Origin of the sequence: Streptomyces sp. NPDC058295 (genome assembly GCF_042880655.1) — a bacterium.
GTDB lineage: Bacteria > Actinomycetota > Actinomycetes > Streptomycetales > Streptomycetaceae > Streptomyces > Streptomyces coriariae.
In genome coordinates, this window is the sequence record NZ_JBHVYO010000055.1 from 1 (window position 1) to 49,652 (window position 49,652).

Consider the following 49,652-nt stretch of genomic DNA (forward strand, 5'->3'; position numbering starts at 1 on the left):
GGCAGGGGCCGATCGGCCCCTGCCCGGGACCTGCGGCGGTCAGCGCAGCCGGCCGTTTGGATGAGGACGAGCGGCAGCTTGGCCCAGAACCTGCCGACGCCCCAGGACGGCGTGGATGAGGTGGTAGTCGGCCAACGGGTCCACGGACATGCTTGGCGAGCCGTCGGAGAGGCGCTGGACGGGCGGCCACTCGGCGGTCCACTTCAGCGCCGTCATCGCGCCGCCCGCGGGGGCGGCGAGCCGCCCTGCCGGACCGGTCAGGCGCCCGCCCAGCCTCGTTTTCCTTTCTCCGCGGGTGGACGGCTCATAGGCGCCGAAGATCGTTTCCCGCACACATCAAGATCGTTTCCCAGAGCCCAGGTGGGGCCTGCCTTCTGTTGGCGGTTCGGGCGCTGCCCACGGGCATTCGACGGGTCGCTGGGCTCATGAGCGGGCGGCTCGCGGGGTGACGATCTCCAGCACAATGTGGTCCGCGACTGATCCGAGTGGAACTCCACCGGGCGCCAGAGAGTAACGAGAAGAACCCGAGTGATTGCATTGGGTAGCTGTCGTGTCGGATTGCCTGGAGCGCAACGGCGCCTCCAGGCAACCGACTTCAGGCTCTAGAAGAACCCAAGCTTCTTCGGGCTGTACGAGACAAGAAGGTTCTTCGTCTGCTTGTGGTACATGCCTTGCATGTGGCTGACCTGTGGAAATAGCCTCTGCTGAAGCCGGTGGAGGGTTGCCGGCCCGGGAATGGTCCGGATCATGGTCGGGGGGCGATCCGGCTGATGTCCGTAGTCCGCTTGGGTAGGAGGCCCCAGTCCGGATCCTCCCACCGATTCCGGAGCGGTTCAGTGCATGATGTCGGCCTCCTGGTGCTGGCGCTGTCAGCGAGTTGCGCCATCCGCGCAGCGTGGTTCAACGCTGCCCCGGCGGGCGGGAGGCGAGCTGATACGGGCTTGCCGCGTGATGCCGTCAGCGCCTCGAACGACCGGCCCGGACGTCCGGTGGCGGCCCGCGCGAGAGCGGTCCGAGGGGCCGAGGCGCTGATGTGCGCGATACGCGAGTGGGTGCGACGGACGGGAGAAACCCGGCCGTGACGCCTGCGCGGGTCCGCGAGTTCCAGGAGCCCTCAGGGCCACGAATTCCTCAGCGGGCTTGTACAGCGTCCGTACCGCACCGGGAAAGCCGATATGCCCCTACAGTCCTTCACCCTGCCGACCCCCGCCTCACTGGAACCCCCAGCATCGGCACTGCGCCGGGAACGCCGGTCGTCCGGAGCGGCGAGATACCGCGTCCCGCTCCTCGCCATCGCCGCCGTACTCCCCCTGTACTGGGGGTGGGATGCCCTTCTTGCGACGGACGGCGGTGACCTCGCCGCGCAGTACGCGTGGGCGGGGTTCGTGGGCAGGCACCCGGTCACGCCGTACGGGCTCTTCTGGTTCGGCGGGGTCCACACCGTCAACTACAGCGTCATATCACCGCACTTGATGGCACTGATCGGTGTCCGTGCTGTCTCCGTGCTGGCCGGAGTCAGTGCCACCTGTCTGCTGGCCATGCTGCTGGAGCGCACCGTTCCCCGTGTGTCGCTGTGGCCCGGGCTGGTCGGAGCGCTGGGCCTCTGGTACAACGTCGTGCTCGGCCGCACCACGTTCGCCCTCGGTCTGGCCTTCGCTCTCGCCGGCCTGCTCGCCGTGGCCGACCGTACGCCCCGCCCGTCCCGGCTTGCCGCCGCCGCGTTCGGGGCGCTGTTCGCGACCATGGGCAGCCCGGTGGCCGGACTCTTCCTGCTGGTGGCGGGCGCTGGATATCTGGTCACCCGGCAGTACGGCAAGTGTCTCGCCCTGACTCTCCCACCCGTCGCCGTCGTCGGCTTGACGACCCTGCTGTTCCCCTTCGAGGGTGAACAGCCCATGGCCGCGGGCCGGATGATCCTGCCCGTGCTGTTGTCCGCCGCCGTGGTGTGGGCGTCCCCGCCCAAGTGGCGGGTGGTGCGGGCAGGCAGCGCCCTGTACGCCGCCGGGGTCGTCCTGACCTGGCTGGTCCCCTCACCGATCGGCAACAACGTGGAGCGCCTCGCCCTGCTCTTCGCCCCCGCGGTGTTGCTCGCGGCCGCGCTGCACCGCCGCTCCGGAGCCACCCGGAACGGCGTACGGCGAACTCATATGCGCGCGATGGCTCTGGTGACAGCTCTCTCCGTCTCCTATCTCTGTGTGACGTCGCTGATGCATCTGCGGAGCCCGGACCCCGTTCCGGGCTGGGTCACGCACACCGACGGAGTGCTCGCCGCGCTCGCCCGCCTGGGTGCGGACCGCGGCCGGGTCGAGTTGCCGACGGATCGCGACCATCGCGGGGCCACCCTCCTCGGCCCGCACGTCGAACTGATGCGGGGCTGGAATCAGCAGTTGGACGTGGAACGGGGACGCCTGTTCTACGAGGGCGACCTCGACGGGCCGCGTTACCACGCCTGGCTGCGCCACTGGGCGGTGGGCTACGTCGTGCTGCACGACGGCCCGTTCGATCGGTCCGCGGAGCGCGAGACCGCTCTGATCAAGGAGGGACAGCACTGGCTGGAGCTCGTCTGGCAGGACCGGTACTGGAAGATCTACCGCGTCCGCGACACTCTGCCGCTGGTCTCCGCCCCGGCCGAGTTGCAGCACGCGGGAGAGGCAGGGCTGACCCTGAGGATGCCTCGCGCCGGGACGAGCATCGTGCGGATCGCGTATTCGCCGTGGTTGCGGGCCGAGGGAGCGTGCGTCAGCGCGGACGGCCCGTGGACCCGGCTGACCGCGCCCCGGGCGGGCGTGTACCGACTGACCTCGGACTACGCCGCAGGGTCCGTCGACGATCCTGGCTGCCGGTCGGCAGGGTGAGGGAGGTCCGTCTCCGCCGGGGACGCGTTCCATGGACTCGGTGGTGCCTCGGCGGCGGCCGCCTCCGCGGCGCCCCACGGGAGCGACCCCGCGACCAGGCCGCCGCCGACGACGGCACCCCGGCCGCGGTGGTCGTCGCGATGAACGTGCGCCGGGACGCTGGCGAACGAGACTCGGCAGAGGGATCGGTGGGGGGAGCAACAGCTGACTGGTGAGTCCATGGCCGCGACAGCTGGGCCGTTGGCCCGTGCATGGTCCGAGTCTCGGGCCGACCGGGCCGAGAGGACGGCGCCGCTTCAACCCGATGTCCCCGCTCGGTCGCCGTTTCCGGGGTGCCCGCCCGGCCGGAGCATCTGGCTCGCGGCCAGCTCGCGGTAGAGGGCGCTGTCGGCCAGCAACTCCTCGTGGCGTCCGCCGGCGGCGGTGCGGCCGTCGTGCAGCACGACGATGTGGTCGGCGTGCTGCACGGTGGACAGGCGGTGCGCGATGACCAGCAGAGCGCACTCCTGGGCGACGTCCTTCATGACGGTGGTGAGGGCCGATTCATTGATCGCGTCGAGGTGGGAGGTGGGCTCGTCCAGCAGGAGCAGCGAGGGGCGGGCCAGCAACGCCCGGGCGATGGCGACGCGTTGGCGTTCGCCACCGGAGAGGGTGCTGCCGCGTTCGCCGATGACGGCGGCCAGGCCGCCGGGCAGCCGGTCGACGACTTCGTCGAGTCGGGCCAGTTCCATGACGCGCCTGATCTCCGCTTCCGTGGCGTCGGGCACCGCGTAGGCGATGTTGTCGCGCAGGGTCCCGCTGACGACGTGCGCGTTCTGGTCGACGACGGCTATGCGCCGGCGGCATGCGTCACGGGTGAGTTGGGCCGCGGGCAGCCCGTCGAAGAGCACGTGGCCCGCGTCCGGCTCATAGAACCTCGCGACCAGGGCGAACACCGTGCTCTTGCCGGCTCCGGACCGACCCACGAGGGCGACGTGCTGCCGGTGCGGGACGGCGAACGAAACGCCGCGGAGGACCGGCCGGTCCGGGGCGTAACCGAAGCGGACGTCGCGCAGGGCGAGGGCGGGCCGCTCGGGGGTGTCAGACGGCCCGGTCGGCGCGGGTGTGGGGACGGGGACCCTTTGGATCCGCGGTGCGGTGGGCTCGACGGGCAGCCGGAGCGCCTGGTCGATGCGCTGGTAGGCGCCCATCCCGCGTTGGATGAGGCCCACCGCGTGGAAGACGGAGGACAGCGGCAGGACGAGGTACGAGGCGTACAGCAGGAAGGCGACGAGGTCGCCGAGGGAGCCGGCGTGGCCGTTGACGCGCAGGCCGCCGACGACCAGGACGATGAGGAAGGAGCCCTGGACGGCGAGCTCGACAGCGGGGCTCATGACAGAGGCGAGCTTCGCGGTGCGTACCCCCGCGCCGTAGGCCGCCTCGACGCGTGCGCCGATGCCCGCAGCCTCGCGCTCCTCGGCGCAATGCACGCGGACCATCGGCAGGGCGCCGAGGGCGCGTTCAAGGTCGGCGGCGATGGCGCCGACCGAGTCCTGCATGTGTTCGGACGCGCCTCGGATGCCCGTGAGCAGCGAGGCGACGACCAGGGCCGCCGCGGCCACGGTGACGGCGACCATGAGCAGCAGCAGGGGGTCGAGCCACGCCATGAGGACGATCGCCCCTGCGGCGACAAGGCTTCCCGTCACCAGGTCGACGAGGGCCTGCGACACGACCTCCCTGAGCAAGGTGGTGTCGGCCGTCACCCGGGAGATGAGGTCGCCGCCCCGCTGGCGGTCGTACTCCCTCATCTCCAGCCGAAGCAGCCGCCCCACCAGCCCGTGCCGGACCTGCCGTACGACACGTTCGCCCATCCGTTCCAGAAGAAAGCGCCCCGCGGCTCCCGTCGCCGCTTCGGTGACGAACAGTGCGCCGAGGAGTGCCAGCAGTGGCCAGATGACCTGCCCGCGGCCACTCGCGTCCACGACGTGCTTGGCGATGAGCGGCTGGGCCAGTCCCAGGGCGGAGCCCACGAGGGTCAGTACGGTGGCGACGGCGATGGCGTTCCGGTGCCCGGCCGTGAGCCGGTACATCGTGGCCACCGCCGTCCGGGTGGACTTGTCCCCCTCGGCGACCCGGGCCGGGCCGCCGTTCGCGACCGTTGTGCCGGTCATCGGTCCGTCGGTCGTGGCAGCGGGGCGACGGCCACCAGCCGGGCGAAGTAGCCCTCCGGCACACCCTCGCCGACGGGACTGCCTTCCGCCTCGATCCAGGCGTGCGCGGTGAAGGGCGGGACGACGCGCACGCCGGTGCACCAGGTCGGCCACGTTCCGCCGACCCGGCACAGCAGTGCCGCCCCCAGAGAGCGCGGCAGGCACCCCTTCGGTCCGGCGCAGTGCAGGCTGGCGGCGCACATGGCGTCGCGCGCGTTCTGGGCGTGCCTGGTGGTGGCGGGTGCGGCACCGCGCCGCAGGATGCCGAGTACGGTGCGGATGCGCCGGGGCGGCAGGAGGGCGAGGGCGACGGCGGGGAGCAGGACGAGGCGGGCGGCCAGGCGTCGGGCCATGGGCACACCGGTGGGTCGTTCCAGCGCGCTGGGCGTCGTCATGAGGCGAGCCCCGAGTTCCGCAGCTGCCCCACGAGCGCCTCGACGTCCCGCAGGGCCTGCGCCTCGTCGATGTCGAACTCCCGGACCAGGGCGGCGGCCGCTTCCGACTCCTCTCCGCCGTCGATCAGCGTGCGTACGACCAGGGTGGCGGTCGGATTCAACTCCCAATAGGCGCCGACCCGTTCGTCCAGAAGCACCGTGCCGTAGTCGGTCTCGGCCGTGGAGACGTCGGCGCCGAACCGCAGAGGCATGTGAGGACCTTTCTGACGTAGGGACGTGATCAGAGGTGGGGGACACGGGTGTGGCTGCCGGAGATGCCCCGCAGCCACACCTCGGCGGCGATCGTGGAGTAGAGGATGGCGTCGGACAATCCCGGAGAGGCGGGCCGCCGGGCGAGGCGGCGGAGTTCGGCGGCGTCCACCAGACCCAGCTCCGCCAGCCGCGAGTCCTCCCACAGGGCCAGCAGGTCGGCGCGGTGTTCGCGAAGCCCGTTGGAGGCGTCCATGGAGGCCGTGGCCTTCGTGGACCGCCGCAGGCACGCCTCGGGCACGATCCCGCGCATCGCGGCGCCCAGGACGGGCTTGTACGTCCAGGGCGTGACACGCTCGCTCGGGCGTACGGCGAGACACGCCTCGATGACGCGGTCGTCGAGGAAGGGAGAGGCCATCGGCAGACCGGCGCGGGCCGCCATCCGGTCCCACTGGCGGATGACGCGGGTGCACGAGCGGATCTGCTCCAGGTCGCTGTGCATGCCACGGTCCGGATGCAGCGGCGAGATGCTCGCCGCGGCCGCGTGCAGTGCCCGGCGGGCCATGTATTCGGCCTCGGGAGTCACCCAGTCGAACAGGCGGGGGGCCATGCCCCAGCCGAGACCCGTCGCGACGGACGGGGGCAACGGGCCGCGCAGGTGGCCGGCGGCGTCGGCGAGCCACTTCCCGTACGACCGGGAGTCGGCGAGCGCGCGGGCCGTGCCGCCGAGCGGCCATTGCCACAGCGCCCGGAACCCGCGCAACTGCCGCACGGCGAACAGCGGTCGGGTGCGCAGCAGTCGGTGGTAGTAGGCCTCGGAGCACCATGCCACGTGGTCGCCGCCGATGCCGGTCAGGTGCAAACGGCTGCCGCGCGAGGCGAGGCCGGGCAGATGGTGCAGGACCCGGGATCGGTCCATGACGCCGATGGTCGGCTCGTCGAGGAGGTCGTCGATGCCGAGCAGGTCCTCGTAGACCAGCGGCGACGCGTCGGCGTCCCAGACCACGTGCTCGACGTCCGGGAGGTGCCCCATCGCCTGCTCGGCCCAGTGCAGGTCGGTGTCCGCCGGATCGCGTCCCGGCCAGGTACTGGCCACCACGCGGGCGGGGGAGCGGTCGGCGAGGAAGCAGACGGAGGTCGAGTCCAGGCCGCCGGACAGATCGCAGCTGACCACGCCGCCCTGCCGGGTACGGGCGTCAACGGCCTCCTCCAGTGCCCTGCGGATCAGAGGCGCCGCTTCGGCAAGCGGTCGGACCGGCTCCGGCGGCGTCCACCACCGGGTGTGCCGCGCGGTGCGCCCGTCCGCGGTGACGACCACGGCGTCCTGCGGAGGAACGGCGGTGACCGCACGCCAGAGGGACGTCTCGAACAGCGGATACGGGGCAGGCCACAGCAGCCTCACGGCCAGCTCCTCGACGTCGGGGTCGAGGCCCAGGACGGCGGCGAGCGTGTCGGCACGGGTGGCGGCCACCCGCAGGCCATCGATCTCCGCGTGGAAGACGAGTCGCAGTCCGGAGGCGGTGCCCTGGACCCTGATCTGTCCGTCGAGGGCGCCGACGAGGTGGAAACTGCCCGGAAGGGACCGGGCCAGCGCGTCGAGCTCCGCGAGATCACGCAACCGTGCGGCTCGGCGCCGCAGTTCGTCGGCGGTGATAGGGCAGCAGCCGACCACGGCGAGGGCGGCGCCGCCCGCGTTCCCCGTGACGACCTCGTCGTCGTGCCAGTGGCCGACCAGCCAGGGCCGGCCCGACGCATGCGTGAGGGTCCGGCTTCCGGGAAGGGCGAAGGAGCGGGCCGCGGCGGCCGCGTCCGCACGGTCGGTGAAGACCGCGAAGTGCGCGTCGCCGGGGCCCGTCCCCGCACTTTCGTGCAGTTCAGTCATGACGTCGGGTCAAGGACCGTCGGTCGTCAGTTCTTGCTCAGGATCAGCCGGTCGTTGCCGGAGCGTCCCAGGAGCCCGGTCTCCTTCCGGAAGCCGCCGAGCCGGACGAGCGTCGGCGCCTCGTATGCCTTCTTCATGACTACTCCTCACGTACGGGTTTCCCGACCACCTCTCTGAGCGACGGCCCCGGGACTGCCCGGTGTGCTGTCGGTCTGCCCAGGGCTCATCGGGAACCCGGGCCGGGAAGTGGACGCAGCACCTAGCTAGCTGCAGACCGTGAGTCCGGGGCAAGAGCGTTCACAAAGCTCAGTTAATGTGGAGAAATTCGCATTCCTCGGAGTGCGCGCCCGCTCCCTGTCATTTGTTTTTGCCACCGCATTGTTTCGAGCGTCGGGTATGCGCTTGTTCAAAGAAGCGTTTCGACCTGAGTCTCGGCAGATGCCTGCCGTTCCTCTCGGAGCGCGCCCGACGGCGGCCACGGGCAGCGCCGCCCGGCGCACTCTTCGCTCCTGGACGTGCGCCGCTTCCCGTCGCTCCATCGCCGGCGGCGAGTCCGGAGCGGGCCGGCGACATGCCGAGGGAGACGGGGAGGGAGGCCTCCAGGCGCTTGCCGCCGACCTCGAGGACGACCGTCTCACGGCCCGGCTCCTCGTCCGTCTCCGCGTCGACGGCGGCGGCGAAGGGCTTGATCTCGTCGACGAACTCGTTCTCGATCCAGCGCGGTGTGGACCGGTCCGCGGAAGGCCGCAGTCGTCCGTTACTTGTCGACCAGCGACATGTGGTGCTCGTTGTAACGGTCTCCCTGTACCCCGACCCGGCCGGCGAGTTCGTTGAGGTCCGCCAGTTCGTCGGGGGACAACGGCAGCTTGGTGGCGCCGGAGTTCTCGTCGATTCGCGCGATGTGTCGTGTGCCCGGAATCGGAACGATCCACGGGTGCTGTGCGAGCAGCCAGGCGAGTGCGACCTGCCCGGGTGTGGCGCTCTTGGTTTGCGCGAGGATGGTGATGTGTTCGACGAGAGCCTGGTTCGCCGCCCGGTTCTCGGCCGTGAATCGCTCCGCCTGTGCCGAGGCTGATCGCAAGGCGCTGCTCGCCGTGCACGGCCCGACGATGATCCTTTGCGCCGCCTCCGTCGTCGCCGCTCAGCTTGGTCGGCGCTATTTGGTGCGCGACTGATCCGGCGGGATCTCCCTTGGATGTCAGACGGTAACTCTAAGAATCCGATTGATTACAGTGGGTGCCTGCCATGTCGGGTTGCCTGGATCGCAACGATGCCTCCAGGCAACCGACTTCAGGCTCTAGAAGAACCCAAGCTTCTTCGGGCTGTACGAGACAAGAAGGTTCTTCGTCTGCTGGTAGTGCTCCAGCATCATCTTGTGCGTCTCGCGGCCGATGCCCGACTGCTTGTAGCCGCCGAAGGCGGCGTGCGCCGGGTACGCGTGGTAGCAGTTCGTCCAGACGCGACCCGCCTGGATCGCCCGGCCCGCGCGGTACGCCGTGTTGATGTCCCGCGTCCACACGCCCGCCCCGAGACCGTACAGCGTGTCGTTCGCGATCTTGATGGCGTCGTCGAAGTCGTCGAACGAGGCCACCGAGACCACCGGTCCGAAGATCTCCTCCTGGAAGACGCGCATACGGTTGTCGCCCTCGAATATCGTCGGGCGGACGTAGTAGCCCCCCTTCAGATCACCGTCGTACTCGGCGCGTTCGCCTCCGGTGAGGATCTTGGCGCCCTCCTCCCGGCCGATGTCGATGTACGAGAGGATCTTGGCGAGCTGGTCGCTGGACGCCTGGGCGCCGATCATCGTGTCGGTGTCCAGCGGATGGCCGGGTTTGATGAGTTCGGTACGGGCGACGGCCGCTTGGAGGAAGTCGCCGTAGTTGCCGCGCTGGATCAGCCCACGGGACGGGCAGGTGCACACCTCGCCCTGGTTCAGCGCGAACATGGTGAAGCCCTCGAGCGCCTTGTCCCGCAGGTCGTCGTCCTTGTCCCACACGTCGTCGAAGAAGATGTTCGGCGACTTGCCGCCCAGCTCCAGCGTGACGGGCTTGAGGTTCTGCGAGGCGTACTGCATGATCAGCCGCCCTGTCGACGTCTCGCCGGTGAAGGCGATCTTCGCGACGCGCGGGCTGGACGCGAGGGGCTTGCCCGCTTCCTCGCCGAAGCCGTTGACGATGTTCACCACACCCGGCGGCAGCAGATCGGCGACCAAGCTCATCCAGTAGTGCAGCGAGGCCGGGGTCTGTTCGGCGGGCTTGATGACCACCGTGTTGCCCGCGGCGAGGGCCGGCGCGAGCTTCCAGGTGGCCATCAGGATCGGGAAGTTCCACGGGATGATCTGTGCGATGACGCCGAGCGGCTCGTGGAAGTGGTACGCCACCGTGTCGTCGTCGACCTCGCTGAGCGAACCCTCCTGGGCCCGCACCGCGCCGGCGAAGTAGCGGAAGTGGTCGATGGCCAGCGGGATGTCCGCCGCCAAGGTCTCACGTACGGGTTTGCCGTTCTCCCAGCTCTCCGCGACCGCCAGGGGCTCCAGATGCGCCTCCATGCGGTCGGCGATCTTCAGCAGGATGTCGGAGCGTTCGGTCGCCGAGGTGCGGCCCCAGCCCGGCGCGGCCGCGTGCGCCGCGTCGAGCGCCCGTTCCACGTCCTCCTCCGTACCGCGCGCCACCTCGGTGAACGTCTCGCCGTTCACCGGGGACGGGTTGTCGAAGTACCGCCCCCGGGCCGGGGGCACGTATTCGCCGCCGATGTAGTGGTCGTAACGGGCCTGGTAGGAGACGATCGCGCCCTCGGTGCCGGGCGCCGCGTAACGGGTCATCCTGCTCTGCCTCCCTCAGCAGCGCTGCCCGCCGTTGGGCAGCTCTCCGCGGGAGGCTAGGCAGGCGGACGTTGCATCCACGTTGCGGTGCCCGCCGCCCGCCGGGACGCCGTGAAGGGCGGCACCGGCCGGCCGGCGTGACGGGCCTTGCCTGCCGGCGCCTCGACTGCGGACACCTCGCCCACACCTCGCCCACACCTCGCCCGGCCTACGGGTGCGGCCATCCGGCCGGCGCCGTCAGCTCCGACTCCAGGGACGCGAGGCGCGCCCGTATCGCGGCCGTGGGGCGGGCCGCCGCGAGCGCCCGCCACACGTCGAGGTCATCCTCGCCCCACGGCGCGTGCGCCCAGTCCGTCAGCAGATCGGGGTCGCCGCGGGCGATCAGCGCGGCGCGCAGACCCTCGGCGAGACGACGTCGGAGCCGTGCCACCGCCGGTGCCTGCGAGGACGGCAGCGGCGGCCCGGTGTAGGCCGTCGCGGCCGCCGTCACCGCGCCGGCCGCCAGCCTTCGTTCGACGACGGCTACGTCCGACTCGCATGCGACGGTGAGCCGGTAGGGGCGCGAGGCCAGCAGCCCGGGGCCGAGTATCCCGCGCAGCCGGGCGAGTTCGGCCCGCAGCGTCACCGGGGGGACCGACTCGTCCTCGTACAGCGCGCACAGCAGCTCGTCGCCCGTCAGGCCCTCGGGACGGCGGGCCAGCAGCACCAGGATCTCGCTGTGCCGACGGCTCAGCCTGAGGTCACGGCCGCCGGTGACCAGACGCGCCTCGTCGCGGCCCAGCACGGTCAGCCGCGGTGCGTCGGCGGCGGGCCGCTGCGGGGCGAGCAGCGCCAGATGGGCCTCGGCGGCCCGCGCGACCGCCTGCACGAAGCCCAGGCTGTGCGGATGCGCCAGGCCGTCCCCGCCCGTGATGTCCACGGCCCCCAGCACCCGTCCGGTCCGTGGATCGTGCACCGGGGCGGCGGCGCACGTCCATGGCTGCACCCGCCGGATGAAGTGCTCGGCCGCGAACACCTGCACCGGCCGGTCCAGGGCGACCGCGGTGCCCGGCGCGTTCGTCCCGACCGCGCTCTCCGCCCACCGCGCACCCGGCACGAAGTTCATCCGCCCCGCCTGCCGCCGGGTCGCCGCGTGCCCCTCGACCCACAACAGCCTGCCGTGCGCGTCGCACACCGCCAGCAGATGCTCACCGTCGGCCGCGAACGTGCCCATCAGCTCCCGGAACAACGGCATCACCCGCGCCAGCGGATGCTCGGCCCGGTAGGCGCCGAGATCGCCGTCGGTCAGCTCGACGCTCGCCGTGCCGTCGGGACCGACGCCGGCCCGCGCGGAACGCCGCCAGGAGTCGGCCACGACGGAGCGCACCGGCCGCGGCACGGTGCCCGCCTCGGTGAACGTCTCATGCGCCCGGCGCAGGACCCGCACCCGCTCGGCGGGGTCGGCACCCGGTTCGAGGGCCACCCAGGGATCGGTCAACTCGTCCTCCCGGAAGGCGATACGGCTGGGGACATCGTCACGCCGGGTACCCGGACCGACAACCGTTTGGACGACGCCACTCCGAAGGTGACGATCCGCCGGCGGTCCGGTTCGCGGTCCGGTTCGGGTCAGACGCGGCCGACGAGTCTCAGGTAGCGGCTCCAGTCCCAGTTCGGACCGGGATCCGTGTGATCGGTGCCCGGCACCTCGTAGTGGCCGATGATGTGCGCGCGGTCCTTCGGGATGCCGTACCGGTCGCAGACCGACGCCGTCAGCCGGGCGGACCTCTCGTAGAGGGCGTCGGTGAAGTAGGCGGGTCTGTCGACCCACCCTTCGTGTTCGATACCGATGCTGCGGGTGTTGTAGCCCCAGTTCCCCGAGTGCCAGGCGATGTCCGACTCGCGCACGCACTGCGCCACATGGCCGTCCACGGAGCGCACGACGTAGTGGGCGGACACCTTCTTGCGCGGGTTCTGAAAGACGGTCAGGGCTTTGGTGTAGAGGGTCTGCGTGACATGGATGACGACGCGGTCGACGGGATGGGTGAGGGGGCGGTTCGCGGCCGTGCGGTTGGTGGCGGTCGCGGGCTGCCACTCGGCGGTCGGGTAGTCGACGTTCCGAGGCCGGGCGCCCGCCTGGGCGTCGGACAGCAGCACGTACGGAACGGCGGCGAGGGCGGTGCCCTTCAGGATCCGTCGGCGTCCGGGGAGGGATGGCGCTCGTTCCACAGAGGTGCTGCCTTTCGGGGTCTGGGACGTCCGGCGGGCGGCACCGGAGCGCGTACGGGGCGGCGGTCGATCCGGTACGTGTCCGACTCGCCGAACCCGTGGTCCCGTACCGGCCGGACACTGCCGTCAGCACTCGGCGGCCGTGTCCCGCACGCATTACGCTACGGCGCCGGCGGGTCGGGCAGGAGGACACGCCGAGGTTCGGTGGACGAGCGCGCGACTGTGGACAACTCGCTCACCCGAACGGGGAGTTCCGCCCCCGATCCGATCGGCACCCGGCCGCTGTGCGGGCGGATGCCGGCCTGTCGCGCGCCGTGACCGGCGAGCCGATGTGGTGCCGGGCCGGGCGGCCGGGTCCAGGGCCCCGTCGGCTCAGGCCCGCTCCGCCACTGCCGCGGGATCGTCCAGCACGGCCCGGACCACCGAGTGCGCGGCCCCCAGCAACGGGCCCTCGGGACCCAGCCGGGAGACGGACACCGGGCGGGCGGGTCCTGCCGTACGCCGGGAGAGCTCGGTCTCGAGCGACGGCAGCAGCCACGGCGCGAGCCCGGCCAGGGCCCCACCGAGCACGACACCCTCCGGGTCCAGGAGATTGAGCGCCCCGGTGAGCGCGATACCGAGGGCCGTTCCCGCCTCGCGCAGCGCCCGCCGTACGTCGGGGTCGCCGTCCGCGGCGCGTCCCGCGAGAAGTCCGACGCGGTCCTCGCCCGGTTCCAGCCCGGCCGCCCGCAGTACCGCCTCCTCGCCGGCGTACTGCTCCAGACATCCGCGCCCGCCGCACCCGCACTCCGGTCCGTCGGGGTGCACCGGCACATGGCCCAGCTCACCGGCGAAGCCGCGGGTGCCGCGCAGCAGGCTGCCGTCCACGACCAGCGCGGCGCCGATGCCGATCTCCGCCGACACGTGCAGGAAGTCCCCCGGAGTGTCCGCGCCGAGCCAGAGTTCGGCCAGCCCGCCGAAGTTGGCCTCGTTGTCCACGGTCAGCGGGAACTCCCCGGGCAGCAACGCGCCGAGGTCCACGTCCTGCCAGTCGAGGTTGGGCGCGCGGACGACCGTACGGGCGTCGCGGGCGACCAGGCCGGGGACGGCCACGGCGAGTCCGGCCGGCCACAGCCCCTCGCGTTCGGCCTCGGCGACCACCCGGCGCACGAGGCCGGTCAGTTCCTCGACCACCGGCTCGGGGGAGCGGCCCCGGTTCGTGCCGTGCCGCACGGCGCGTGCCCGCACCTCGCCGCGCAGATCGACGGCGCAGGCCGCCAGGTGGTCGACGCCGATCTCGGCGCCTATGCCAGCCGGACCGCGCCCGCTGACCGCCAGCGCCGAACCGGGGCGGCCCACCCGGCCCGGCCGCTCGGGGCCCAGCTCCTCGAGCAGTCCGGTGCGTATGAGTTCGTCGACGAGGGTCGAGACCGCTGCCCGAGTCAGGCCGATGCGTGAGGCGACCGCCGCGCGCGAGAGCGGTCCCTCGGCGCTGACGGCGTGCATCACCCGGGCCAGGTTGCGGCGGCGCATGCCCTGCTGGGTGTCGGGCAGTGCGCGCCCCGGGCCGGTCGGCCGGGCCTCGTGCAGCGGTGCGGTCATGCCTCCGTCGATTCGTCGATGCTCAGTGGGCGTCCGTGCTCCGGTCCAGCAGCGGGGCCGCGTCGGAGAGTACCCCGGCGATCCTGGCGAGCGTCGCCTCGTCCCGCTCGACGGCGTCGAGTACCGGGCCCCGGGTGGTGTTCCAGCGGCGGGCGACGGCGGCCGGGTCCTCGCCGGTCAGCAGGCCCGCCGCCTGGGCCGCGGCCCCCAGCGCGACGAGTTCCTTGGCCTCGGGCACCTGGACCGGCCGCCCGGACAGCCGGCGCACGGTCTCCTGCCAGGCCGTGCCCCGGGCGCCGCCGCCGATCAGCAGCAGGGGAGCCGAGCGGTCCGCGTCCTCGTCGAGAACCAGGTCGAGCGCGCCCAGCAGGGAGTGCACGGCGCCGTCGTAGGCGGCCTGGAGCAGCTGGCCCGCGGTCGTGTCGTGGCGCAGGCCGTGCAGGAGGCCCGAGGCGTTCGGCAGGTTCGGGGTGCGTTCGCCGTCCAGGTAGGGCAGCAGCGTGAGGCCCGCGGCGGGTTCCACGGCCTCGCGGTCCAGGCCCAGCAGGGCGGCGACGCGGTCGACGGCGAGGGTGCAGTTCAGGGTGCAGGCCAGGGGCAGCCAGTCGCCGTGCGCGTCGGCGAAACCGGCCACGGTGCCGGTGGGGTCGGTGGGGCGGCGCTTGGCCACCGCGTACACCGTGCCCGACGTGCCGAGGCTCAGCACGGGCGTGCCGGGGCGCAGCCCGAGGCCCAGCGCCGCCGCGGCGTTGTCCCCGGTGCCCGGCGCGACCAGCGTCCCCTTGGCGAAGGGCAGGTCGTGACTGTCGCGTACGGTGCCCGCCACTTCCCCGGGCCGCACCACGCGGGGCAGCAGCGCCGGGTCGAGTCCCACGTGGGCGAGGATCTCCGCGTCGTACGACTCGGTCGCGGACGCCCACCAGCCGGTGCCGGAGGCGTCACCGCGGTCGGTGGTGCCCTCACCCGTGAGGCGCTCGGTGAGGTAGTCGTGGGGGAGGCGTACGGCCTTCGTGGCGCGCAGGGCCTCCGGCTCGTGCTCCGCCAGCCAGGCCCACTTCGTGACCGTGAAGGACGCGGCCGGGACGGACCCGGTGCGCTGCGCCCAGAACTTCGCTCCGCCCAGTTCCTCGGTCAGCCGGCGGGCCTGCGGGGCCGAGCGTACGTCGTTCCACAGCAGCGCCGGACGCACCGGCTCACCGCGCTCGTCCAGCGTGACGAGGCCGTGCTGCTGCCCGCCGACCGACACAGCGGCGGCCTCGCGGGCCGCGTCACCGCACTGGTGCAGGGCCTCGCGCAGGGCGTCCCACCACTGGCGGGGGTCGCTCTCGCGGCCGGCGCCCGAGGTCACCGTGTGCGGCGCCTGGCCGCTCGCGACGACCTGGCCGGTGGCCGCGTCGACGACCAGCGCCTTGGTGGACTGGGTGGACGTGTCCACGCCGACGACGAGCGGACCCTCGGCTGCTGACATCGGGTTCTCCCTCAAGTTTTTCCGCGGCTCTGCGGGATCTGTCTTCCCAGAGATGCGTCCGCATACTAATTTGTAAACTGCCATGACGAAATAGTCGGCGACACAGTCTTCAAGCAAGGAGCCGCAGCATGAGCTACCAGCCCACTCCCGATGACAGGTTCACCTTCGGCCTGTGGACCGTCGGCTGGCAGGGAAGGGACCCGTTCGGTGACGCCACGCGGCGTGCCCTGGACCCGGTCGAGTCGGTGCAGCGCCTGGCCGAGCTGGGCGCCTACGGCGTGACCTTCCACGACGACGACCTGATCCCCTTCGGGTCCTCCGAGAGTGAGCGCGAGGAGCACATCAAGCGCTTCCGCCAGGCCCTGGACACGACCGGCATGACCGTGCCGATGGCGACCACCAACCTCTTCACGCACCCCGTCTTCAAGGACGGCGCTTTCACGGCGAACGACCGTGACGTGCGTCGCTACGCCCTGCGCAAGACCATCCGCAACATCGATCTGGCCGTCGAGCTCGGCGCGAAGATCTATGTCGCCTGGGGCGGCCGTGAGGGCGCGGAGTCCGGTGCCGCCAAGGACGTACGGGTGGCGCTCGACCGCATGAAGGAGGCCTTCGACCTCCTCGGCGAGTACGTGACCTCCCAGGGCTACGACCTGAAGTTCGCCATCGAGCCCAAGCCGAACGAGCCGCGCGGTGACATCCTGCTCCCGACCGTCGGCCACGCCCTGGCCTTCATCGAGCGCCTGGAGCGCCCGGAGCTGTACGGCGTGAACCCCGAGGTCGGCCACGAGCAGATGGCCGGGCTGAACTTCCCGCACGGCATCGCCCAGGCGCTGTGGGCGGACAAGCTCTTCCACATCGACCTCAACGGCCAGTCCGGCATCAAGTACGACCAGGACCTGCGCTTCGGCGCCGGCGATCTGCGCTCCGCGTTCTGGCTGGTCGACCTGCTGGAGAGCGCCGGTTACGCGGGCCCGAAGCACTTCGACTTCAAGCCGCCGCGCACCGAGGACCTCGACGGTGTGTGGGCCTCGGCCGCGGGCTGCATGCGCAACTACCTGATCCTCAAGGAGCGTGCGGCCGCGTTCCGCGGCGACCCGGAGGTACAGGAGGCCCTGCGCGCCTCCCGCCTGGACGAGCTCGCCCAGGCCACCGCCGCCGACGGCCTGGAGAGCCTGCTCGCCGACCGCACCGCCTTCGAGGACTTCGACGCCGAGACGGCCGCCGCCCGCGGCATGGCCTTCGAGCACCTCGACCAGCTCGCCATGGACCACCTCCTGGGTGCCCGCGGCTGATTCGGCACGCACGCGTGTGTGCAGCTGGTGAGCGTGCACACACGCGTGCCGTCGAACGATCGGTTTCGCTCGGTCTCGGCTCGGTCCTCGCGCGTTCTCCGCGCGGTGCTCGCTCGGCTTCGAGCGTCTGCGCGCGCAATACGCCGGAATCATGCGGTCCATGGCATGAGTCGGTATCAACTTCCGTGCGGGGCTCGCGCCGCGAGCGGTTCACCGCGACGCTGGACGGTATGGCCATGCCGCCCGAACCGCCTCGACCGCCCGGACCGCCGGGCGACATGCCGCCTCCGGGCGGCTTCGGACCGCCCCGCTCCGGCTACGGACCCGACGACGGGACGGGCGGGGGCGGCTGGTCGCCGCCGCCATCGGGTCCGCCGGGCGGGTCCGGAAGGCGGAGGAACCCCCTCTTCGTCGTCCTCGCGCTGCTCGTCACCGCCGGAGCCGTGGTCGCCGTCGTGCTGATGAGAGGCGACGATTCGCCGGCCGACGAGCCGAACGTCGGCAGCAGCACCGGCAGCGGCGCCACCCCGGCCCCGTCCTTCAGTCTTCCGGTCGAGCTGCCCAGCGGCTTGCCGACCGAACTGCCCTCGCAGCTCCCCACCCGGCTGCCCAGCCGATTGCCGACCGCGTTGCCGAGCGATCTGCCGAGCGACCTCGAGTCACTGCTGCCGTCCCTGGAGGAACTGCTGCCCTAGCGGCCACGCGCGCGTGGCCACCAGGGCAGTGCCACGCGCGCGTGCCGAGGTGCCGTCGCTCACACGCCGTGCGGCAGCCGCACATAGGTGACCGTCGTCTCGATGCCGCTGTCGACGAGCCGGCCCTGCGCGTCGAACGCGCCGGCGCCGTCCGTCATCCCGAAGTCGTTGTCGTTGATGAGGGCCAGCGTGGAGTGGTCCACGAGCGCGACGCCCTCGATCTTCCCGGGCACCCCGGCGACCGTGCCGAGATCGACGGCCGGCCGCTTCGCCAGCACCGGGACTCCCGAGGCCGCGGGGTCGTCGAGCTGCTCCAGCGACGGGGACGTCGTGTCGTCGTCCCAGCGGTCGCCCAGGATGTTCGCCGCCCGGCTCAGTCGTACGAGGTGCAGCCGCGCGGCCTTGTCGGTGCGCTCCTCCACGAGCAGCCGGTCGCCGCCCACGGCGACCAGCGAGGAGATCTTGAGCTCGGAGGTGTCGTCCTCGCTCGGGTCGACCACCTCGACCGGGTCGAAGCGGTACGCGTACTCGGCGGTGACGGCCTTCTTCTTCGGTGAGAAACGCAGCAGTCGCGTGGTCCGCGAACCCTCTCCCGCGTTCGTGTCCGGAAGCGACAGCGGGCTCTGCACCGCCAGGATGAGGTCGCCGCCCGGGAGTTGGGCCAGCCCCTCGAAGCCACGGTTGATCTTCCGGTGCAGCAGGACGGCCGGCAGCGCCTCCACCACGGGGTAGTCCGTGCCCGTGAGCTTCAGCCCCTTCGGCACGTAACGCGTCAGCACCCTCCCGCGCGCGGAGACGTGCACCAGCGAGGGTCCGTACTCGTCGACGAGCCAGAAACTCCCGTCCGCCGCCCGCACGATGCCCTCGGTGTCCAGCCCGTTCGGGTTGTACGGCACAGGCGTCTGGGCGTCGTAGGAGTACGGCGCCTCGTCGCGCCCCGCCTGATTCGGCAGGCCCGTCACGGGCTTCCCCGACTTCGTGGTGACCGGGATCGCCTGGAGCACCTTCACCGTGTCCCCGGCCACCCGGATCCGCACGATCGCCGGGTCGAACCCCGGCACGGGGAACGTACGGCGCTTGGTGCCGCCGACCTTGATCTGTCCGTTGGGCCCGCGGTCGGTGACCGTCCAGAACTCGCCCTTGCGGCCCGCCGGATAGATGTCGCTGCCGATGCCGCCGAGGTCCACGCCCCGGTCGTCGGCCACCGTGCCGGGCAGCAGCGTGTTGCTGAACGTCCCGAGCGGGATGTCGCCGAGCGTCGCGGTCCGCGTGACGTGCGCCTCCTGGGCCGGAGTGCCCGCGGCGGCCGGTCCGGCGGTGGCGAGTGCGGCCAGCACGGCGAGCGGTACGCCCGCCGCGACGGAACGATGGACGCGGCGCCGACCGGTGGCGTGCGGGGACATCAGGCCTCCTGAGGAGAAGATGTGACAAGTTCGCTGACAGCGGCCAGGTTTGGGGCACGCGCCGAACGCCGTAGGACCTCCGGATGAACAGGGGGCGTCGGCCGCCCGTCGGGCCGACGTCCCGCGCGGCATCGTAGGGAGCCCGGCCTAGGAAAGCGCTTCCTCGCCATCGGGGCGGGCCACGGCCAGAGCCGTCGCCGGGTCGTGGGCCGCCTCCCCGGCCGGCATCCAGCGACCGCCCTCCTCGCGGTACGGCCACCACCGGCCGTCCGGTCCCAGCCGCAGCTGGCAGGCCGTCCCGACGACCGTCCACCGGTTCCCCCGCGCCCGCAGCACCGGCCGCTCGTCCTCCTCCCAGGCCGAGTCCAGCGCGGCACGCGCGCGTGCGAACGCCTCGCCCTCCACGACCCACTCGTCCTCGAGCACGGACAGGGCGGCTGCCCCGCCGTCTCGCCAGGCCCGTACGGCAGCGGCCAGTTCCGCCCGGTCGCGCCCCGACCCGGCGGCGAGACGGCCCAGCGCGGCCTCGCCGGGTCGATCCACCGTCCCCGAGACGTCGAGAACGCCCTCCGCCAGCCGTACGGCGTCGTGGCCCACCGTCGACCCGGCCGTCGGCGCACGCCGTTCCGCTCCTTCGCGGAGCGCCTCCGCGAGCAGCAGGTGTGCCGCGGCGGCCGTCCGGGCGGCCAGGATCACCAGCGCCGCCGGTTCGACCCCGGCCGGGGGCGGGACATCCGTGTCCCAGGAGGGCGGCACACCCGGTTCCGGCGGGAGTTCGGGCACGGGGGGCAGCGGGGGCAGGATGTTCCCGGCCGCGTACGCCTCCGCCGCGTCCACACCTTCGGTCCGCGGCGGCTCCGCGTCGGGCCGAGCGGCGGAGCCACGCGCCTGGAGGTCGTCCAGCAGGCTCTGTTCCGCACGTCCCCGAAGCAGCAGGAGGACGAAGGGATCCTGGTCGAGCAGCCTCGCCACCTGGTAGCAGACCGCCGCCGTGTGACCGCAGTGGTCCCAGGCACCGCAGTCGCACTGAGCCTCCAGATCGCCCAGCCCCGGAAGCAGGTCGATGCCGGCCGACTCGGCGTCCTCGACCAGATCGGGCGGCATCTCCCGGTCGAGCAGCGCGGCGACGTGCCCCGCGCGCTCCACCGCGAGGTCCAGAAGGCGGTCCCACCGGTCGTCCGAGAGCCGGTCGAGCAGCACGTCGGCCCGGTACCGCGTGTGATCGCGGTCCTGGACGACGGCAGTGATCCGCCCCGGTCGCACCGACACCGCGCCCACGGCGCCCCCGCGCGCGAGCCGACGGCCCGTCCTCACCTGCTCCCCGTCCAGCGCGCCGGCCTCGAGCGCGGTCAGCCACGCCCGTCCCCACCACGTCCGGGCGAACCCCCGCCCGTGCGCGGGAGGCAAGGCGGCGAAGGTCCGTTCCTCGACGCTGTCGTGCCGGTTCATCGCGCATCCCCTCGCAGCTCCACCAGATCGGCCAGCTCGGCGTCCGTCAGTTCCGTGAGCGCCGCCTCGCCGTACCCGAGCACGGCGTCCGCGAGATGCTGCTTACGGCGCAGCATGGCGGCGATGCGGTCCTCGATCGTGCCCTCGGCGATCAGCCGGTGCACCTGCACGGGCCGGGTCTGGCCGATGCGGTACGCCCGGTCCGTGGCCTGCGCCTCGACGGCCGGGTTCCACCAGCGGTCGTAGTGCACGACGTGCTCCGCGCGCGTGAGGTTGAGGCCCGTGCCGGCGGCCCTGAGCGACAACAGGAACACGGGCACCTCACCGTCCTGGAAACGCCGGACCATGTTCTCGCGCTCGGCGACCGGAGTACCGCCGTGCAGGAACTGCGTGGGCACGCCCCGCGCCGCCAGGTGCTGTTCGAGGAGCCGCGCCAGCCGCACGTACTGCGTGAAGACCAGCACGCTCGCCCCCTCGGCGAGGAGGGTGTCGAGCAGCTCGTCCAGAAGTTCGAGTTTCCCGGAGCGGCCGGCTGTCCTCGGCCGTTCCTCCTTGAGGTACTGCGCCGGGTGGTTGCAGATCTGTTTGAGGCCGGTCAGGAGCTTCACGATCAGCCCCCGGCGCGCCATGTCGTCCGCTTCGGCGATCGCGGCGAGCGTCTCGCGCACCACGGCCTCGTACAGGCCGGTCTGCTCCCTCGTGAGGGCCACGGGCCGATCGGTCTCGGTCTTGGGCGGCAGCTCGGGGGCGATACCCGGGTCCGACTTGCGGCGGCGCAGCAGGAACGGTCCCACGAGTCGGCCGAGCCGCTCCGCCGCGGCAGGGTCCCCGCCGCTCTCCACGGCTCGCGCGTACCGCGTACGGAAGGCGCCCAGCCGGCCCAGCAGACCGGGTGTCGTCCAGTCCATGATGGCCCACAGCTCCGACAGGTTGTTCTCCACCGGCGTGCCCGTCAGCGCCACACGCGCGCGTGTGTCGATGGTGCGCAGCGCCCGCGCGGTCGCCGAGTACGGGTTCTTCACGTGCTGGGCCTCGTCCGCCACGACCAGGCCCCACGGCACCTCGCCGAGCCGCCCCGCGTCCTGGCGCAGCGTGCCGTAGGTGGTGAGGACGAACTCCCCGTCGGCCAGGGACGCCAGATCACGTTGCGGACCGTGGAAGCGGCGCACCGGCGTGCCCGGAGCGAACTTCTCGATCTCCCGCTGCCAGTTGCCCATCAGGGACGTCGGACAGACCACGAGGGTGGGACCCGCCGCCGAGGCGTCCGTCTGGCGGTGCAGGTGCAGGGCGATCAGTGTGACGGTCTTGCCGAGCCCCATGTCGTCAGCCAGACAGCACCCCAGTCCCAGGGCCGTGGTCCGGGCCAGCCAGTCCAGGCCGCGCCGCTGGTAGTCGCGCAGTGTGGCGTCGAGGGCCGCGGGCTGCGCCACGGGCTCCTGCGACTCGGGTTGCGTCAGCCGCTCCCGCAGGGCCGCCAGCCACCCGGTGGGCCGCACCTCGACCCGTCGGCCGTCCACCTCCGTCGAGCCCGTCAGAGCCGCGCTCAGCGCGTCCACGGGCGTCATCTTGCGGTCCTGTTGCGCGTGGGCCCGGCGCAGTTCCCGCGGGTCGATCAGTACCCATTGGTCGCGCAGCCGCACCAGAGGCCGATTGGCCTCGGCCAGCCGGTCCAGCTCCTCAGGGGTCAGCTGCCGGTCGCCCAGCCCGAACCACCAGGTGAACGTCAGAAGGGAGTCCGCCGACAGGAAGGACGGTGTGTCCGTGCCGAGCCGATCGCGCCCTGCTTCCGGCTCGGGCGGCCCCACGACCGCGCGGGCGGTGAGGGTGCGGGCCAACTCCCTCGGCCAGTGCACCTCGATCCCCGCGCCCGCCAGCGCCCGCGCGCCCTCGCCCAGCAACTCGGCCAGCTCCTCGTCGAGGAGCTCGACGGCGTCCGGCACGGCGGCCGACAGCAGGGGTGTCAGCGCCGGCCAGGCACGGGCCGCACGGCGCAGGGCGAGCAGGACGTCCATCCGCGCGCGGAGGCCGAACGCCCCGTGCGTGGCGCCGGAGTCCGCCCAGACGTCGGTGGCGTCCGCGACGAGCGCCGGGTCGCTCACGCTGTGCACCTGCGGCACGGCCCGGAACCCGGGCGCGTCGATCCCGGGCATGTCGAGCCCGGAGACCTCGATGCGCAGCGAGATCCGTACGCCGGCGTCGTGGCCCGCGGCGACGTCGGCGGCCCACGCCCGCAGTTCCGGCAGGTGTCGGGGCTGCGGGGCCGCGTAGGCCGGGCCTCCCGTCAGGAGCGGTGCGGCGGGAGTGCGGGGGAGCGTGTCCGCCACGGCGTCCAGGAAGGCGCGCAGCAGTCGCTCGGGGTCGGGAAGGCGCAGGGGCGGGGTCTCGTCCACGGGGACGGCGTGTGCCTCGGGCGGCATCGAGGCGGCCAGTCGGCGTACCTGGTCGAGGTCCTCCGGAGCCAGCGGGCCGATCCGCCAGGCGTCGTGGTCCTCCGGTGACAGACCGGGCAGCAGGAGACCGCGCGCCACACACCGCAGGGCCAGCAGAGCGGCCGCACCCCAGAAAACTGCGGCCCGGTGTCCGTCCGGCACGGCACGCGCGCGGGTGAGGAGGGGCAGGGCCGCTTCCAGCGGCAGGAGCAGGGCGGGCACACGCGCGAGTGCCACACCGGAGCCGGCGGGCCGGACGACGGCCAGGTCCTCCACCTGTCGGCCGGCTGGGGCGGGAGGGGCCTCGTCGTCGGATCGCCAGAAGGCGACGCCGCCGGTTCGGGCCGGGGTGCCGGGCACGAACACGGCGGAACAACGTGCCAGTTCGGAGATCTCGAACGGTGTCTCCAAGGGAACCCTCTGCACGGCGATGAAGATACTCCTCAAACTTGACTACCAGGGCGGGGTCGCCGAGGGTACAGCACTGCGGCGGGAAACGCGCACCGTGTGAGGATCCGGTCCGGTCCGCCATCCTGGGACGGGAACTCTCAGGGGCGTCTCGGGGCTGTACCTCAGGGACGTCTCAGGGTCGGGTCCGGAACCGCCGGCCGCGTGGAGCCGTTCTCATGGCAGAGAGCGGCAGTGGCCGCGAAGGAGGCGACGCACATGTCGAAGAACGCGAAGATCGCCGCAGGGGGTGTGGCGGTCGGACTGCTGTTGTTGATCTGGCTGCCCTGGTGGGCCGCCCTGCTGATCGTGCTGGGGGTTCCGGCGGCGGCCTACCTCACCTTGGATCCCTCTCAGCAGCGCAGGCTGCGCCGTGCCACGCGCAAGGAGCTCGGCCGCTGAGTGACGGGGACCGCGTCGCGGCCCCCGTCCTGCGCACATCCAAGCCGTCGGAGCCCATGGAGTGGGCGCCGAACGGCCGTAGAGAGATCGCTGCGACCTCAGAGCGGCCGTACGGCCATCTTGTCGAGCGCTTCGAGGAGCCCGGGCAGTTCGGGTCCGCGGCCGACCGGCAGCACCTCGCCGGGCTCTTCGTCGAGCAGGACGAACGCGATGTCGTCGGTCCTGGCGACCAGCGACCAGCCGGGACCGTCGGCGCGCAGCGTACGCGCGTCACCGGGCGCGAACGACGACCGGACCCGGCCGAGCGGCGGCGGGGCGTCCACGTAGGCGCGTACCTCGGCGAGGACGCGTCGGATGCCGCTGTGGCCACTCGCCACGCCCTTCTCGGCCCCGTTGACCCCCTTCGCCCCGTCGGCGCGGTCGGCAGTGCCGGACGCGCCCGCCTTTTCGTCCCGGGCCCCCTGGCCGGCGTCGCTGCCGGTATCCGCGGTGGTGCCCTCCTGTGGGCGGGCGAAGTCCGCGTCGTCGATCTGCTCGCGCCACAGGGCCCACTGGAGCGCGATCTCGTCGGCCCCCAGGCGTCGCTGGGCCGGGCCCCAGGTGGTCGTGTCCGGAGGCGACAGCGCGGGGCCCTCCGCGACCTCGGCGGCCGGATCGTGCGGCGCGGGCACGCCGGGAGCCGCGACGGCGACCGCCAGCGGCCAGCCGGGCAGGGCGGCGACGACCGTCCGCTCGCCGGGCGACAGGTCGTACTCCATGCCGCAGTCCCACGACGCGATGGCGACGGCCACCAGCGACACGTCGTCGATGACGACCGTCCACCGCGCGCCCTCGCCGTCCTGGCCCAGCACCAATCCGTACCCGTCGGCGAGCGGCGGGAGGCCGAGCGCCGCACAGGCCTCCGGGTAGTCGTCGCCCAGCGCGCTCGGGAACTTCGCCGGCGTCAGCAGCACCGCCGTGAGCACATAGAGCGCATCGTCCGCGGCGGCGACGGCGTCCTCGTCCGTCCCAGCCATCCCAGCCTCCCCATAGGTTTGTCCAACGGCGCGCACCCTAGTGCGGCGGGAAGGCGCTTGTCACGACTCCCCGACACACCCGAGCTGCGGCTTTCCGGTCGGACGGGGCGAATCGACCACCCCCGGCCGTTGCGTCCGTCACGCCGGCGGCAGTCCGAGGAGCTCACGAGCCACGGTACGGGGTGACTCGTCGCGCTCCCGGGCGAGCGCGATGACCGCGCGACAGGCCAGTTCGTTGACCCCGAAGGACAGCGCCTCCGGCGACACCCAGCCCGCTGCCTCGTCGATCCTGTCCTGATCGTCCTCGGCGCACGCCGAGACGTACGCGGCGGCCGCCTCGAACAGATTGTGGGTGCGTTTCCCACCACCACGCGACTCTTTCCCGGGACGCCCCTCCCCGTCCGGACGCGACCGCGCGCGCATCGCGTCGCGGAATCTCCCGTAGGCCTTGCGGACCCTGTCCAACATGCCGACCGCCTTCCCCTCGCGTGGTTGCCCTGACTGATCCTTCATCTCCCGCTGTTCAACCTAGAGTTGGAGTTCCGGCGGCAGAAGGGGGACGGTGCGGTGAAGCGCTTCGAACGGCTCAGGCAGATCCGGCGGATGGACCCGTACGAGGACGCGTTCGAGATCTACCGACTCACCGCGGCGTACGAGTTCCCCTGGGACGTCACCCGCGCTCTGGAGCTGGCCCTGTACCGCACCTACGCGGTGCCGAGCATCGGGCGTCTGCTCGCCGAGACGGCGGAACTCACGGACCGTGCCCAGAAGCGGTACGACGACACCGCACTCCTGCTCGACGCCGTCGTCGAGCACGGCTTCGACAGCGAGCAGGGCCGGACGGCCGTCCGGCGCATCAACCAGATGCACCGCTCCTACGACATCGGCAACGACGACATGCGGTACGTGCTCTGCACCTTCGTCGTGATGCCGAAGCGATGGATCGACGCCTACGGATGGCGCAGGCTGTCGCGCCACGAGATCGTCGCCTGCACCGTGCACTACCGCGCCCTCGGGCAGCGCATGGGCATTCAGGACATCCCCGAGACATACGAGGAGTTCGAGGCCTGTCTCGACGCCTACGAAGAGGCTCACTTCGCCTGGGACGAGGGCGCGCGGCGGGTCTCGGACGCCACGCTCACCCTGATGGCCTCCTGGTATCCGAGGCCGCTGGCACCCGTCCTGCGCACCGCCACACTCGCCCTGCTCGACGCACACCTGCTGACGGCGTTTCGCTACACCGCTCCGAGCCCCGTGACCCGCGCGCTGGTGCGGGCTGCGGTACGCGCGCGTGGACGCCTGGTGCGGCTGCTGCCGCCGCGCCGCGCACCCCACCACGCGCGACAGAACCGGGAGATCAAGGGTTACCCGAACGGCTTCCGGCTGGGCGAGCTGGGCACCCGTCCGGTGCCCGGCGTCCGAGGCTGCCCCGTCCGGCAGCCGGGCGGGTCATCCGCCCAGTGAGGCGAGTGTGTCGCGCAGCCAGGTGAGCTCGGCCCGGGACGTGGCCCGCGCGATGGTCAGCACACCGCGCCGGAACGGGTCCTCCAGCTCTTCGGCCCGCAGCGGCCGGTCACCTTCGTAGAAGAAGCTCGCCGGCTCCTCCAGGAAGGCCAGTCGGCGGCGCAGCACGGCCGCTTGGGCGGTGGCGTCGTCCAGGTGCCGGAGGAAGGCGAGCACCGTGAACCAGCGGTTCTCATCGGTGATGTCGCGCTGGGCCGGTTCGGCGAGCTGCCGACGCAGTGCGTTCCCGCCCTCGTTGGTGAGGCTGAGGACATGGCGCGGAGCGGCGACGGCGCCGGGCTCGGTGGTGCGCACCAGGAGACCCGACTTCTCCAGTCGCTTGATCGTCGGGTAGAGGGTGCTCTCGGCCACCGGACGGACGTGTCCCGTCAGCGCCGTGATGCGTTTGCGCAGTTCGTAGCCGTGCAGCGGGGCGTCGTACAGGAAACCGAGGATGGCGAGCTCCAGCATGCCCGCATTCTGCCGCATGGCAGTGGTACATCGACGTGGCTTTACCTCCCTGCGGTCTTACCTCGATCGTCGAGTACATCGGTCTCACTATATAGCGTTGACTTGATACATCCGATCCGATGTATGTTGAGCGTCGCCGGAATCGACGGCGGTGACGAGCCGAGGGGAAGACGATGCAGCAGGCGGAGTTCGACGGTGCGGGCAGCCATGTCCGCTGGACCGAGTCGAACGGCGCGGGACCCGCGCGGGTGTACGTGCACGGCCTGGGTGCGGCCTCGGCCGTCTACCACGCGCATGTGGCCGCCCGTCCCGAACTCGCCGGTCGGCGCAGCCTCTTCGTCGATCTGCCCGGGCACGGCATCAGCGACCGTCCCGCGGACTTCGGCTACACACTCGACGGGCACGCCGACGCCCTGGCGGCCGCGTTGGACGCGGCGGGGGTGACCGGCGCCGAACTGGTCGCCCACAGCATGGGCGGCTCCGTGGCCGTCGTCCTCGCCCACCGCCGGCCCGACCTGGTCGCGCGGCTCGTGCTCACGGAGGCCAATCTGGACCCCTTTCCGCCGCCCTCCGCGGGGAGCAGCGGGATCGCCTCGTACACGGAGGAGGAGTTCGTCGACAGCGGGTACGCGCGCGTGCTGGCCAAGGTCGGGCCGACGTGGGCCGCGACCATGCGGCTGGCCGACCCGCGGGCTCTGCACCGCACCGCCGTCGGACTCAGGCGCGGGTCCGACCCGGTCATGCGCGAGATCCTGGTCGGCCTCGACGCGGTGGAGCGCGTCTACCTCCAGGGTGAGCTGACCGGTGAGCTCGGCGGAGCGGACGCCCTGGAGGCGGCGGGCGTGCGCGTGGTGACGGTCCCGGGCGCCGGTCACAACGTCATGTTCGACAACCCCGACGCCTTCGTACGGGCGGTCGCCGGGGAGGCGTGAGCCGTCAGGCCTCGCGGACGGCCAGGGCCAGGAAACAGGCGTCCTCGTCGGCGTACGACATCATGCGCCAGCCCGAACCGGCCAGCATCGGGCGGAGGTTGGGTTCCGCCCGCAGGTCCTCCGGTGTGAGCTGCCTTCCCTGACGGGCCGCGAGCGCGGCCCTGCCGATCGGGTGGAACAGTGCCAGCGTGCCGCCGGGGCGCACCACCCGGGCCAGCTCCCGCAGGTTCTCCTGCGGCCGCGGCAGGTGGGCGACGAGGCCGGCCGCGAACACGGCGTCCAGCGACGCGGAGCGGAAGGGGAGCGCGGTCACGTCGGCGAGCATCAGTCGCCCGGCACGGTCGCGTCCGGCCCGTACGGCGGCCGCCAGCATGGCCAGCGTCAGATCCGCCCCGACCACCACTCCGGACGGCCCCACGGCCGCACGCAGCGGCGTCAGGGCCCTCCCGGTGCCGCAGCCCGCGTCCAGCACACGCGCTCCCGCTCGGAGGCCGAGCCGGCCGACCGCGGCGGCGTAGGCGGGCCCGTCGTCCGGGAAGCGGCTGTCCCAGTCCGGGGCCCGCGCGCCGAAGAACTCCTGAACGTGTGTGTGGTCGTTGCTCATGCTCCGCATGATCCCTCACCGACACGGACGACGCCTCGGTGCACACGTTCGAGCGTGACCCGATCGTTCCGGCGCACTACTACGCCACATTGCAACACCTTTCGAAATGCGCCCCCTTTGTGCTCCCGTGCCCCGACTAGCGTCCCGTGGCCATGGGACACCTGGACCACGCCGCCTTCGGCTGGCTGACCCCCGTGCTGTCGTACGTGATGGCCTGCGTGGGCGCCGCCCTCGGGCTGCGCTGCACCGTGCGGGCGCTCGGCGCCACCGGACGCTCGCGCCGCAACTGGCTGATCACCGCCGCCTCGGCGATCGGCACCGGAATCTGGACCATGCACTTCGTGGCCATGCTCGGCTTCGCCGTCGGCGGCACCGACATCCGCTACGACGTTCCGCTGACCGTGCTCAGCCTTCTCGTCGCCATGGTCGTCGTCTGCGCCGGCGTCTTCGCCGTCGGCTACAGCCGTGACCGCACGCGCGCGTTGCTGATCGGCGGCCTCACCACCGGCCTGGGGGTAGCCAGCATGCACTACCTGGGCATGGCCGCCGTCCGGCTGCACGCCGACGTGACCTACGACCCCGTCCGCGTCGGACTGTCCGTCCTGATCGCCGTCGTCGCGGCGACCGCGGCCCTCTGGGCGGCGCTCAACATCAGGTCGCCGATCGCGGTCACCCTCGCCTCCCTCGTCATGGGCGCGGCGGTGAGCAGCATGCACTACACGGCGATGTTCGCGGTGAGCGTCCATGTCACGCCCTCCGGCGAGCCGCTGCCGGGGGCCTCGGCGATGCAGTTCATCTTCCCCCTCGCCGTCGGCCTCGGCTCCTATCTCTTCCTGACCTCGGCCTTCGTCGCGCTGTCGCCCACGACGGGGGAGCGCGAGGCATCCGCCTCGGCCCAGCAGCCCGTGGACAGCCTCACCGTCCGACAGCAGGCCCGGCCCGTCTGACGCGCCCGGCCCGTTCCTGAACCCCTTCCGAGCGAGGAGGCCATGCGTACACCCCGTAGGACCCCCACGGCAGGCGCCGACGCGCCGCCCCCCACACGCGGGCGCCGCGCCCACGCCGGACCGCCCGCCGACGAGGCCGGGGACGAGCAGATCGACACCTCCGCGGACGCGATACCCCCGCGCGCGGAGCGCTGGCGCATCAGGCCGCGCACCGTACGCGCCAAGATCGTCTGCCTGTTGATGGTGCCGGTCGTCTCCCTGCTCGCCCTCTGGGCGTACGCCACCGTCAGCACCGCCCAGGACGTGTCCGGGCTGCGCCAGTTGCAGCGCGTGGACTCGCAGGTCCGCGCCCCCGTGGCAGCGGCGGTGGCCGCCCTTCAGACCGAGCGCGCGGCCGCCGTGCGCTACGCGACGAAGCCCGTCCCCGGGCAGGGCGGCGACCTGAGGGCACTCGCGGAGCGCACGGACCGCGCGGTGGGCCTGCTGCGGCTCGGCGACGACAGCACGGTCGCCGACGGCCAGGACCTCCCCACGGGAGTGGCCCAGCGGCTCGAGACGTTCGTCTCCGGGGCCGAGGGCCTTACTTCGCTGCGGACCGCGGTCCTGGACGGCAGCGCCGGCTGGCAGGAGACGTACGGCCGGTACACGAGCACGATCTCGGCGGCCTTCTCGGTCGGCGGTGCCCTCTCCGGCGTCCAGGACGCCGAACTCGGCTCGGACGCGCGCGTGCTGCTCGAGTTCTCCCGCGCGGGGGAGGCGCTGGCCCAGGAGGGCGCCGTGCTCGCCGGCGCGCGCCTCGCCGGACGCCTCGACGGAGAGCGCCTGCGGCTCTTCACCGGCGCCGTCGACACCCGCCGCACCCTGACGGAATCGGCCGTCGCAGACCTGCGCGGCCCCGAACGCGCCGCCTGGCAACGGCTCGCCGCCGGCACCACCTACGCGGCCCTGTACGCCGCCGAGGACAGGGCCCTCGCCGACGGGCCGGGCGCGAAGGCGCTCGCCGCCGCCCCCGCGAGCAGCTGGGACGGGGCTCACGCGCGCGTGCAGAACGGGATGCGGACGATCGAGGCGGACGCCGGACGCGGTGTCGCCGACCGCGCCGACCCGTTCACCCGCGGTCTGCTCACCTCGGCCGGCGCCGCTGTCCTGCTCGGCCTCGCCGCCGTCATCGCCTCGCTCGTCATCTCCGTGCGCATCGGCCGCGGACTCGTCGTCGAGCTCGTCAGCCTGCGCAACAGCGCCCTGGAGATCGCCCGGCGCAAACTCCCGGAAGCCATGCGGAAGCTGCGCGCAGGGGAGGAGATCGACGTCCGCGCGGAAGCGCCGCCGGGACCTCCCTCCGAGGACGAGACCGGCCAGGTCGCCCAAGCCCTGGGCACCGTGCACCGCGCAGCACTGCGGGCCGCCGTGGAACGCGCCGAACTCGCCAGCGGCATCTCCGGGGTGTTCGTCAACCTCGCCCGTCGCAGCCAGGTCCTGGTCCATCGTCAGCTGAGCCTGCTGGACAGCATGGAGCGCCGCTCCGACGATCCGAACGAGCTGAGCGACCTCTTCCGGCTCGACCATCTCACCACCCGCATGCGGCGCCACGCGGAGAGCCTGATCATCCTCTCCGGGGCGGCGCCCGGCCGGGCGTGGCGCATGCCGGTCTCGCTCACCAACGTGGTGCGTGCCGCCGTCTCCGAGGTCGAGGACTACGCGCGCGTGGAGGTACGGCAGCTCCCCGAGGCAGCCGTCACCGGCACCGCCGTCGCCGACCTCACCCACCTGCTCGCCGAACTCGTCGAGAACGCCGCCCAGTTCTCGCCCCCGCACACGCGGGTGCGGGTCACCGGCGAACCCGTGGGCAACGGCTACGCCCTCGAGGTCGAGGACCGTGGCCTGGGCATGGGCAAGGAGACCTTCACCGAGGCCAACCGGCGCATCGCGCAGTCGGAGGCGCTCGACCTGTTCGACAGCGACCAGCTCGGCCTGTTCGTGGTCAGCAGGCTCGCCGCACGCCACGGCATCAAGGTCCATCTGCGGACCTCGCCCTACGGCGGCACCACCGCGGTGGTCCTGCTGCCGACGGCGCTGCTGCACAGCGGCAAGCCGGAACGTTCCGCCCGTGAGGTCACGGAGACCGAGCCGCGGCCCGCGGAACGCGGGTACGCGCGCGTGTCCGCCACGGACCGGCACACCGCCGACCGGCGTCAGGAAGCCGTCCCCGCCTCCGCCGACCGCCCCGCACTGGTGGCCCCCGTACGAACCGCCTCCGTACGAGCCTCCGCCCAACCGGAGGCTGCCGAACCGGCGGCCGCCGACCCCCCGCCTCCCGGAGTCACCGCCTTGCGCCTGCACCGTCCCGCGGACGACGCCGAAGGATCGGACGACCTCCCGCGCCGGGTACGGCAGGCCAACCTCGCCCCCCAACTGCGCAGGACACTCGCCGAGGAACCACCCCGGTCGCCCGGCCCGCGCGGCGACGAAGGGCGCACCCCCGAGCTCGTACGGGACCGGATGTCCGCGTACCGGGCGGGCTGGGCACGCGGCGGCGGCAGACAGCCCGGCCACGGAGCCGCCCCGGAACCCGAACCGGGCAGCGACAGCAGCGAAGGAGACCCCAGATGATCCAGGACCCGAGCACGAGGTCGGCCCAGCGGTCCGGCGAACTCGACTGGCTGCTGGACGACTTGGTGATGCGCGTGAGCGAGGTACGGCACGCCGTGGTGCTGTCCAACGACGGACTCGCCGTCGGTGCCTCGACCGACCTGAGGAGGGAGGACGCCGAACACCTCGCCGCCGTCGCCTCCGGCTTCCACAGCCTCGCCAAGGGCGCGGGCCGTCACTTCGGCGCCGGCGGAGTGCGCCAGACCATGGTGGAGATGGACGACGGCTTCCTGTTCGTGGCCGCCGCGGGCGACGGCTCCTGCCTGGCCGTCCTCACCGCCGTGACCGCCGACATCGGCCTCGTCGCCTACGAGATGGCCCGGTTGGTCAAGCGGGTCGGGGAGCACCTCTACACGGCGCCACGGCTCGGCGGGCGCCCGACCGCCGCCGGATGAGGCCAGAGAGCGACCCACGCAGATGACCGAGGACATGACCCCCACCCCGCGCGAGCTGGGCAGCCAGTGGTACGACAACGAGGCCGGCCCGCTCGTCCGCCCGTACGCCATGACCGGCGGGCGCACGAAGCCCGGACCGACCGGAGTGCGCTTCGACCTGATCGCCCTGGTCACCCTGGATCCGGGTGCGCCGAGCACGGACGGCATGGCGCTCGGACCGGAACACCGCGCCCTCATCGGACTCTGCCGCGCGGAGACCCAGTCCGTCGCCGAACTCTCGGCGGGCGCGGACCTTCCCGTGGGCGTGGTCCGGGTGCTCCTCGGAGACCTGCTGGAACTCGGCTGCGTCACCGTCAGCCGCCCGGTCCCGCCCGCGCAGTTGCCCGACGAACGGATTCTGCGCGAGGTGATCGAGGGGTTGCGAGCGCTGTAGATGCCCCCCCCGGACGGACCCGGACGCGTACGGACCCACCGCACACCGACTCGTGCGCGCCTTCGGACACCGAACGCGCAAGAGACGGTCACATCGGGCAGATAGCGGTCGAACCCCTCGGAAAGGGGCCGCGGTTGTCATGATGCTGACTTCGCACTTCGCACTCCGGCGCCGAAGCCCCGCGCGACCACCGCGCCGAGCCACGGCTCCCCCGTACCGACCTCGACCGTTGCCGACACTCCCGAGAGAAGTGATCCATGGTCTCCGAACACTCCGACACCACGGGCGGCGACACGGCTCCGCTGGCGTTGAAGATACTGGTCGCCGGCGGGTTCGGCGTCGGCAAGACCACCATGGTGGGCGCGGTCAGCGAGATCAAGCCGCTGCGCACCGAGGAACTGCTCAGCGAAGCCGGCCAGTCGGTGGACGACACCGACGGCGTGGACCAGAAGGTCACGACGACCGTCGCCATGGACTTCGGCCGGATCACCATCCGTTCCGGCCTCTCCCTCTACTTGTTCGGCACCCCCGGCCAGGACCGTTTCTGGTTCCTGTGGGACGAGTTGTCGCAGGGGGCTCTGGGCGCGGTGGTCCTCGCCGACACCCGGCGTCTGGAGGACTGCTTCCCCGCGGTCGACTACTTCGAGCACCGGCACATCCCGTTCGTGGTGGCCGTCAACTGCTTCGTGGGCACGCGGACATACGGCGCCCAGGACGTCTCGCGCGCCCTCGACCTCGACGGCGGGACCCCCGTCGTCCTGTGCGATGCCCGGGACCGCGACTCGGGGAAGGAGGTGCTGATCCGGCTGGTCGAGTACGCCGGGCGGATGCACACCGCCCGGCTGCTCGACTCCGTGAGCTGACCGCGCCCACGCCGGCCCGGTCAGTCCGCGATGTCCTTCTGCGCCAGGACCTTGTCGACGGCGACACGGACGAGCAGTTCGCCCGGCACCCCGTTGCGGGCACCGAACTCCTCCGCGCGTTCCTCACCCATGTAGCGCGCCGCGATCCGCGTCGCCCAGTGCCGGATCTCGTCGAGGTCCTCCGAGATGCGGGCCCGGCCCCGCAGCACCACGAAGTCGAAGGGCGGCCGGTCGTCGTCCATGCACAGGGCGACCCGGCCGTCCCGCGCCAGATTGCGCCCCTTCACCGTCTCCTTGCCGGTGTTGAACACCACGTCGTCCCCGTCGAGCAGGAACCAGATCGGCGCCACATGCGGACTTCCGTCGGCCCGTACGGTGGACAGCTTCGCGGTGCGGGTCCCGTACGTGACGAAGGCCCGCCATTCCTCATCGGTCATCTTCTGTGCCATGCGGCCATCCTCCTTGCTCCCGCGGCCGCTCCTGGGGAAGGCTGGCGGGCAGATTCTCCGGCGAGGCGGAGGGTCACACGGGGAACGTCACACGGGGAGCGGGACATGGCGCAGAACCAGGGGCTGGGCTGGCTGTTGGACGACCTGACGGAGCGCGTCGACCACGTACGTCACGCACTCGTCCTGTCCAACGACGGGCTGGTGGCGGGCGCGAGTGCGGGACTGCTCCGGGAGGACGCGGAGCACCTCGCCGCCGTCTCGTCCGGACTGCACAGCCTGGCGAAGGGATCGGGGCGGCACTTCGGCGCGGGCCGAGTGCGCCAGACGATGATCGAGTTCGACGACGCGGTGCTGTTCGTCACCGCCGCGGGTACCGGCAGTTGTCTGTGCGTGCTCAGCGGGGCGGAGGCCGACATGGGGCAGATCGCCTACGAGATGACCCTGCTCGTCAACCGGGTCGGCGAGCACCTCACGGTGGACGCCCGGCAACCCGACCGCGCACCACTCGAGGACCTCTGACCTGCGCTTTCACCTTCCTCCGTGGAGTTATCCACAGGCTCGCCTCGACGTCGGTGATTCCGGCTACGGTTTTTTCCGAGGCCACTGCCGACCGTGCTGGCCTGCTTCACTCCACTTCACTCCACGAGGGAGACGACCATGTCCGGCAACACCGTCACGCGACCACTTTCCGCTACCTGCACGCCGAGCCACGCGGCGCGGGAACTGGATCTGAAGCGGAGCGAGTTCGACCTCGCCGTGCACCTCGGGCGCATCAGGACCGTGCCCGACGAAGGCGGAGGGGGTCGTCGGGTGGCTCGGGCGGAGATCGAGCGTCTGCGCTCGGAGCCCCGCTTCCCCGAGGCGCTGCGCGCGAGCGTGCTGGCCGTGGGGACCAGCGAAGGCGCCGCCATCATGGGCGTGCCACCGGCCCGGTTCACCCGCCTCGCGCGGCTGGGACTCGTGGTGCCGGTCAGGTTTTATCTGAACCGCTATCGGGCCGTCGTCTGGCTCTATCTCGCCGACGAACTCGAGCAGTTCGCCACCGACGGGACCAACGCCTTCCTGCTGACCGGTCGCACACCCGGGGTGCTGCGGAGCCGGCTGGATGCCGGTGTCGATCTGCGGCCCCGCAACTGGCGGGGACGCCACCTGGGCTTCCTGCACCGACAGGCCGACGGCCCCTGGCAACGCGCCGGAGTCCTGGCCGGATTCCTCGACCCCCTCCAGGTCGCGGCGGTCGTCGAGGACCCCTACGAACGCTCCCACCTGAACAGGTTCCGGCCCCGGCCGCCCGCCCAGGGCACCCCCGGCACCCCGGCCGCTGACCTCGTGGAAAAGATCATGACGGCCGACGACCCGGACGAGATCGACTGGCTGAGGTACGACCTGGAACGGACCCTGGCCGAGGCACGGGCCGAGCAGCCCGCGCCACGGCCGGCCTGGAAACCGGCGCCGACGCCCCCGGCCGGGCCACCGGACCGGCCCGAAGACACCGACCGTCCCGACCGGCGGACCCGCGGACTGCTGACCTGGCTACGCCACCGAGGCGGGTGACACACCTGATCTACAGCGCCCTGAACAACCCCTCCTGGACGACGGACACCAGCAGGCGCCCCTCCAGGTCGTAGATCCGCCCACGGGCCAGCCCGCGTCCGCCGGTGGCGATCGGCGACTCCTGGTCGTACAGGAACCACTCGTCCGCGCGGAACGGCCGATGGAACCACATCGCGTGGTCCAGCGACGCCATGTCGAAGTTCCGCGGACCCCACAAGGGCTCGACCGGGAGGCGGACGGCGTCCAGGAGGGTCATGTCACTGGCGTACGTGAGCGCGCAGGTGTGGACGAGCGGGTCGTCGCCGAGCGGCCCGACCGCGCGCATCCACACCGCGCTGCGCGGCTCGGCCTCCTTGACGTCCTCGGCGCTCCAGCGCAGCGGGTCCGCGTACCGGATGTCGAAGGGCTGACGGCGCGCCATCCGTTCCAACTGCTCGGGCAGCTCGCCCAGATGCTTCCGGATCTCCTCGACGACCGTCGGCAGGGACTCCGGGTCCGGGACCTCGCGAGCCGGCGGCAGCTGGTGCTCGAAAGGACCTTCCTCAGGCTTGTGAAAGGAGGCGGTGAGATTGAAGATCGTGCGCCCCTGCTGCACGGCGGTGACCCGGCGGGTCGTGAAGGACCGCCCGTCCCGCACCCGTTCGACCTGGTACACGATCGGCACACCCGGGCGGCCCGGACGCAGGAAGTACGCGTGCAGCGAGTGCACGGGCCGGTCTCCCTCGGTGGTCCGGCCGGCCGCGACCAGCGCCTGGCCCGCCACCTGGCCACCGAAGACCCGTTGCAGGGACTCCTGCGGGCTGCGGCCGCGGAAGATGTTGACCTCGATCTGCTCGAGGTCGAGCAGATCGACGAGCTTCTCGGCGGGATTCGTCATCGGTGCGCTTCTCCTGTGCCCTCTTCGGTACTCACAACTGGCCGACGGCGGTGACGCGGACGACGGCGCGGCCCTCGGCGTCGGAGGCCGTGAGGTCGACCTCCGCGCTGATGCCCCAGTCGTGGTCGTCGTTGGGGTCGTCGAAGATCTGACGGACCCGCCACAGGGCGTTCTGCGGCTCCTCCTGGATGATGAGCAACTTGGGGCCCCGGGCGTCCGGGCCCGTGCCGAGATCGTCGTACTCGTCCCAGTACTTGTCCATCGCCTCGCCCCACGCGTCGGCGTCCCAACCGGACTCGCCGTCCAGCTCGCCGAGTTCGTCGACGTGGTCGAGAGCGGCGAGCTCGACACGGCGGAACATCGCGTTGCGGACCAGGACCCGGAAGGCACGCGCGTTGGCCGTGACCGGCTTGACCTCGTCGGCCTTCTCCTGGGCCTCCTCGGCGGTCATCTCCGCCGGGTTGGCGAGCTGCTCCCACTCGTCCAGCAGACTCGAGTCCACCTGGCGCACCATCTCGCCCAGCCACTCCACGAGGTCCTGGAGATCCTCCGACTTGAGGTCGTCCGGGACGGTGTGGTCGAGGGCCTTGTAGGCGCCGGCCAGGTAGCGCAGCACGATGCCCTCGGTGCGGGCCAGCTCGTAGTGGGACACCAGCTCGGTGAACGACATCGCCCGCTCGTACATGTCACGGATGACGGACTTCGGCGACAACGGATGGTCGCCGACCCACGGGTGGCTCTTGCGGTAGGTGTCGTACGCGTGGAAGAGCAGCTCCTCCAGGGGCTTCGGGTACGTGATGTCCTGCAGGCGCTCCATCCGCTCCTCGTACTCGACGCCGTCCGCCTTCATCAGGGCCACCGCCTCGCCACGGGCCTTGTTCTGCTGAGCGGCCAGGATCTGACGCGGGTCGTCCAACGTGGACTCCACGACGGAGACCATGTCGAGGGCGTAGGAGGGCGACTCCGGGTCGAGGAGTTCGAACGCGGCCAGCGCGAAGGTGGACAGCGGCTGGTTCAGAGCGAAGTCCTGCTGGAGGTCCACGGTGAGGCGGACGACGCGGCCGGAGGCGTCCGGTTCGTCGAGCTTCTCGACGACCCCGCCGTCCAGCAACGAGCGGTAGATCGCGATCGCGCGCCGGATGTGCCGAAGCTGCTGCTTGCGCGGCTCGTGGTTGTCCTCGAGCAGATGGCGCATCGCCTCGAAGGCGTTGCCGGGCCGGGCGATCACCGACAGCAGCATCGTGTGCGTGACCCGGAAGCGGGACGTCAGCGGCTCCGGCTCGGACTCGATGAGCTTGTCGAAGGTGTTCTCCGCCCAGCCCACGAATCCTTCGGGCGCCTTCTTGCGCACCACCTTGCGACGCTTCTTCGGGTCGTCACCGGCCTTGTTGAGGGCCTTCTCGTTCTCGATGACGTGCTCGGGAGCCTGCGCCACCACCAGACCCGCCGTGTCGAAGCCGGCCCGCCCGGCCCGGCCCGCGATCTGGTGGAACTCACGGGCCCGCAGGGTACGCACCCGGTTGCCGTCGTACTTGGTCAGCGCCGTGAACAGCACGGTGCGGATGGGCACGTTGACGCCCACACCGAGGGTGTCCGTACCGCAGATCACCTTCAGCAGGCCGGCCTGGGCGAGCTTCTCCACCAGACGCCGGTACTTGGGCAGCATGCCGGCGTGGTGGACACCGATGCCGTGCCGCACGTAGCGCGAGAGGTTCTGGCCGAACTTCGTGCTGAAGCGGAAGTTGCCGATCAGGTCGGCGATCCGTTCCTTCTCGTCGCGCGAGCACATGTTGATGCTCATCAGCGCCTGCGCCCGCTCCACCGCCTGCGCCTGCGTGAAGTGCACGATGTAGACGGGCGCCTGCCTCGTCACCAGCAGGTCGCTGAGCGTCTCCGTCATCGGGGTGTACCGGTACTCGTACGACAGCGGCACCGGCCGGGTCGCCGAGCGGACCACCGACGTGGGACGGCCGGTGCGCCGGGCGAGGTCCTGCTCGAAGAACGACACGTCGCCGAGCGTGGCCGACATCAGCACGAACTGCGCCTGGGGCAGCTCCAGGATGGGGATCTGCCACGCCCAGCCGCGGTCGCCCTCCGCGTAGAAGTGGAACTCGTCCATGACGACCTGACCGACATCGGCGTTCTTGCCGTCGCGCAACGCGATCGAGGCGAGCACCTCGGCGGTGCAGCAGATGACCGGGGCGTCGGAGTTCACCGACGCGTCGCCGGTCAGCATGCCGACGTTCTCCGTGCCGAAGATCTTGCACAGCTCGAAGAACTTCTCCGACACCAGCGCCTTGATCGGAGCCGTGTAGAAGGTGACCTCGTCACGGGCGAGAGCCGCGAAGTGCGCGGCCGCCGCGATCATGCTCTTGCCGGAGCCGGTGGGCGTCGACACGATCACGTTCGCCCCGGAGACCACCTCGATCAGCGCCTCCTCCTGGTGGGGGTAGAGCGTCAGACCACGCTCCTGCGCCCAGGACTCGAAGGCTTCGTACAGGGCGTCGGGATCTGCGGTCGGCGGCAACTGATCGATGAGGGTCACGCCCCCATCTTGCCTGTCCTCGTCCCTGAGGGGGGAATCGGATGCAGGTCCGAAGATCACGACGGCTACGCTGTGTCGCCGACGGAGCGTCAACGCACCCGGTCAACTGGACAGCGGCATTCGAGGAATAGGGCGGGCACCGGCCATGATGGGACCAGCACACTCACTGTCGGGCGCGGCCGCCTGGCTCGGCGTAGGTGCGGCCGCCGCCGCGGCCGGGCACACGATGCCCTGGCCGGTCCTGCTCGCGGGTGCGCTGATCTGCGCCGGAGCCGCGCTCGCTCCGGACCTCGACCACAAGGCGGCCACCATCTCGCGGGCCTTCGGCCCCGTCTCGCGCTGGCTGTGCGAGATCGTCGACAAGCTCTCCTACGCCGTCTACAAGGGCACCAGGAAGCAGGGCGACCCGCGCCGCTCCGGAGGCCACCGGACCCTGACGCACACCTGGCTGTGGGCCGTCATGATCGGCGGAGGCGCCTCGGCGCTGGCGATCACCGGTGGCCGCTGGGCGGTCCTGGCGCTTCTCTTCGTACACATGGTGCTGGCGATCGAGGGGCTGTTGTGGCGGGCGGCCCGGGGCTCCAGCAGCGATGTGCTGGTGTGGCTGCTGGCCGCCACCAGCGCCTGGATCCTCGCCGGGGTCCTGGAAAAGCCCGGCAACGGCTCGGACTGGCTGTTCACGGACCCGGGCCAGCAGTACCTGTGGCTGGGGCTGCCGATCGTGCTGGGCGCCCTGGTGCACGACATCGGCGACGCCCTGACCGTCTCGGGCTGCCCGGTCCTGTGGCCCATCCCGATCGGGCGCAAGCGCTGGTACCCGATCGGTCCGCCCAAGGTGATGCGGTTCCGGGCCGGCAGCTGGGTCGAGCTGAAGGTGCTGATGCCCGTGTTCATGGTGCTCGGGGGAGTGGGCGGCGCGGCCGCCCTCAACTACATCTGACGAGCCACCCGACGGCCGCCGTCGGTGGTGGCGACGACAGCGGTTCAGGTCATCGCCCCGCCGTCGCCGTAGCGCCGCTCGAAGCGGGCGACCCGGCCCTCCGTGTCCACGGTGCGCGCCTTGCCGGTGTAGAAGGGGTGGCTCTCGGAGGAGATCTCCACGTCCACGACCGGGTAGGTCTCCCCGTCGTCCCACTCGATGGTCTGATCGCTGCCGGCGGTGGACCGGGTCAGGAAGGCGTAACCGGCGGTCCGGTCGCGGAACACGACCGCGTGGTAGTCGGGCTGCTTGTCCTGCTGCATGAGGGCTCCTCGTGCGATGGCGATGGCGATGGCGATGGCAAGGACGATGGCGCTGCCGACGGAGAGGGAGACGGCGGCGACGGGTCGGAGACGGTCGGGGTCGCCATGGACGGCTCAGCCGGACAGGGCGTCCTCGTCGACGATGTGCATCGCGGCCTCCTCGGCGGAGGCCGCCGCGCCGTCGATGCCCACGTCCGTGGCGATCAGTGCGCTCTCCTCGTCCTCGTGGGCTCCTTCGTCCGGCGCCACGAGCCTGCCGGAGCGAGCGGAGCCGACCTCGTTGTCGAGGAGTTCCCCGTCGGTGCCGTCGCAATCGCCGAGGCCGTCGCCGTCCGGCGCATCGGGCTCCGGGATCTCCTCCGCGAGCCGCTGATCAAGGCTCTCGCCCTGCCGGCGCTCCGAGGCGGTCACACCGTCGTGCTCCACCGCCCAGGGGCGGTCCGGCGGGGACCAACCGCGATCGAGAGGGTCCTCGACGCCGTCGTTCTCCAGCGTGTCCTCGGCATCGAGCAGTCCCGAGTCTTCCTGGATGTCGGACGCGTCGGGCTGGTAGACGTCGTCCCCCCATCCGTCGGCACTGTTCACGGGTACCTCCAGGGGGTGACGGCCCCGTACTCATCGCGGTCGGCGGCGGGGTGCCGCCGCACGGGGCACCGGTCGAGCGCGGTGTGTTCCGGAGGGATCCCGACTGCCTTCCGCGCGGGTGCCGCTTTCCAGCGTTCCACCCCGCTTCGGGACCGCGCAACGCCAGAGGACGTACGAAGGCCGCGCCGGGCCGCCTCCGCCCGGGCGCGGGGGCCGCGACCCGAGGCCGTCCCCGCCCCCGGGGCACCCAGCTCGCAGCCCCGCGAGCGGGCGGCCGAGGAGACCGGCCACGGCACCGGTCCGAGCGGCGCCCGAGACACCGACGCCGGCACTGGTACGCGCCTGGGCGCCGGTACCGGCACGGGCCTTGGCACAGGGACCGGCGCCGACGCCGACACCGGCGTGGACCCAGATACAGGCACCGGCACTGGCACCCGCGCGGGCCCGGACGCTGGCACCGGCAGCGGCGTAGCCCCAGACACCGGCACCGGCACCGACACCAGCACCGGCTCGGGCACCGACACCAGCACCGACACCAGCACCGACCCTTGCACCGGCCCGTACACTCGCGCCGCCCCCGCCGGAGGCGCTCTCACGCCTTGCGTCGGCGCCGACCGGCCGCCCCCGGCGCTTCGCTGCTCAGTCGTGCCACGACCGCCAGAGGGCCGCGTACGCGCCGTCCGCCGCGACCAGCTCGGTGTGGCTGCCCAGCTCGCTGATGCGGCCGTTCTCGACGACGGCGATGACGTCGGCGTCGTGGGCGGTGTGCAGACGGTGGGCGATGGCGACGACGGTGCGCCCGTCCAGGACGCGGGCGAGGGACCGCTCCAGGTGGCGGGCGGCACGCGGATCGAGCAGCGAGGTCGCCTCGTCCAGGACCAGTGTGTGGGGGTCGGCCAGGACCAGCCGGGCCAGGGCGATCTGCTGGGCCTGTGCCGGGGTGAGCGCGACACCGCCGGAGCCGACCTCGGTGTCGAGACCGTCGTCCAGGGCCCGGGCCCAGCCGTCCGCGTCGACCGCGCCCAGGGCCGCCCACAGCTCGGCGTCCTCGGCGCTCTTGGTGCTCTTCGCCTTCTCGGTGCCTTCCGCGGCCGTCGCGGCTGTCGCGGATTCCTCGCTCGGGTGGAGTCGCGCGTGGGGGAGGGCGAGCCGCAGGTTGTCGCGCAGGGAGCCCACGAAGACGTGGTGCTCCTGGTTCACGAGCGCCACATGGGAGCGGACCCGTTCCGCGGTCATTCGCGACAGCTCGGCGCCGCCGAGGGTGATCCGGCCGTCGCGCGGCGCGTAGATCCCGGCGAGCAGCCGCCCCAGTGTGGACTTCCCCGCCCCCGAGGGTCCGACCAGAGCCAGCCGGGTGCCGGGGGAGACCTCCAGGGTCACCTTGCGCAGCACGTCGACGCCCTCCCGGTAGCCGAAGTGGACGCGGTCGGCGTGCACGTCGCGCCCGTCCGGCACGATCCCGGAGTCTCCGCCGTCCGGTTCGATGTCACGCACTCCGACGAGTCGGGCGAGCGACACCTGGGCCACCTGGAGTTCGTCGTACCAGCGCAGGATGAGGTTCACCGGGTCGACGAGCATCTGCGCCAGCAGTGCGCCCGTCGTCAGTTGGCCGACTCCGATCCAGCCCTTCAGCACGAACGCCCCGCCGAGCATGAGGACCGAGCCGAGCACGGTGACGTGCACCATGTTGATGACCGGGAAGAGCACCGAGCGCAGCCACAGCGTGTAGCGCTCCCAGGCGGTCCACTGCTGGATGCGCTGCTCGGAGAGCGCGATGCGGCGGTCGCCCAGCCGATGCGCCTCCACGGTGCGGCCGGCGTCCACGGTCTCGGCGAGGGCGGCGGCCACGGAGGCGTAGCCGGCGGCCTCCGAGCGGTAGCCGGCGGGCGCCCGCTTGAAGTACCAGCGGCACCCGGCCACCAGCAGTGGCACCGCGACCAGGACGGCCGGCGCCAGCGGCGGCGCCGTGACGACGAGCCCGCCGAGCAGCAGCAGAGCCCACATCACGCCGATCGTCAGCTGGGGCACGGCCTCGCGCATCGCGTTGGCCAGCCGGTCGATGTCCGTCGTGATGCGGGACAACAGGTCGCCGGTCCCGGCCCGCTCCAGCACGCCCGGCGGCAGCCGCACGGAACGGACGAGGAAGTCCTCGCGCAGGTCGGCCAGCATCCGCTCGCCGAGCATCGCGCCGCGCAGCCGCACCTGCCGTACGAAGGCGGCCTGGACGACCAGGGCGAGCACGAACAGGGTGGCGATGAGCCCGAGATGGAGCTCGCGGGCGCCGTCCGACAGCCGCTCGACGAGGTCACCGAGCAGCCAGGGACCCACCATCGAGGCGACCGTGGCAACCGTGTTCACGAGCAGGAGGAGCAGAAAGGCGCGGCGGTGCCGGCGCAGGAGTTCGGCCACGTAGGCGCGGACGGTCGCGGGGGCGCCGACGGGCAGCGTGTTCGCCGTCGTCGGTGCCGCCGGGTCGTACGCGGGCGGCGCCACGCCGATCATGCGGTCTCCTCGATCTCTTCGCGTTCGATCTCTTCGAGTCGGTTGTCCGACAGGTCCTTGAACACACCGTCGAGGGAGGGCTCTTCGTCCTTGAGGGCCTCGCCCAGCGCGGCTTCCTCCTCGGTCTCCCTGGTCACCACGGCCCGGTACCGGGGCTCGGAGCGCAGCAGTTCGCGGTGTACGCCCACCGCGACGGCCTCGCCCTCGTGCACGAGCACGACCCGGTCGGCGCGGTCCAGCAGCAGGGGGGACGAGGTGAACACCACCGTCGTGCGCCCCGCCCGCAGTTCGCGCAGCCCCTCGGCGATCCGTGCCTCGGTGTGCGAGTCGACGGCGGAGGTGGGCTCGTCCAGGACGAGGACCTCGGGGTCCGTGTACAGGGAGCGGGCCAGCGCGAGGCGTTGCCGCTGGCCGCCGGAGAGGGACCGGCCGCGTTCGGTGATGCGGGCGTCCATGGGGTCGGCGGCGTCCAGCGAACCCTGTACGAGTGCGTCGAGGACGTCCCCGCACTGGGCGGCGGCCAGCGCGGCACCCGCGTCGACCGCACCCGAGGCGGGCACGTCGAGCAGGTCGCGCAGGGAACCGGACAGCAGCACCGGGTCCTTGTCCTGGACGAGGACCGAGGTGCGCGCGGAGTCCAGCGGCAGCTCGTTCAGCGGGACCCCGCCGAGCAGTACCGAAGGGCTGTCCTCCGGGGGATGCCCGCCCAGCCGCTCCGCCAGCTGGCCGGCCGCGTCCGGGTCGCCGCACACCACTGCGGTGAGCCGGGCGGTCGGGGCGAGCAGTCCGGTGGCCGGGTCGTACAGGTCGCCCGAGGGAGCGTCGGCCGCGCGCGAGCCACCGATGTCGGTGGCCCGCTCCAGGGACAGTACCCGGGCGGCGCGTTTGGCCGACGGGCGTGAGAAGGAGTAGGCCATCGCGATCTCCTCGAAGTGCCTGAGGGGATAGGCCAGGACCATGACGGAGCTGTAGACCGTGACCAGTTCGCCGACGGTGATGCGGCCCTCGCGGGCCAGGTGGACGCCGTAGCAGACGACCGTGATCAGCAGCAGGCCGGGCAGCAGCACCTGGATGGCGCTGATCAGCGACCACATACGGGCGCTGCGCACGGCCGCGTGCCGGACCTCCTGCGAGGCGCTGCGGTAGCGGTCGAGGAACAGTTCCTCGCCGCCGATCCCGCGCAGCACCCGCAGGCCGGCCACGGTGTCGGAGGCGAGTTCGGTGGCACGTCCGGCCTTCTCGCGCTGGACGTCGGCCCGTCGTGTCGCCGGGGGAAGCAGGGGCAGCACCGCGAGCGCGAGAACGGGCAGGCCCACGGCGACCACCAGGCCGAGCGCCGGCTGGTAGACGACCAGGCCGACGCAGACCAGCAGGACCGTGAGGGCCGCGGCGGTGAAGCGGGACACGGCCTCCACGAGCCAGCCGATCTTCTCGACGTCGCCCGTGGAGACGGCCACGACCTCACCGGCCGCGACCCGCCGGGTCAGCGCGGAGCCGAGCTGCGAGGCCTTGCGGGCGAGCAGCTGCTGCACCCGGGCGGCGGCGGTGATCCAGTTGGTGACGGCGGCGCGGTGCAGGAAGGTGTCCCCGATCGCGGTGGCGGCACCGAACAGGGCCATCGCGCCGCCGGTGAGGGCGAGCCGGGTACCGGAACGGTCCACGACGGCCTCGATGGCGAACCCGACGCAGAACGGCTGCGCCGAGACGGCGACGAAGTGCAGCAGCCCCCAGGCCAGGGACTTGAGCTGGCCGCCCAGTTGGTTGCGGCCGAGCCACCACAGGAAGCGGGGTCCCGAGCGTGCGTCCGGCACACCCGGGTCGGGGTACGGAAGGTCTTGGATCTGCATGACGTCCCAGTGGCTCGAGTCAGGGGGAGGGGGAGAGGGAGACGGGGTGGGGGAGGCGCGGACGGACGAGCGGAAGGTCCGCGGGTAGCGGCAGCAAACCGTGCAAGGTTCGCGTCGCGGCGTGGTCAAAATCAACCGGTTTTCCATGGCGGCGGCCGGATCCGGCAGCTGTCCGACACGGCCTGGATGTCCGGAACCTGCCGTTGACGCCGGGAAAGCGGTGCGAGCATGGGCCGATGCGACATGCCTATGCGCGGCGCGCGGGAGCCGCGCCGGTGATCTGCGGCCTGCTGCTCGCGGCTCTGTCCGCGTGCGGTGGTGCGGCCGTGCAACACGGGAGTGACGGTACGTCGGGAGCGGCCGGCAGGAGAGGCGGGAGCTCGCCGAGCGCCGCCGCGACGACCGGCGTCCCGGGGGTCGGTGACCGGCTGCAACGGCGGATCCCCGCTGTTTCCCGCCAGGTTGTGGCGGTGTACGGCGACGGGAAGGACTCCGCGGACGCCACCGTCGTGCTCTACGCCAGAAGGGGACCGTCCTGGGAGCGCGTCCGGAGCTGGCGGGGGCACAACGGCAAGAAGGGCTGGACCCCCCGGCACCACGCAGGCGACAACCGCAGTCCGGTCGGCGTGTTCACGCTCACCGACGCGGGCGGGGTCCTGGCCGATCCCGGCACCAGGCTGCCGTACACGCGGTCCGCCTCCTTCGCGGCGCCGCGCTGGTGGGCGCGGTCGCACTGGCACGACTTCGACTACGTCATCGCCATCGACTACAACCGGGTCAAGGGTGCGCCGCCCGACGACCCGACGCGGCCCGAGGGTGAGGAGAGGGGCGGGGGGATCTGGCTGCACATGGACCACGGCAGCGGCACGTCGGCCTGCGTCAGCCTGTCCCGGGCGGCGATGGAACAGCTGCTGCGCACCCTCGACCCGGATCGGCATCCCGTGGTGGTCATGGGGGACAGGGACGCGCTGAAGGCCTAGCTCTCGCGGAGGCGTCATTGCGGGGAACGGTCGACTCCCCGTAGAACACCGGCCATGAGAAGCCGGATCATCATGTCCATGCTCACCGGAGCGATCCTCCTGGCGAGCACAGTCCTGGGCAGCGGCACGGCGCGAGCGGACGCCTCCCCGTCCTTGACGTCATCGTCGCCCCCACCGTCCGCGTCCTCTTCGTCTTCGTTCGCCTCCGCCTCCGCCTCCGCCCCTGCCTCTGCGTCGGTCGAGGTCCCCGCCGAGTTCGGGAGCGACTGGCACGACCCCCTCACCGCCGCCCCGCCCGTGACCAGGCCCCATGCCAAGAACTGCCGAGTCACCCTCGCCGAGGCGCAGTTCCGCGACTTCACGCCGTACCGGGGCTCGTACACCCCGCCGGACGGCTGCGGCGACCGCTGGAGCAAGGTGGTGCTGCGTCTCGACGGCAAGGTCAAGGGACGGCAGTTCGACCGGCTCGGCTATCTGCACGTCGGAGGCGTGGAGATCTTCCGTACCTCGACGCCCGAACCGTCGCCCGACGGGATCGAGTGGTCCGTCGAGAAGGACGTCACCCGCTACGCCGACACATTCCGCTCCGCCCGGGACGTGGAGATGCTCATCGGCAACGTCGTCGACGACACCTACACGGGCGTGATCGACGTCAAGGTGACGCTCACCTTCTACGAGGGGAAGCCGGCCGCCACCACCCCCGATCGGGTCCTCACCCTGGCCGACGGTCCGGGCGGCACGACCCTCACCACGCCCCGCAACAGCGAGCGCGTCGTCGCCGAGGTGTACGCCACCGGATCGGGCGGCGGGTGCGAGGAGTACTGGTATCTGACCGTGCCCGCGAACGCGCCGTACTCCTGCCGGTCGGACGACGGGCCGTATCGGGAAGTGCAGGTCGAGGTCGACGGACAACTGGCCGGAATCGCCGCCCCCTTCCCGACCGTCTGGACCGGCGGTTGGTCCAACCCCTTCCTCTGGTACGTGGTTCCGGGCCCCCGGGCCTTCGACATCAAGCCGATCGAATACGACCTGACCCCCTTCGCCGGGATCCTCAACGACGGCCGTCCGCACCGCGTGGAGGTGTCCGTCGTCGGGGTGTCCGAGGGGCAGAGCGGCTGGAGCACACCCGTCAACGTGCTTGTCTGGCAGGACCCGGGGAAGACCGTCGTGAGCGGCGGCCTCCTGACGCACGAAGCGGGTGAACTCACCGACTCCGCCACCTACACGCCCGGCACGGAGCACCGCGTCGACACCGAGGGCGGGCACCGGCTGACCGTCGCCGGGTACCTCGACACCTCGCACGGACGCGTGCGGACCACGGTCGCCCGCGCCCTCGCGAACACCTCCGCGCACCGCTGGACCGACGGTGAGACGGTGGACGGCCTCGACGCCACCTGGACGGACCAGGAGTCGGTCACCGTCGACGGCCGCGGACCGGCCCGTACGACGCGCGCCCACCGGACCTACACGATGAACGGCACCACCACCCTCGGCGCGGACGACCGGCTCCGCACCGTGCTGACCCTCGGTGACCGGGCCGACTCCGTGACGACCCGGAACGGCCGACGCACGTCGTGGTCCCGGTTCGACGACACCTACACGGGTGATGCCACCTTCACCGTCAACGTGCCCCGGGACCAGCGCCATGCCGTTGGTACGACGAGCGAGCGCTACCGGCTGTACGGCTCGGACGGCTGCTACGACCGGCGACTGACCACGAGGCAGGGGGTGCTGACCGAGGATCACGGAGGCTGCTGAGCCGGAACGCGTGCGACGCGTCACTCGGGGTGGGATTTACACAGCGGAAACGCGCAGGCCTCGTGCGCGATCAACGGCACCTTCACAGTGATCGCCACGGAAGCCGCTTTCCGCATCGCAGAAGTCCAGTCCGTCCCCGTCAGGGCTTCCGCGTGCCGCCATCCCCCCAAGGAGTGCCCGTGCCGCCGTCCGTCCCGTCCCTGCCGCGACGCGTCGCACGCATACTGCGTACCTCACTCTTCGCGCAGGTCGCCTGCGCGCTCGTCCTCGGAATCGCCGTCGGAAAGCTGTGGCCCGACGTGGCCACGGATCTCCAACCGCTCGGCGACGGTTTCACCCGGCTCATCAAGACGATCATCTCGCCCCTGGTGTTCTGTGTGGTCGTCGTCGGCATCGCCAAGGCCGGTGACCTGAAGGCCTTCGGCCGGATCGGGCTCAAGGCCCTGATCTGGTTCGAGGTCGCGAGCACGCTCGCGCTGGTCATCGGTCTGCTCGCCGCCAACATCGTCCAGCCCGGCTCGGGGATGAACGTCGACCCCTCCACGCTGGACACCTCGGCGGTCGACGCGAAGACGGGCGGCGGTTCGCTGCCCTCGACGACCGAGTTCGTCGTGAACGCGCTCCCCACCAGTTTCATCGGCGCCTTCGCGGAGAACTCCCTGCTCCAGGTGCTCATCCTGGCCTGTCTGGTGGGCGCCGCGCTGCTGCACCTCGGCCACACCAGGGTGCCGAAGGTCCTGCCGGCCGTCGAGCAGGCTCAGGAGATCATCTTCGCGATCGTCGGCTTCGTCATGCGGCTCGCGCCGATCGCCGTGTTCGGTGCGATGGCCGTCCTGATCGGCAACTACGGACTGGGCGTCATCGAGACCTACGGCAAGCTGATCGTCCTGTGCTACGTGGCCGCCGCCCTGTTCATCACGCTGCTCGCCGTCGCCCTGCGGCTGGTCACCGGCCTGAGTCTGTGGAAGTTCCTGCGCTACATCCGCGAGGAGATGCTCCTCGCGCTCGGCACCGCCTCCACCGAGTCCGTCATGCCGCGTGTGATGCAGAAGCTGCGCAAGGCCGGCGCGCGCGACGACGCCGTGGGCCTGGTGCTGCCCACCGGCTACTCCTTCAACCTCGACGGTGCCTCGCTCTACCTGTCCATCGGCACCCTGTTCATCGCCCAGGCGGTGGGCGTGGACCTCAGCCTGGGCCAGCAGATCACCGTGATCCTGGTGCTCATGCTCACCAGCAAGGGCATGGCCGGCATCCCCGGCTCGGCCTTCCTCGCCCTGTCCGCGACCGCCTCCTCGCTGGGGGCCATCCCCGCGGGCGCCGTCGCCCTGCTGCTGGGCGTGGACCGCATCATGGACTCGATGCGCGTCGTCACCAATCTCCTCGGCAACTGTGTGGCGGTCTTCGCCGTCTCCCGCTGGGAGGGTGCGCTGGACCTGGAGCGGGCCAGGAAGGTCCTGGACGGCGAGACCGTCGCCCTGCCGGACGAAGAGCCGGACGGCCGTCCGAAGCCGGCGGGGTCGGGACCGGCTGGTTCGGCTGGTTCGGCCAGTCCAGCGGGACCGGCTGGTTCGGAAGCGGAGGCCGGGCTTCCCGTGGTCGTCTCCGCCGGGTCCGGCTCCGGGTCCGGGTCCGGGTCCGGGTTCGAGCCCGCCAAGGAGACCGCCCCCGAAGCCGGTTGACCGGACGGCGCCGACGCATCAGCGGGCCGTGGCCGCCCCTCCCGTAGTACGGAGGG

43 protein-coding genes and 1 pseudogene are annotated in these 49,652 nt (G+C 71.9%); 17 read left to right on the forward strand and 27 right to left on the reverse strand.

The annotated features are described in order from the left end of the window. Positions 1-39: 39 nt before the first annotated feature. Positions 40-333 (reverse strand): hypothetical protein, encoded by a 294-nt coding sequence (locus ACFVYS_RS37260; RefSeq protein ID WP_389509414.1) that lies wholly within the window; start codon positions 331-333, stop codon positions 40-42. 842 nt (positions 334-1,175) lie between these two features. Here ACFVYS_RS37260 and ACFVYS_RS37265 point away from each other — a divergent pair. Then, positions 1,176-2,855 (forward strand): hypothetical protein, encoded by a 1,680-nt coding sequence (locus ACFVYS_RS37265; protein ID WP_389509416.1) that lies wholly within the window; start codon positions 1,176-1,178, stop codon positions 2,853-2,855. Between the two features lie 296 nt (positions 2,856-3,151). Here ACFVYS_RS37265 and ACFVYS_RS37270 read toward each other — a convergent pair whose 3' ends face one another. The 12 genes and pseudogenes from ACFVYS_RS37270 to xylB form a co-directional block, all read right to left on the reverse strand. Continuing rightward, positions 3,152-5,005, reverse strand: a complete 1,854-nt coding sequence (locus tag ACFVYS_RS37270; protein ID WP_389509417.1) for an ABC transporter ATP-binding protein — start codon at positions 5,003-5,005, stop codon at positions 3,152-3,154. After that, positions 5,002-5,439, reverse strand: coding sequence for a lasso peptide biosynthesis B2 protein (locus ACFVYS_RS37275; RefSeq protein ID WP_389509419.1), 438 nt, complete (start codon positions 5,437-5,439; stop codon positions 5,002-5,004). The genes ACFVYS_RS37270 and ACFVYS_RS37275 overlap by 4 nt, the downstream gene beginning before the upstream one ends. Next, a complete protein-coding gene (locus ACFVYS_RS37280; protein WP_389509421.1) occupies positions 5,436-5,690 on the reverse strand; it encodes a lasso peptide biosynthesis PqqD family chaperone in 255 nt (84 codons plus the stop codon). Before ACFVYS_RS37280 ends, ACFVYS_RS37275 begins: the two co-directional genes overlap by 4 nt. A 29-nt stretch (positions 5,691-5,719) precedes the next feature. Next, complete coding sequence (locus ACFVYS_RS37285) at positions 5,720-7,570, reverse strand: lasso peptide isopeptide bond-forming cyclase (RefSeq protein ID WP_389509423.1); 1,851 nt, start codon at positions 7,568-7,570, stop codon at positions 5,720-5,722. A gap of 26 nt (positions 7,571-7,596) precedes the next feature. Continuing rightward, positions 7,597-7,707 carry a keywimysin-related RiPP gene (locus ACFVYS_RS37290; protein ID WP_389509424.1) on the reverse strand — a complete coding sequence of 37 codons (111 nt, stop codon included), beginning with the start codon at positions 7,705-7,707 and terminating at the stop codon, positions 7,597-7,599. 352 nt (positions 7,708-8,059) lie between these two features. Then, positions 8,060-8,290, reverse strand: a pseudogene (locus tag ACFVYS_RS37295) (acetyl-CoA carboxylase subunit alpha / propionyl-CoA carboxylase subunit alpha); the annotation flags it as partial. 37 nt (positions 8,291-8,327) lie between these two features. Continuing rightward, complete coding sequence (locus ACFVYS_RS37300; protein ID WP_389509426.1) at positions 8,328-8,651, reverse strand: aldo/keto reductase; 324 nt, start codon at positions 8,649-8,651, stop codon at positions 8,328-8,330. A 216-nt stretch (positions 8,652-8,867) separates the two neighbouring features. After that, positions 8,868-10,391 carry an aldehyde dehydrogenase family protein gene (locus ACFVYS_RS37305; RefSeq protein WP_389509427.1) on the reverse strand — a complete coding sequence of 508 codons (1,524 nt, stop codon included), beginning with the start codon at positions 10,389-10,391 and terminating at the stop codon, positions 8,868-8,870. 208 nt (positions 10,392-10,599) lie between these two features. Further along, on the reverse strand, positions 10,600-11,868 hold the full coding sequence (locus ACFVYS_RS37310) for a GAF domain-containing protein (protein WP_389509429.1): 1,269 nt from the start codon (positions 11,866-11,868) through the stop codon (positions 10,600-10,602). Between the two features lie 128 nt (positions 11,869-11,996). Next, positions 11,997-12,596, reverse strand: coding sequence for an N-acetylmuramoyl-L-alanine amidase (locus ACFVYS_RS37315; protein ID WP_389509431.1), 600 nt, complete (start codon positions 12,594-12,596; stop codon positions 11,997-11,999). A 372-nt stretch (positions 12,597-12,968) separates the two neighbouring features. Continuing rightward, complete coding sequence (locus ACFVYS_RS37320) at positions 12,969-14,177, reverse strand: ROK family protein (RefSeq protein ID WP_389509433.1); 1,209 nt, start codon at positions 14,175-14,177, stop codon at positions 12,969-12,971. 22 nt (positions 14,178-14,199) lie between these two features. Next, positions 14,200-15,645: a xylulokinase gene (gene xylB / locus ACFVYS_RS37325; RefSeq protein ID WP_389509435.1), complete on the reverse strand. Its 1,446-nt coding sequence runs from the start codon at positions 15,643-15,645 to the stop codon at positions 14,200-14,202. 128 nt (positions 15,646-15,773) lie between these two features. On the opposite strand from xylB, the gene xylA reads away from it, so the two are divergent. Both xylA and ACFVYS_RS37335 read left to right on the forward strand, forming a co-directional pair. Beyond that, entirely contained in the window at positions 15,774-16,940 is a 1,167-nt protein-coding gene (gene xylA / locus ACFVYS_RS37330) for a xylose isomerase (RefSeq protein WP_327181699.1), read from the forward strand. 230 nt (positions 16,941-17,170) lie between these two features. Further along, positions 17,171-17,635: a hypothetical protein gene (locus tag ACFVYS_RS37335; protein ID WP_389509437.1), complete on the forward strand. Its 465-nt coding sequence runs from the start codon at positions 17,171-17,173 to the stop codon at positions 17,633-17,635. Positions 17,636-17,694: 59 nt separating this feature from the next. Here the strand turns inward: ACFVYS_RS37335 and ACFVYS_RS37340 are convergent, their stop codons facing one another. The 3 genes from ACFVYS_RS37340 to ACFVYS_RS37350 all read right to left on the reverse strand — a co-directional run bounded on the left by ACFVYS_RS37340 (position 17,695) and on the right by ACFVYS_RS37350 (position 23,342). After that, a complete protein-coding gene (locus ACFVYS_RS37340) occupies positions 17,695-19,038 on the reverse strand; it encodes an esterase-like activity of phytase family protein (RefSeq protein WP_389509439.1) in 1,344 nt (447 codons plus the stop codon). Between the two features lie 147 nt (positions 19,039-19,185). Next, positions 19,186-20,487: an SWF or SNF family helicase gene (locus ACFVYS_RS37345; protein WP_389509440.1), complete on the reverse strand. Its 1,302-nt coding sequence runs from the start codon at positions 20,485-20,487 to the stop codon at positions 19,186-19,188. Next, positions 20,484-23,342, reverse strand: a complete 2,859-nt coding sequence (locus tag ACFVYS_RS37350; RefSeq protein WP_389509442.1) for a DEAD/DEAH box helicase — start codon at positions 23,340-23,342, stop codon at positions 20,484-20,486. Before ACFVYS_RS37350 ends, ACFVYS_RS37345 begins: the two co-directional genes overlap by 4 nt. A 240-nt stretch (positions 23,343-23,582) precedes the next feature. Here ACFVYS_RS37350 and ACFVYS_RS37355 point away from each other — a divergent pair, with 240 nt between their 5' ends. Next, positions 23,583-23,765 (forward strand): hypothetical protein, encoded by a 183-nt coding sequence (locus ACFVYS_RS37355; protein ID WP_389509444.1) that lies wholly within the window; start codon positions 23,583-23,585, stop codon positions 23,763-23,765. 98 nt (positions 23,766-23,863) lie between these two features. Here ACFVYS_RS37355 and ACFVYS_RS37360 read toward each other — a convergent pair whose 3' ends face one another. Together ACFVYS_RS37360 and ACFVYS_RS37365 are read right to left on the reverse strand one after the other, a co-directional pair. After that, positions 23,864-24,781, reverse strand: coding sequence for a hypothetical protein (locus tag ACFVYS_RS37360; protein WP_389509446.1), 918 nt, complete (start codon positions 24,779-24,781; stop codon positions 23,864-23,866). Between the two features lie 138 nt (positions 24,782-24,919). After that, positions 24,920-25,249 carry a hypothetical protein gene (locus tag ACFVYS_RS37365; protein ID WP_389509447.1) on the reverse strand — a complete coding sequence of 110 codons (330 nt, stop codon included), beginning with the start codon at positions 25,247-25,249 and terminating at the stop codon, positions 24,920-24,922. 99 nt (positions 25,250-25,348) lie between these two features. Here ACFVYS_RS37365 and ACFVYS_RS37370 point away from each other — a divergent pair, with 99 nt between their 5' ends. Beyond that, positions 25,349-26,245 carry an oxygenase MpaB family protein gene (locus tag ACFVYS_RS37370; RefSeq protein ID WP_389509448.1) on the forward strand — a complete coding sequence of 299 codons (897 nt, stop codon included), beginning with the start codon at positions 25,349-25,351 and terminating at the stop codon, positions 26,243-26,245. On the opposite strand, the gene ACFVYS_RS37375 is transcribed toward ACFVYS_RS37370, so the two are convergent. Further along, the gene (locus tag ACFVYS_RS37375; protein ID WP_389509449.1) at positions 26,231-26,755 is read right to left on the reverse strand and encodes a PadR family transcriptional regulator; all 525 of its coding nucleotides are present in this window, start codon (positions 26,753-26,755) and stop codon (positions 26,231-26,233) included. The genes ACFVYS_RS37370 and ACFVYS_RS37375 overlap by 15 nt on opposite strands. 173 nt (positions 26,756-26,928) lie before the next feature. Here ACFVYS_RS37375 and ACFVYS_RS37380 point away from each other — a divergent pair, with 173 nt between their 5' ends. Continuing rightward, positions 26,929-27,687, forward strand: a complete 759-nt coding sequence (locus ACFVYS_RS37380) for an alpha/beta fold hydrolase (RefSeq protein ID WP_389509450.1) — start codon at positions 26,929-26,931, stop codon at positions 27,685-27,687. A gap of 4 nt (positions 27,688-27,691) precedes the next feature. On the opposite strand, the gene ACFVYS_RS37385 is transcribed toward ACFVYS_RS37380, so the two are convergent. Continuing rightward, positions 27,692-28,291 (reverse strand): class I SAM-dependent methyltransferase, encoded by a 600-nt coding sequence (locus tag ACFVYS_RS37385; RefSeq protein ID WP_389509451.1) that lies wholly within the window; start codon positions 28,289-28,291, stop codon positions 27,692-27,694. A 152-nt stretch (positions 28,292-28,443) separates the two neighbouring features. Here ACFVYS_RS37385 and ACFVYS_RS37390 point away from each other — a divergent pair, with 152 nt between their 5' ends. The 5 genes from ACFVYS_RS37390 to ACFVYS_RS37410 all read left to right on the forward strand — a co-directional run bounded on the left by ACFVYS_RS37390 (position 28,444) and on the right by ACFVYS_RS37410 (position 33,578). Further along, positions 28,444-29,238 carry an MHYT domain-containing protein gene (locus ACFVYS_RS37390; RefSeq protein ID WP_389509452.1) on the forward strand — a complete coding sequence of 265 codons (795 nt, stop codon included), beginning with the start codon at positions 28,444-28,446 and terminating at the stop codon, positions 29,236-29,238. Positions 29,239-29,280: 42 nt separating this feature from the next. Further along, the gene (locus ACFVYS_RS37395) at positions 29,281-31,848 is read left to right on the forward strand and encodes a nitrate- and nitrite sensing domain-containing protein (protein ID WP_389509454.1); all 2,568 of its coding nucleotides are present in this window, start codon (positions 29,281-29,283) and stop codon (positions 31,846-31,848) included. Next, positions 31,845-32,282, forward strand: coding sequence for a roadblock/LC7 domain-containing protein (locus ACFVYS_RS37400; protein WP_389509456.1), 438 nt, complete (start codon positions 31,845-31,847; stop codon positions 32,280-32,282). The genes ACFVYS_RS37395 and ACFVYS_RS37400 overlap by 4 nt, the downstream gene beginning before the upstream one ends. Before the next feature lie 22 nt (positions 32,283-32,304). Further along, positions 32,305-32,715, forward strand: coding sequence for a DUF742 domain-containing protein (locus ACFVYS_RS37405; protein WP_389509458.1), 411 nt, complete (start codon positions 32,305-32,307; stop codon positions 32,713-32,715). Between the two features lie 257 nt (positions 32,716-32,972). Further along, positions 32,973-33,578 carry an ATP/GTP-binding protein gene (locus tag ACFVYS_RS37410; protein WP_389509460.1) on the forward strand — a complete coding sequence of 202 codons (606 nt, stop codon included), beginning with the start codon at positions 32,973-32,975 and terminating at the stop codon, positions 33,576-33,578. A gap of 20 nt (positions 33,579-33,598) precedes the next feature. Here the strand turns inward: ACFVYS_RS37410 and ACFVYS_RS37415 are convergent, their stop codons facing one another. After that, entirely contained in the window at positions 33,599-34,027 is a 429-nt protein-coding gene (locus tag ACFVYS_RS37415; protein ID WP_389509462.1) for a PPOX class F420-dependent oxidoreductase, read from the reverse strand. A gap of 105 nt (positions 34,028-34,132) precedes the next feature. Between ACFVYS_RS37415 and ACFVYS_RS37420 the strand changes: the two genes are divergently transcribed. Beyond that, on the forward strand, positions 34,133-34,546 hold the full coding sequence (locus tag ACFVYS_RS37420) for a roadblock/LC7 domain-containing protein (protein WP_327181686.1): 414 nt from the start codon (positions 34,133-34,135) through the stop codon (positions 34,544-34,546). 138 nt (positions 34,547-34,684) lie between these two features. After that, positions 34,685-35,581, forward strand: a complete 897-nt coding sequence (locus ACFVYS_RS37425; RefSeq protein ID WP_389509464.1) for a DUF6397 family protein — start codon at positions 34,685-34,687, stop codon at positions 35,579-35,581. Between the two features lie 10 nt (positions 35,582-35,591). Here ACFVYS_RS37425 and ACFVYS_RS37430 read toward each other — a convergent pair whose 3' ends face one another. Both ACFVYS_RS37430 and ACFVYS_RS37435 read right to left on the reverse strand, forming a co-directional pair. Then, entirely contained in the window at positions 35,592-36,458 is an 867-nt protein-coding gene (locus tag ACFVYS_RS37430) for an acyl-CoA thioesterase (protein WP_389509466.1), read from the reverse strand. Positions 36,459-36,489: 31 nt separating this feature from the next. Next, positions 36,490-39,003: a DEAD/DEAH box helicase gene (locus ACFVYS_RS37435; protein ID WP_389509468.1), complete on the reverse strand. Its 2,514-nt coding sequence runs from the start codon at positions 39,001-39,003 to the stop codon at positions 36,490-36,492. Positions 39,004-39,148: 145 nt separating this feature from the next. On the opposite strand from ACFVYS_RS37435, the gene ACFVYS_RS37440 reads away from it, so the two are divergent. Next, on the forward strand, positions 39,149-39,943 hold the full coding sequence (locus tag ACFVYS_RS37440) for a metal-dependent hydrolase (RefSeq protein ID WP_389509470.1): 795 nt from the start codon (positions 39,149-39,151) through the stop codon (positions 39,941-39,943). A gap of 44 nt (positions 39,944-39,987) precedes the next feature. Here the strand turns inward: ACFVYS_RS37440 and ACFVYS_RS37445 are convergent, their stop codons facing one another. The 4 genes from ACFVYS_RS37445 to ACFVYS_RS37460 form a co-directional block, all read right to left on the reverse strand. Beyond that, a complete protein-coding gene (locus tag ACFVYS_RS37445) occupies positions 39,988-40,245 on the reverse strand; it encodes a type B 50S ribosomal protein L31 (protein WP_362268261.1) in 258 nt (85 codons plus the stop codon). A 114-nt stretch (positions 40,246-40,359) separates the two neighbouring features. Then, positions 40,360-40,830 (reverse strand): DUF5709 domain-containing protein, encoded by a 471-nt coding sequence (locus ACFVYS_RS37450; RefSeq protein WP_389509472.1) that lies wholly within the window; start codon positions 40,828-40,830, stop codon positions 40,360-40,362. A gap of 639 nt (positions 40,831-41,469) precedes the next feature. Then, positions 41,470-43,332, reverse strand: coding sequence for an ABC transporter ATP-binding protein (locus ACFVYS_RS37455; RefSeq protein WP_389509474.1), 1,863 nt, complete (start codon positions 43,330-43,332; stop codon positions 41,470-41,472). Continuing rightward, positions 43,329-45,179: an ABC transporter transmembrane domain-containing protein gene (locus tag ACFVYS_RS37460; RefSeq protein ID WP_389509476.1), complete on the reverse strand. Its 1,851-nt coding sequence runs from the start codon at positions 45,177-45,179 to the stop codon at positions 43,329-43,331. Before ACFVYS_RS37460 ends, ACFVYS_RS37455 begins: the two co-directional genes overlap by 4 nt. Positions 45,180-45,415: 236 nt before the next feature. On the opposite strand from ACFVYS_RS37460, the gene ACFVYS_RS37465 reads away from it, so the two are divergent. The 3 genes from ACFVYS_RS37465 (at position 45,416) to ACFVYS_RS37475 (ending at position 49,596) form a co-directional block, all read left to right on the forward strand. Then, positions 45,416-46,159, forward strand: coding sequence for a L,D-transpeptidase family protein (locus ACFVYS_RS37465; protein WP_389509478.1), 744 nt, complete (start codon positions 45,416-45,418; stop codon positions 46,157-46,159). Positions 46,160-46,213: 54 nt separating this feature from the next. After that, a complete protein-coding gene (locus ACFVYS_RS37470) occupies positions 46,214-47,917 on the forward strand; it encodes a peptide-N4-asparagine amidase (RefSeq protein WP_389509480.1) in 1,704 nt (567 codons plus the stop codon). 179 nt (positions 47,918-48,096) lie between these two features. Further along, positions 48,097-49,596 (forward strand): cation:dicarboxylate symporter family transporter, encoded by a 1,500-nt coding sequence (locus ACFVYS_RS37475; protein ID WP_389509482.1) that lies wholly within the window; start codon positions 48,097-48,099, stop codon positions 49,594-49,596. Positions 49,597-49,652 lie beyond the last annotated feature (56 nt).

Bases quoted from the DNA above. Each gene is read 5' to 3' on its own strand.
- ACFVYS_RS37440 (WP_389509470.1), top strand. From the start codon at position 39,149: ATGATGGGACCAGCACACTCACTGTCGGGCGCGGCCGCCTGGCTCGGC.
- ACFVYS_RS37380 (WP_389509450.1), top strand. From the start codon at position 26,929: ATGCAGCAGGCGGAGTTCGACGGTGCGGGCAGCCATGTCCGCTGGACC.
- ACFVYS_RS37355 (WP_389509444.1), top strand. From the start codon at position 23,583: ATGTCGAAGAACGCGAAGATCGCCGCAGGGGGTGTGGCGGTCGGACTG.
- ACFVYS_RS37375 (WP_389509449.1), bottom strand. From the start codon at position 26,755: ATGCTGGAGCTCGCCATCCTCGGTTTCCTGTACGACGCCCCGCTGCAC.
- ACFVYS_RS37360 (WP_389509446.1), bottom strand. From the start codon at position 24,781: ATGGCTGGGACGGACGAGGACGCCGTCGCCGCCGCGGACGATGCGCTC.
- ACFVYS_RS37365 (WP_389509447.1), bottom strand. From the start codon at position 25,249: ATGTTGGACAGGGTCCGCAAGGCCTACGGGAGATTCCGCGACGCGATG.
- ACFVYS_RS37400 (WP_389509456.1), top strand. From the start codon at position 31,845: ATGATCCAGGACCCGAGCACGAGGTCGGCCCAGCGGTCCGGCGAACTC.
- ACFVYS_RS37455 (WP_389509474.1), bottom strand. From the start codon at position 43,332: ATGATCGGCGTGGCGCCGCCCGCGTACGACCCGGCGGCACCGACGACG.
- ACFVYS_RS37425 (WP_389509464.1), top strand. From the start codon at position 34,685: ATGTCCGGCAACACCGTCACGCGACCACTTTCCGCTACCTGCACGCCG.
- xylB (WP_389509435.1), bottom strand. From the start codon at position 15,645: ATGTCAGCAGCCGAGGGTCCGCTCGTCGTCGGCGTGGACACGTCCACC.
- ACFVYS_RS37465 (WP_389509478.1), top strand. From the start codon at position 45,416: ATGCGACATGCCTATGCGCGGCGCGCGGGAGCCGCGCCGGTGATCTGC.
- ACFVYS_RS37390 (WP_389509452.1), top strand. From the start codon at position 28,444: ATGGGACACCTGGACCACGCCGCCTTCGGCTGGCTGACCCCCGTGCTG.
- ACFVYS_RS37320 (WP_389509433.1), bottom strand. From the start codon at position 14,177: ATGACCGCACCGCTGCACGAGGCCCGGCCGACCGGCCCGGGGCGCGCA.
- ACFVYS_RS37335 (WP_389509437.1), top strand. From the start codon at position 17,171: ATGGCCATGCCGCCCGAACCGCCTCGACCGCCCGGACCGCCGGGCGAC.
- ACFVYS_RS37410 (WP_389509460.1), top strand. From the start codon at position 32,973: ATGGTCTCCGAACACTCCGACACCACGGGCGGCGACACGGCTCCGCTG.
- ACFVYS_RS37285 (WP_389509423.1), bottom strand. From the start codon at position 7,570: ATGACTGAACTGCACGAAAGTGCGGGGACGGGCCCCGGCGACGCGCAC.
- ACFVYS_RS37460 (WP_389509476.1), bottom strand. From the start codon at position 45,179: ATGCAGATCCAAGACCTTCCGTACCCCGACCCGGGTGTGCCGGACGCA.
- ACFVYS_RS37405 (WP_389509458.1), top strand. From the start codon at position 32,305: ATGACCGAGGACATGACCCCCACCCCGCGCGAGCTGGGCAGCCAGTGG.
- ACFVYS_RS37415 (WP_389509462.1), bottom strand. From the start codon at position 34,027: ATGGCACAGAAGATGACCGATGAGGAATGGCGGGCCTTCGTCACGTAC.
- ACFVYS_RS37340 (WP_389509439.1), bottom strand. From the start codon at position 19,038: ATGTCCCCGCACGCCACCGGTCGGCGCCGCGTCCATCGTTCCGTCGCG.
- ACFVYS_RS37420 (WP_327181686.1), top strand. From the start codon at position 34,133: ATGGCGCAGAACCAGGGGCTGGGCTGGCTGTTGGACGACCTGACGGAG.
- xylA (WP_327181699.1), top strand. From the start codon at position 15,774: ATGAGCTACCAGCCCACTCCCGATGACAGGTTCACCTTCGGCCTGTGG.
- ACFVYS_RS37385 (WP_389509451.1), bottom strand. From the start codon at position 28,291: ATGAGCAACGACCACACACACGTTCAGGAGTTCTTCGGCGCGCGGGCC.
- ACFVYS_RS37430 (WP_389509466.1), bottom strand. From the start codon at position 36,458: ATGACGAATCCCGCCGAGAAGCTCGTCGATCTGCTCGACCTCGAGCAG.
- ACFVYS_RS37270 (WP_389509417.1), bottom strand. From the start codon at position 5,005: ATGACCGGCACAACGGTCGCGAACGGCGGCCCGGCCCGGGTCGCCGAG.
- ACFVYS_RS37305 (WP_389509427.1), bottom strand. From the start codon at position 10,391: ATGACCCGTTACGCGGCGCCCGGCACCGAGGGCGCGATCGTCTCCTAC.
- ACFVYS_RS37280 (WP_389509421.1), bottom strand. From the start codon at position 5,690: ATGCCTCTGCGGTTCGGCGCCGACGTCTCCACGGCCGAGACCGACTAC.
- ACFVYS_RS37265 (WP_389509416.1), top strand. From the start codon at position 1,176: ATGCCCCTACAGTCCTTCACCCTGCCGACCCCCGCCTCACTGGAACCC.
- ACFVYS_RS37445 (WP_362268261.1), bottom strand. From the start codon at position 40,245: ATGCAGCAGGACAAGCAGCCCGACTACCACGCGGTCGTGTTCCGCGAC.
- ACFVYS_RS37290 (WP_389509424.1), bottom strand. From the start codon at position 7,707: ATGAAGAAGGCATACGAGGCGCCGACGCTCGTCCGGCTCGGCGGCTTC.
- ACFVYS_RS37345 (WP_389509440.1), bottom strand. From the start codon at position 20,487: ATGAACCGGCACGACAGCGTCGAGGAACGGACCTTCGCCGCCTTGCCT.
- ACFVYS_RS37395 (WP_389509454.1), top strand. From the start codon at position 29,281: ATGCGTACACCCCGTAGGACCCCCACGGCAGGCGCCGACGCGCCGCCC.
- ACFVYS_RS37470 (WP_389509480.1), top strand. From the start codon at position 46,214: ATGAGAAGCCGGATCATCATGTCCATGCTCACCGGAGCGATCCTCCTG.
- ACFVYS_RS37275 (WP_389509419.1), bottom strand. From the start codon at position 5,439: ATGACGACGCCCAGCGCGCTGGAACGACCCACCGGTGTGCCCATGGCC.